Origin of the sequence: Filimonas lacunae (genome assembly GCF_002355595.1) — a bacterium.
In the GTDB taxonomy this organism is placed as follows: domain Bacteria; phylum Bacteroidota; class Bacteroidia; order Chitinophagales; family Chitinophagaceae; genus Filimonas; species Filimonas lacunae.
This window is the reverse complement of the sequence record NZ_AP017422.1, coordinates 461,372-519,042: the sequence shown is the minus strand read 5'-3', so window position 1 is coordinate 519,042 and position 57,671 is coordinate 461,372. Positions and strand designations below refer to the sequence as shown.

General features: G+C 41.4%; 60 protein-coding genes and 3 tRNA genes (2 of these 63 running past the window's edge). 40 read left to right on the top strand and 23 right to left on the bottom strand.

Annotated features, from left to right (window positions below):
- From FLA_RS02145 to FLA_RS02070, 17 genes are all read left to right on the top strand, one after another.
- A protein-coding gene (locus tag FLA_RS02145; RefSeq protein WP_076381759.1) for a TraG family conjugative transposon ATPase crosses the window boundary here: on the top strand, positions 1–1,105 show its 3' portion. It extends 1,352 nt beyond the left edge of the window; only the last 1,105 of its 2,457 coding nucleotides appear in the window; the start codon falls outside the window, past its left edge; the stop codon is at positions 1,103–1,105.
- Positions 1,106–1,135: 30 nt separating this feature from the next.
- Positions 1,136–1,561 (top strand): hypothetical protein, encoded by a 426-nt coding sequence (locus FLA_RS02140; protein ID WP_076381758.1) that lies wholly within the window; start codon positions 1,136–1,138, stop codon positions 1,559–1,561.
- A 23-nt stretch (positions 1,562–1,584) separates the two neighbouring features.
- A complete protein-coding gene (locus FLA_RS02135; RefSeq protein WP_076381757.1) occupies positions 1,585–2,265 on the top strand; it encodes a hypothetical protein in 681 nt (226 codons plus the stop codon).
- A 129-nt stretch (positions 2,266–2,394) separates the two neighbouring features.
- Entirely contained in the window at positions 2,395–3,216 is an 822-nt protein-coding gene (locus FLA_RS02130; protein ID WP_076381756.1) for a hypothetical protein, read from the top strand.
- Positions 3,217–3,274: 58 nt separating this feature from the next.
- The gene (locus FLA_RS02125; protein ID WP_076381755.1) at positions 3,275–4,111 is read left to right on the top strand and encodes a hypothetical protein; all 837 of its coding nucleotides are present in this window, start codon (positions 3,275–3,277) and stop codon (positions 4,109–4,111) included.
- Between the two features lie 11 nt (positions 4,112–4,122).
- A complete protein-coding gene (locus FLA_RS02120; protein WP_076381754.1) occupies positions 4,123–4,638 on the top strand; it encodes a hypothetical protein in 516 nt (171 codons plus the stop codon).
- A 149-nt stretch (positions 4,639–4,787) separates the two neighbouring features.
- On the top strand, positions 4,788–5,285 hold the full coding sequence (locus FLA_RS02115) for a hypothetical protein (RefSeq protein ID WP_144264145.1): 498 nt from the start codon (positions 4,788–4,790) through the stop codon (positions 5,283–5,285).
- A gap of 33 nt (positions 5,286–5,318) precedes the next feature.
- On the top strand, positions 5,319–5,759 hold the full coding sequence (locus FLA_RS02110; protein WP_096510660.1) for a hypothetical protein: 441 nt from the start codon (positions 5,319–5,321) through the stop codon (positions 5,757–5,759).
- Positions 5,760–5,850: 91 nt separating this feature from the next.
- Positions 5,851–6,483: a hypothetical protein gene (locus FLA_RS02105; protein ID WP_076381751.1), complete on the top strand. Its 633-nt coding sequence runs from the start codon at positions 5,851–5,853 to the stop codon at positions 6,481–6,483.
- 35 nt (positions 6,484–6,518) lie between these two features.
- Complete coding sequence (gene traJ, locus FLA_RS02100; RefSeq protein ID WP_076381750.1) at positions 6,519–7,715, top strand: conjugative transposon protein TraJ; 1,197 nt, start codon at positions 6,519–6,521, stop codon at positions 7,713–7,715.
- Positions 7,716–7,745: 30 nt separating this feature from the next.
- Positions 7,746–8,363 (top strand): conjugative transposon protein TraK, encoded by a 618-nt coding sequence (gene traK / locus FLA_RS02095; protein WP_076381749.1) that lies wholly within the window; start codon positions 7,746–7,748, stop codon positions 8,361–8,363.
- A 3-nt stretch (positions 8,364–8,366) separates the two neighbouring features.
- The gene (locus FLA_RS02090; protein WP_076381748.1) at positions 8,367–8,717 is read left to right on the top strand and encodes a hypothetical protein; all 351 of its coding nucleotides are present in this window, start codon (positions 8,367–8,369) and stop codon (positions 8,715–8,717) included.
- A 2-nt stretch (positions 8,718–8,719) separates the two neighbouring features.
- Entirely contained in the window at positions 8,720–9,967 is a 1,248-nt protein-coding gene (traM, locus tag FLA_RS02085; protein ID WP_076381747.1) for a conjugative transposon protein TraM, read from the top strand.
- 31 nt (positions 9,968–9,998) lie between these two features.
- On the top strand, positions 9,999–10,874 hold the full coding sequence (traN, locus tag FLA_RS02080; RefSeq protein ID WP_076381746.1) for a conjugative transposon protein TraN: 876 nt from the start codon (positions 9,999–10,001) through the stop codon (positions 10,872–10,874).
- Entirely contained in the window at positions 10,846–11,985 is a 1,140-nt protein-coding gene (locus FLA_RS02075) for a hypothetical protein (RefSeq protein WP_076381745.1), read from the top strand. The genes traN and FLA_RS02075 overlap by 29 nt, the downstream gene beginning before the upstream one ends.
- Entirely contained in the window at positions 11,982–12,206 is a 225-nt protein-coding gene (locus FLA_RS31090) for a hypothetical protein (RefSeq protein ID WP_144264144.1), read from the top strand. Before FLA_RS02075 ends, FLA_RS31090 begins: the two co-directional genes overlap by 4 nt.
- Positions 12,207–12,407: 201 nt before the next feature.
- Positions 12,408–12,665, top strand: a complete 258-nt coding sequence (locus FLA_RS02070; protein WP_144264143.1) for a hypothetical protein — start codon at positions 12,408–12,410, stop codon at positions 12,663–12,665.
- Between the two features lie 416 nt (positions 12,666–13,081).
- Here the strand turns inward: FLA_RS02070 and FLA_RS02065 are convergent, their stop codons facing one another.
- Both FLA_RS02065 and FLA_RS02060 read right to left on the bottom strand, forming a co-directional pair.
- Entirely contained in the window at positions 13,082–15,547 is a 2,466-nt protein-coding gene (locus FLA_RS02065) for a hypothetical protein (protein WP_096510658.1), read from the bottom strand.
- Positions 15,548–15,616: 69 nt separating this feature from the next.
- Positions 15,617–16,081, bottom strand: coding sequence for a hypothetical protein (locus FLA_RS02060; protein WP_076381742.1), 465 nt, complete (start codon positions 16,079–16,081; stop codon positions 15,617–15,619).
- Positions 16,082–16,505: 424 nt separating this feature from the next.
- Between FLA_RS02060 and FLA_RS02050 the strand changes: the two genes are divergently transcribed.
- From FLA_RS02050 to FLA_RS02000, 11 genes are all read left to right on the top strand, one after another.
- A complete protein-coding gene (locus tag FLA_RS02050) occupies positions 16,506–16,922 on the top strand; it encodes a DUF6943 family protein (protein ID WP_076381741.1) in 417 nt (138 codons plus the stop codon).
- A gap of 78 nt (positions 16,923–17,000) precedes the next feature.
- Positions 17,001–17,474, top strand: coding sequence for a hypothetical protein (locus tag FLA_RS02045; RefSeq protein WP_076381740.1), 474 nt, complete (start codon positions 17,001–17,003; stop codon positions 17,472–17,474).
- 41 nt (positions 17,475–17,515) lie between these two features.
- A complete protein-coding gene (locus FLA_RS02040) occupies positions 17,516–17,791 on the top strand; it encodes a hypothetical protein (protein ID WP_096510654.1) in 276 nt (91 codons plus the stop codon).
- 31 nt (positions 17,792–17,822) lie between these two features.
- Positions 17,823–18,593 carry a DUF3560 domain-containing protein gene (locus FLA_RS02035; RefSeq protein WP_076381738.1) on the top strand — a complete coding sequence of 257 codons (771 nt, stop codon included), beginning with the start codon at positions 17,823–17,825 and terminating at the stop codon, positions 18,591–18,593.
- 64 nt (positions 18,594–18,657) lie between these two features.
- A complete protein-coding gene (locus FLA_RS02030) occupies positions 18,658–19,203 on the top strand; it encodes a hypothetical protein (RefSeq protein WP_076381737.1) in 546 nt (181 codons plus the stop codon).
- Positions 19,204–19,223: 20 nt separating this feature from the next.
- On the top strand, positions 19,224–19,691 hold the full coding sequence (locus FLA_RS02025) for a hypothetical protein (protein ID WP_076381736.1): 468 nt from the start codon (positions 19,224–19,226) through the stop codon (positions 19,689–19,691).
- 41 nt (positions 19,692–19,732) lie between these two features.
- A complete protein-coding gene (locus FLA_RS02020) occupies positions 19,733–19,978 on the top strand; it encodes a hypothetical protein (protein ID WP_096510652.1) in 246 nt (81 codons plus the stop codon).
- Between the two features lie 28 nt (positions 19,979–20,006).
- Entirely contained in the window at positions 20,007–20,753 is a 747-nt protein-coding gene (locus FLA_RS02015; protein WP_076381735.1) for a hypothetical protein, read from the top strand.
- A gap of 52 nt (positions 20,754–20,805) precedes the next feature.
- Positions 20,806–21,210: a hypothetical protein gene (locus tag FLA_RS02010; protein ID WP_076381734.1), complete on the top strand. Its 405-nt coding sequence runs from the start codon at positions 20,806–20,808 to the stop codon at positions 21,208–21,210.
- An 866-nt stretch (positions 21,211–22,076) separates the two neighbouring features.
- Positions 22,077–23,657, top strand: a complete 1,581-nt coding sequence (locus tag FLA_RS02005; protein WP_076381733.1) for a serine/threonine-protein kinase — start codon at positions 22,077–22,079, stop codon at positions 23,655–23,657.
- Positions 23,658–23,771: 114 nt separating this feature from the next.
- Positions 23,772–24,233 carry a hypothetical protein gene (locus FLA_RS02000; RefSeq protein ID WP_076381732.1) on the top strand — a complete coding sequence of 154 codons (462 nt, stop codon included), beginning with the start codon at positions 23,772–23,774 and terminating at the stop codon, positions 24,231–24,233.
- A gap of 11 nt (positions 24,234–24,244) precedes the next feature.
- On the opposite strand, the gene FLA_RS01995 is transcribed toward FLA_RS02000, so the two are convergent.
- Complete coding sequence (locus FLA_RS01995; protein WP_084206472.1) at positions 24,245–24,748, bottom strand: helix-turn-helix domain-containing protein; 504 nt, start codon at positions 24,746–24,748, stop codon at positions 24,245–24,247.
- A gap of 388 nt (positions 24,749–25,136) precedes the next feature.
- On the opposite strand from FLA_RS01995, the gene FLA_RS01990 reads away from it, so the two are divergent.
- Entirely contained in the window at positions 25,137–26,045 is a 909-nt protein-coding gene (locus tag FLA_RS01990) for a sensor histidine kinase (protein ID WP_084206471.1), read from the top strand.
- Between the two features lie 10 nt (positions 26,046–26,055).
- Here the strand turns inward: FLA_RS01990 and FLA_RS01985 are convergent, their stop codons facing one another.
- The 4 genes from FLA_RS01985 to FLA_RS01970 form a co-directional block, all read right to left on the bottom strand.
- Positions 26,056–26,319 (bottom strand): hypothetical protein, encoded by a 264-nt coding sequence (locus tag FLA_RS01985; RefSeq protein WP_076381730.1) that lies wholly within the window; start codon positions 26,317–26,319, stop codon positions 26,056–26,058.
- A gap of 231 nt (positions 26,320–26,550) precedes the next feature.
- Positions 26,551–26,814: a hypothetical protein gene (locus tag FLA_RS01980; RefSeq protein WP_076381729.1), complete on the bottom strand. Its 264-nt coding sequence runs from the start codon at positions 26,812–26,814 to the stop codon at positions 26,551–26,553.
- A gap of 599 nt (positions 26,815–27,413) precedes the next feature.
- Positions 27,414–27,737, bottom strand: a complete 324-nt coding sequence (locus FLA_RS01975; protein ID WP_076381728.1) for a helix-turn-helix domain-containing protein — start codon at positions 27,735–27,737, stop codon at positions 27,414–27,416.
- Positions 27,738–27,922: 185 nt separating this feature from the next.
- A complete protein-coding gene (locus FLA_RS01970) occupies positions 27,923–28,618 on the bottom strand; it encodes a hypothetical protein (protein WP_144264142.1) in 696 nt (231 codons plus the stop codon).
- Positions 28,619–28,845: 227 nt separating this feature from the next.
- On the opposite strand from FLA_RS01970, the gene FLA_RS01965 reads away from it, so the two are divergent.
- On the top strand, positions 28,846–29,154 hold the full coding sequence (locus FLA_RS01965) for an RNA polymerase sigma factor (protein ID WP_076381726.1): 309 nt from the start codon (positions 28,846–28,848) through the stop codon (positions 29,152–29,154).
- A gap of 556 nt (positions 29,155–29,710) precedes the next feature.
- On the opposite strand, the gene FLA_RS01960 is transcribed toward FLA_RS01965, so the two are convergent.
- The 9 genes from FLA_RS01960 to FLA_RS01920 all read right to left on the bottom strand — a co-directional run bounded on the left by FLA_RS01960 (position 29,711) and on the right by FLA_RS01920 (position 36,848).
- A tRNA-Leu gene (locus FLA_RS01960) sits at positions 29,711–29,796 on the bottom strand.
- A gap of 39 nt (positions 29,797–29,835) precedes the next feature.
- Positions 29,836–29,908 (bottom strand) — tRNA-Gly (locus tag FLA_RS01955).
- Positions 29,909–30,034: 126 nt separating this feature from the next.
- The gene (locus FLA_RS01950) at positions 30,035–30,241 is read right to left on the bottom strand and encodes a hypothetical protein (RefSeq protein ID WP_076381725.1); all 207 of its coding nucleotides are present in this window, start codon (positions 30,239–30,241) and stop codon (positions 30,035–30,037) included.
- A gap of 54 nt (positions 30,242–30,295) precedes the next feature.
- Positions 30,296–31,312, bottom strand: a complete 1,017-nt coding sequence (locus FLA_RS01945; protein ID WP_076381859.1) for a glycosyltransferase family 2 protein — start codon at positions 31,310–31,312, stop codon at positions 30,296–30,298.
- Positions 31,313–31,394: 82 nt separating this feature from the next.
- Positions 31,395–33,020: an ABC-F family ATP-binding cassette domain-containing protein gene (locus FLA_RS01940; protein ID WP_076381724.1), complete on the bottom strand. Its 1,626-nt coding sequence runs from the start codon at positions 33,018–33,020 to the stop codon at positions 31,395–31,397.
- A 145-nt stretch (positions 33,021–33,165) separates the two neighbouring features.
- Positions 33,166–33,666 carry a hypothetical protein gene (locus FLA_RS01935; protein ID WP_144264141.1) on the bottom strand — a complete coding sequence of 167 codons (501 nt, stop codon included), beginning with the start codon at positions 33,664–33,666 and terminating at the stop codon, positions 33,166–33,168.
- 110 nt (positions 33,667–33,776) lie between these two features.
- Positions 33,777–34,787, bottom strand: a complete 1,011-nt coding sequence (gene tsaD / locus FLA_RS01930) for a tRNA (adenosine(37)-N6)-threonylcarbamoyltransferase complex transferase subunit TsaD (RefSeq protein ID WP_076381722.1) — start codon at positions 34,785–34,787, stop codon at positions 33,777–33,779.
- 26 nt (positions 34,788–34,813) lie between these two features.
- Complete coding sequence (locus FLA_RS01925) at positions 34,814–35,569, bottom strand: MlaE family ABC transporter permease (protein WP_076381721.1); 756 nt, start codon at positions 35,567–35,569, stop codon at positions 34,814–34,816.
- A 25-nt stretch (positions 35,570–35,594) separates the two neighbouring features.
- Positions 35,595–36,848, bottom strand: a complete 1,254-nt coding sequence (locus FLA_RS01920) for an ABC transporter permease (protein ID WP_076381720.1) — start codon at positions 36,846–36,848, stop codon at positions 35,595–35,597.
- A gap of 169 nt (positions 36,849–37,017) precedes the next feature.
- On the opposite strand from FLA_RS01920, the gene FLA_RS01915 reads away from it, so the two are divergent.
- From FLA_RS01915 to FLA_RS01895, 5 genes are all read left to right on the top strand, one after another.
- Entirely contained in the window at positions 37,018–37,719 is a 702-nt protein-coding gene (locus FLA_RS01915; RefSeq protein WP_076381719.1) for a succinate dehydrogenase cytochrome b subunit, read from the top strand.
- An 82-nt stretch (positions 37,720–37,801) separates the two neighbouring features.
- Positions 37,802–39,772: a fumarate reductase/succinate dehydrogenase flavoprotein subunit gene (locus FLA_RS01910; protein ID WP_076381718.1), complete on the top strand. Its 1,971-nt coding sequence runs from the start codon at positions 37,802–37,804 to the stop codon at positions 39,770–39,772.
- A 55-nt stretch (positions 39,773–39,827) separates the two neighbouring features.
- Positions 39,828–40,589, top strand: coding sequence for a succinate dehydrogenase/fumarate reductase iron-sulfur subunit (locus FLA_RS01905; protein WP_076381717.1), 762 nt, complete (start codon positions 39,828–39,830; stop codon positions 40,587–40,589).
- A gap of 110 nt (positions 40,590–40,699) precedes the next feature.
- Positions 40,700–42,865, top strand: coding sequence for a S9 family peptidase (locus FLA_RS01900; RefSeq protein WP_076381716.1), 2,166 nt, complete (start codon positions 40,700–40,702; stop codon positions 42,863–42,865).
- 3 nt (positions 42,866–42,868) lie between these two features.
- Positions 42,869–43,594, top strand: a complete 726-nt coding sequence (locus FLA_RS01895; protein WP_076381715.1) for a tRNA1(Val) (adenine(37)-N6)-methyltransferase — start codon at positions 42,869–42,871, stop codon at positions 43,592–43,594.
- A 92-nt stretch (positions 43,595–43,686) separates the two neighbouring features.
- Here the strand turns inward: FLA_RS01895 and FLA_RS01890 are convergent, their stop codons facing one another.
- The 5 genes from FLA_RS01890 to FLA_RS01875 all read right to left on the bottom strand — a co-directional run bounded on the left by FLA_RS01890 (position 43,687) and on the right by FLA_RS01875 (position 50,092).
- On the bottom strand, positions 43,687–45,123 hold the full coding sequence (locus FLA_RS01890; protein ID WP_159445174.1) for a PQQ-binding-like beta-propeller repeat protein: 1,437 nt from the start codon (positions 45,121–45,123) through the stop codon (positions 43,687–43,689).
- Between the two features lie 217 nt (positions 45,124–45,340).
- On the bottom strand, positions 45,341–45,532 hold the full coding sequence (locus FLA_RS31085) for a hypothetical protein (RefSeq protein WP_144264140.1): 192 nt from the start codon (positions 45,530–45,532) through the stop codon (positions 45,341–45,343).
- An 80-nt stretch (positions 45,533–45,612) separates the two neighbouring features.
- The gene (locus tag FLA_RS01885) at positions 45,613–46,428 is read right to left on the bottom strand and encodes a DUF4249 domain-containing protein (RefSeq protein ID WP_076381858.1); all 816 of its coding nucleotides are present in this window, start codon (positions 46,426–46,428) and stop codon (positions 45,613–45,615) included.
- Positions 46,429–46,436: 8 nt separating this feature from the next.
- Positions 46,437–48,776, bottom strand: coding sequence for a TonB-dependent receptor (locus FLA_RS01880; protein WP_076381713.1), 2,340 nt, complete (start codon positions 48,774–48,776; stop codon positions 46,437–46,439).
- A 116-nt stretch (positions 48,777–48,892) separates the two neighbouring features.
- Entirely contained in the window at positions 48,893–50,092 is a 1,200-nt protein-coding gene (locus FLA_RS01875) for an NAD(P)-dependent oxidoreductase (protein WP_076381712.1), read from the bottom strand.
- 70 nt (positions 50,093–50,162) lie between these two features.
- On the opposite strand from FLA_RS01875, the gene FLA_RS01870 reads away from it, so the two are divergent.
- Both FLA_RS01870 and FLA_RS01865 read left to right on the top strand, forming a co-directional pair.
- Positions 50,163–50,672 carry a DnaJ domain-containing protein gene (locus tag FLA_RS01870; RefSeq protein WP_076381711.1) on the top strand — a complete coding sequence of 170 codons (510 nt, stop codon included), beginning with the start codon at positions 50,163–50,165 and terminating at the stop codon, positions 50,670–50,672.
- 39 nt (positions 50,673–50,711) lie between these two features.
- A tRNA-Leu gene (locus FLA_RS01865) sits at positions 50,712–50,795 on the top strand.
- A gap of 223 nt (positions 50,796–51,018) precedes the next feature.
- Here the strand turns inward: FLA_RS01865 and FLA_RS01860 are convergent.
- Both FLA_RS01860 and FLA_RS01855 read right to left on the bottom strand, forming a co-directional pair.
- Complete coding sequence (locus FLA_RS01860; protein WP_076381710.1) at positions 51,019–52,335, bottom strand: HlyD family secretion protein; 1,317 nt, start codon at positions 52,333–52,335, stop codon at positions 51,019–51,021.
- 10 nt (positions 52,336–52,345) lie between these two features.
- The gene (locus FLA_RS01855; protein WP_076381709.1) at positions 52,346–54,532 is read right to left on the bottom strand and encodes a peptidase domain-containing ABC transporter; all 2,187 of its coding nucleotides are present in this window, start codon (positions 54,530–54,532) and stop codon (positions 52,346–52,348) included.
- A 156-nt stretch (positions 54,533–54,688) separates the two neighbouring features.
- On the opposite strand from FLA_RS01855, the gene FLA_RS01850 reads away from it, so the two are divergent.
- The 3 genes from FLA_RS01850 to FLA_RS01845 all read left to right on the top strand — a co-directional run.
- The gene (locus tag FLA_RS01850; protein ID WP_076381708.1) at positions 54,689–56,335 is read left to right on the top strand and encodes a vitamin K epoxide reductase family protein; all 1,647 of its coding nucleotides are present in this window, start codon (positions 54,689–54,691) and stop codon (positions 56,333–56,335) included.
- A gap of 88 nt (positions 56,336–56,423) precedes the next feature.
- A complete protein-coding gene (locus FLA_RS31080; protein ID WP_076381707.1) occupies positions 56,424–56,642 on the top strand; it encodes a hypothetical protein in 219 nt (72 codons plus the stop codon).
- A 113-nt stretch (positions 56,643–56,755) separates the two neighbouring features.
- Positions 56,756–57,671: the 5' portion of a TlpA disulfide reductase family protein gene (locus FLA_RS01845; protein WP_159445173.1), read on the top strand. The gene runs 242 nt beyond the window's last position; the window shows 916 of its 1,158 coding nt (coding positions 1–916); the start codon lies at positions 56,756–56,758; the stop codon falls past the right edge of the window.

Sequence of the window (57,671 nt, the reverse complement as noted above, 5' to 3'; positions counted from 1 at the left end):
GATGCGCAGCTACTATGAATGCGGGGCACATATCGTTATAGTAGATGTGGGACACTCCTATAAAGGGCTTTGTGAGCTGGTAAATGGCTATTACTATACCTACTCAGAAACAAACCCTATTAAGTTCAACCCATTCTTTATTGATGGCGGCGTGCTGGATACGGAGAAAAAAGAATCCATTAAAACCCTGCTACTGGCACTATGGAAAAAAGAAGACCAGTCGTACACCAGGGCTGAATATATCGCCCTATCCAATGCACTGCAATCCTATTACGATAAACTGGACAAGCACCCGGATATATTCCCATGCTTTGACACCTTCTATGATTTTCTGAAAAATGAATTCAACCATCAGTTAGGCCAGGATGGTATCAAAGAAAAAGACTTTGACATAACAAACCTTCTTTATGTGCTACGACCATACGCCAAAGGTGGTGAGTATGACTATCTACTGAATGCGCGAGAGAACCTGCAAATGCTGGATCAGCCCTTCATTGTATTTGAAATTGATGCTTTGAAGGATCACCCGATTTTGTTTACAGTTACAACGATCACGATTATGGAAATATTTATTTCCAAGATGCGAAAACTAAAAGGCATCCGCAAAGTGATCCTCATAGAAGAAGCCTGGAAAGCCATCGCACGGGCAGGTATGGCAGAATATATAAAATATCTTTTTAAGACTGTACGTAAGCATTTTGGGGAAGCGATTGTCGTGAGCCAGGAGGTTGCCGACATTATCAGCTCAGACATTATTAAAGATGCCATCATTAATAACAGCGACTGCAAAATCTTGCTGGATCAAAGCAAGTACGTCAATAAATTCCACCAGGTACAATCACTACTAGGATTAACCGATAAAGAAAAAGCCCTTATCCTTTCGATGAATAAGGCCAACGATCCGAAACTGAAATACAAAGAGGTTTTTATATCACTGGGAGGTATCCTTTCCAAAGTATACAGAACAGAAGTATCCCTGGAAGAATACCTGTGCTATAGCACGGAAGAAAAGGAAAAGGTACAGGTGCAGGCATATGCTGCACGGTATGGCTCCATGCAGAAAGGTATTGCCATGTTAGCCCAGCAATTACGCTCCGCAGCATAACACCGGAATTTTCACCTATAAATATCAATTATGAAAACACTGTTGATTATTTCTACAGCAACCTGCATCTTATCGGCATGCAGCAGCAATCAGCCACAACCAGCAACATCACCACAGCCAGCAGCCACCTCATTACAGGTGCAACCGGCAAGACGGCTGTTTGCATCAGGCACCTATGTGTTCACCAGCGAAAGCCACATTGCTTTTAACACAGACACGATCAAGGTGGCAAAAGTACTTTCCACTGCAACGACCTATCAGATCACACGTAAAACCACCTACCAGAAAATTATATGCGGCATGATCGGGCCCGCTCAGGTGTTAACCCAGTATTGCACCGGTAGTTACGATGCAATGACCCGTACCATGTTCCTGATACCTTCCGGCTACCGCCTGCTATATCAGAAAAACGGGGCACTGGAATTAAACGAAGCACTCTATGAAAAAGTAGAATAGATCACACTAGCTAACCACCATTTATGAAAAACACCATCATCAGACTATTAATAGCAGTGCTGTTAATAGTCTCCCCTTCACTTACCTATAAAGCACAGGCACAAGACCCTATTGTAGAAGCGGTTAAAGCAGCTGTTAAAAGAGTAATCAAAGCAGTGGACTTGCAGGTTCAGCGGTGGCAGAACCAGGTACTTGACTTGCAAAACATCCAGAGGGAAGCAGAAAACCTGCTATCCAAACTGAAATTACAGGATATAGCCGACTGGACAAATAAGCAAAAGCAGTTGTACTCCGATTACTTTGATGAATTGTGGCGGGTAAAAACAGTCATCACCTATTATAACCGGCTTGCCCAAATCTATAATATGCAAAAGCAGATTGTCACTGAATACGGTATTGCTTATTCTATTATATCCCAGGACAATCACTTTACACCGGCAGAACAGGATCGTATCCATACCATTTATACCAACCTTCTCACAGAAAGCCTTTCCGGTATTGATGACGTGATAGGTATGATGAAATCCTTTACCGTACAAATGTCGGACGCAGACAGGCTGGTTATTATCAACAAAACAGCAGACGCACTGGAAGAACACCTCAGTGACCTGCGGGAATTCAACCAGGACAATAAACTACTGAGCCTGCAACGCTCAAAAAACCAGGAAGAAATTGACTTTATTAAAAAACTATACAATTTCTAAGCTATGCAATATGACATATATCCCGAAGGGCATCCACATTACCTGGATTACAAATTTACAAAACACATATGCTAATCAGGCCATGCCAGTTTTATCAGGTAAAACCAAAGATTATAAAATATACCAACTATGGAAAACCAGCCATCAAATACCAACACCACACCGGATATATACACACCGGATACATTCACCTTGAAATTGCTACTGGCAGGTTTTGTTACGTCTGATGACGAAAAGTTTCTCCGAAACTCATTAAAGAACTACACCATAAGATCATTGGCTGATAAAACAAAAAAGCCCCTTGAAATCACCGTAAAATCTAACTTGCTTTTTGCAGCACCAGTACAAACCACTTTCCAATTGGAGCACGTTACCGGGTTGAGCTCTTTACAGGTAAAAAACATACACTGTAAGCAAGGATCACGTCTGAAAAACATACCGGTACAGGATTTCAGAAAAATAACCATTTATAATATTGGCGATGAATTTCGTTTAGGCTTATATGATTCACCCAGTCACAACGTAAAACATCAGCAGGTACACCTTATTGCAGACAAACTACTGTATGCCGGTTACATTAAACAAAAAGACTTTCCCGGCTTCACCCGTCACCTGGACAACCTTTTGGATATAGCCAAATCAAAGAACCAGGAATCAAGTACGTTTAATCTGTCACTGGAAACGAATGTAAAAAATGAACCACCCATTACCTCTGACATAGAGCTCAGGTATTACAAAGAAAAAGACCAGCTTTTCTTCAGAAAAATTTCCTATACCAACCGCATTGAAACCATTGAATTGGCTTCCCCGCTTAATAAGCGGCTACCGTCTATTAAAATGGTGGCTGAAGCACTGCAACCTTTAAAACCAGGCCATGATCACAGTGCAAGCGTTGTTACTAACCTGCACCCCGAAAAGAAAAAGGCAGGAAAGTACAATAAAAAACAGTAACGCTTTTAATCCCAAATCAGCACTTGTCTTTATCAGGAAACTATACAAATAATCACCTATGCAATATCCATTACCACAATCTAACAAACCTTACTACGTGTTTTCCACGGAGCAGTTTGCCAAACAGCTTGTCAATAATGGATTCTTACAGGTTTCCAAATTTAATTTACTGAAATGGGCACTGGATAATCATATCAACAAGTATATAAACAAACATCACAACAAGCCATTGTCGATAGCTATAAAATCTGAAATCCCGCGTAACAAAAAAATCACCACGCGGCTTACTTTCAAATATCACGAACAACAAGCTTCCCTTCAACTGCTACACATCAAATGCCAGCAAGGTAACCGTAAACTGGATATTAAACCAGCAGACTTTGAACAAATAGATATTCCCGGACTGGTTAATACTTTCAGCCAGGATATTCTATTTGTAAAACAACCTGACAACTATAAGCCATCCGTTATATCTTTTACAGACAAACTACTCCAAAGTCAGTTTATCACAAAAGACCAGGTGCCCACCGTCAAAGACGCACTGGCAAGGCACATCAACAGTATAAGCGAAACAATCAACCGTAAAAAAGAATTCATTTTAAAGCTCACTACTGATACCGCCCCAAAGGGCACCATCTATTCCGAAATAAAGCTAAAGTATGACATCCAAAAAGATGCCCTGTATATTATGGGCATACATTGTCAGGCAGGTAACCAGGTAAAAAACTTCTTACCACCTACCTCTATTCCCCTACCCGCTTTATCCACGGTTAAACAATCCCTGTCCTGGAATAACTCCCGAAAAAATCCCAAGCAGCAAAACCTAGACACTGCCAACCACAACACCATACCTACCTCCAGCTACAAACGTATTGTACCAGAAAAAAAAAGATAAAGTCTTTACCTATGAGCCAGAACACACCATACAACAAAACACAGTCAGAACAATCTCCAGGTGAAAACAAGCGCGAGCATTTAGTCGCTTTCGAGCCATTTGTGGAAGGACTGGTTAAAAGTGCGTATATACCAGAAGGCCAACAAGCCACCTACAGAAGCCTTATATATCAAAATGTCGTAGAAAAAGACGAAATCAATTATACCAACAAATTCAAAGGCAACCTAAGCATCATTACTAAAATGGAGGTAGGCTTTTTATCCTCCAAATTCCTGCTGAAATATGACGGCGCTACTTTAAAGCTGGAAGTAACAGGATTGATTTGTAGCAACCATAATGCCACCAAATTTATTACCCCCTTACAGGAAGGTCACATACCCAACGCAGTAGCAGTAGACAAGCTATTGAGCGACACGAAAGAAATCCGGTCAAGACATGCCATACTCCCATCTTCCGAACAAGCCACCATCAATAGCAACACGCCACCTGCTGAACAGAAAAACAAAACATTCAAAAAAAGATTATAAAAACACCACCTATGAACAAAGCACTTCTCATAATCCTGCTATTATGTTTACCAGTCTTCAGCCAGTCACAAACATTTAGCGAATGGTTCAAACAGAATAAAACCCAAAAAAAATACCTGTTAGCCCATATCGCCAAGCTTCAGCTGTTTTTGGAACGTCTCAAAAAAGGCTATGATATAGCCAAAGACGGCCTGAACCTGATTGGCACCATCAAAGACGGTGATTTTTCCCTGCACAGCGCTTTTTTCAATCACCTGCAAACAGTGAGCCCCGCAGTAACCGGTTACTCCAAAGCTGCCGCTATCGCTACCATACAGACAGAATCCCTTCAGCTATACAGGAATGCACGTACTACTTTTATCGCCAGCGGCATGCTTACAGCCAAAGAGCAGGATGATTGCTTTTCCATCATTAGCGATATTCTCTCAGAGATTGCAACGCAGGTAGCAGACCTGGTTACCATCCTTACATCCGGCCAACTTGAAATGACCGACCATCAACGCATCACTGCCATAGATGCCATCTACACCAACTCCACAGACACCAAAATCAGCTTTCATCAATTTATCAATGACATTACCGGCCTTATCAGTTTCCGTCAATCTGAACAGAAAGACATATCCCTATTAGAATCACTTTCCAGATAAAGCATAACATTTTTATAAATAATATCCTATTATATGAAAACCTCTTCTTCCCACAACTATGACAAACTAATGGCCACCATTCAACCGTTCATTGAAAAGCTTGTACAACTGGGTTATGTAACGCCACAAGAGCAGCAAAACCAGACACAATCCCTTTACAACTACGTAAAGAACGATGCCTACCTCACAGATCAATATTCATACGATGGTGAACTAAGAATCGTTACCAAAACAAAACCGGGTACGGTTATGTCTTCCATATTTAAACTATCCATTGATCCCTGGGGAGAAAAGGTACATGAAAAAAAATCACATCTACCTGTGACAATGTATCACATCCCTATACGCTTATCGACCAACAAAAGCCGCCTACAGCAATTGAAATGCTCAGTCTATTGGAACGTAAGCGTAACACTCCTAAAAATGAATTACCCGGAAAAGCATCCATTGCACAACAAAAACCGCGTGGTTTAAAAAAAGGATAAAAGCATTCATCACAACAGTACCACCGCAAGCATTCGGGCATTAGCTAACCATCCTGCCTAACCGGCAAAAATGAAACACCATGAAATACGCCATTGTATTACTCACCGCCATGCTGTGCCTATACGTACCCCGCCAGGCAAAAGCACAATCCCAGGAACTACAGCAACTCATTTTAAACGTGGAGAAATGGCACCAGCTGAAAGAGATTCTCAACACCATGTACAAAGGGTACACCATCCTTACCAATGGTTACAAAACCATCAAAGACCTGGCAGAAGGAAACTTCAACTTACATGACTTGTTCCTGTCCACTTTACTCAAAGTGAGCCCTACTGTAGCCAAATATCACAAAATCGTAAACATCATCAGTAACCAGCAAAAAATAATAGCTGAATACAAAAGCGCCTATTCCTCCTTTTCACTATCCGGTGTATTCACAGATGGCGAACTGGATCATATCAGCAATATTTACAACAACATCCTGGATAAGACAGCCAAAAACTTTGATGAACTGCTACTTATCATTACCGCAGGCCAGCTGCGCATGAATGATGCCGAACGTATTGCTGCCATAGATCGTATTGACGGCGATGTTAAAGAAAAGCTCGACTTCCTATATGCCTTTGATAAAAAAACACTCATTCTCCAGCAGCAGCAGCAACAGGCCATCAAAGACATTCAAACACTCCAGCAGCTGCAAAAACAGCCATAACACCATTTTACCTATGACACATAAACACCAATTCCATGAAAAGAAAAGCCACCATACTATCCTTATTATCCCTCTCTTCCCTTCTTCCTGCAATCCTGCATGCACAGAGCTCCACCGTACAGGATATACACACCGTACTGGAATCAACAAAAGAACAATTACTACCACTAGGCACACAACTTATTGACGTTGCTACTGCCGTTGCAGGTTTTGGCGCATTGTTCTACATCGGTTACCGCGTATGGAAACATATCGCAGCAGCAGAACCCATAGATTTTTTTCCACTCTTCCGGCCTTTCGCACTTACACTACTCATTGGATTATATAATACATTGGTTTTACCAGTGATGGATGGCGTACTCAATCCTATCACCCTCAAAACACAATCCCTATTTAACAAATCCAACCAGGCAGTAGAAGACCTGCTACTTACCAGGGCAATTCAAATTAACAGGGCAGCAGAAGGCACCCCGGTAGGTAACCCTACCAATGGTAACCGGAACTATGATAAGTATGAAAAACCAGAACCTACCACCAGCACACAACAAACACCAACTTTTTCCTTTGGCGCAAAGCTCATGCGAAACAGTATGTCATTTATGTTTAAGCTGATGCTGAGTACAGTTTTACAGATCGTTTACTATGCAGCTTCTATTATCATAGATGTAATGCGAACGTTTATTTTACTGTTACTGGGTATACTAGGCCCCTTTGTACTTGCATTCAGTATATATGATGGATTCCAGCATACACTCTCCGTTTGGATAGGCCGATACATAAACGTTTACCTATGGCTGCCCATAGCCAACATTTTCGGAACCATCATCAATATGATTCAGAAAAACATGTTGCAGCTGGACATGGCGCAGATACAGGCCAACGGCAGCGTATCCTTTTCTGAAACAGACGCATCCTATCTCATATTCCTTCTGATAAGCATTGTTGGCTACTTCTCCATTCCAGGCGTTGCCAATTATGTTATCCACGCTTCAGGTGGCCACTCCATTATGAGCACTGTAGGTATGTTTTCCAAAACATCCATGCGCCTGTTATCAGGTGGCACAGCAGGCGGTGGTTCTTCCAAGGGTGGAAGCAGCGGCGGCAGTGGCGGTGGATCAATGGCCAATGATACGCCGGGGGATGATAAAAAAATGGGTGACATGGCAAACGCGGCCAACTCAGACACCCAAACCAATGACAGTAATTCCCATCAGGCAGGCAAATTATCCTAACACCATGCTATTACCTATAAAACACCACCCATGTTTCAGCAACTTAGAAATATTGACAGCGCATTCCGGCATGTCAAAACATTTTCCATCGTACTGACAGTAGCCAATGTCATCATATCCTGTTATGCGATATACAAATCTCACCAGACCATTGCACGTAATAAAGACAAGGTGTATGTAATAGCTGGTGATAAGTTCCTACAGGCTGTATCCGCATCACGTGCAGAAAACATGCCCATAGAAATAAAAGACCACATTAAGACATTTCATAATTACTTCTTTTCCTTAGAACCGGACGAATCCGTTATCAAACGCAACATCACCAAGTCGCTGTACCTCGCAGATGCAAAAGCAAAAAACGAGTACGACAACCTGAACGAGAAAGGATACTATACCGGTATCGTATCCGGTAATATCAGCCAGCAGGTGATGGAGCCGGACAGCATTGCCCTGGTAACAATTCCACCATACCGTTTCCGGTATTATGGTAAGCTGAAAATGATACGTGCCACCAGTATCGTTACACGTAGCCTGGTAACAGAGGGCACCATCAGGGTAACATCGCCCAGTGATAACAACCCACACGGATTTCTGATTGAAAACTGGCGAATCATTGACAACACAGATATATCCATTCAAAACCGGTAACCTATGTTAACATTTATCAGGCAGCTATACAGACGGAGGACTACGAGCTCCATCCCAACAAGCAGCACCCACAGTAACACCATCCTTTACAGATGCCAGTGCCGCTTTGCCAAGGCATTAGGCCGCGCCGAAAAAAAGCTTTCTACCACGCAGAAAAAAATACTGCTGCTGATTTATTGCACAACAGGCACCCTGTTTTTCGGCGCACTGCTGCTCAGGCCCATCTTATACCACCGGTCAAGTTCCCCCACCAGGGTAATTCAGAGCATACCTATGGTAACACTGGACACCCTCAGTAAAACACCGCTTACCATTCAGCAACAACATGACACCATCATCATTAAAACGAAATAACCATGAAAAAACTATCACCATCACAAGCCAAAAAATTAAGGCTATCTCTTCTCATACTGGTGTTCGCCATATGTCTTACCGGCCTTTTCTTTGCCTTATCCTCACTAAGCAAATCATTACAATCAAAAGACAATGCTACAGACACAGCCAAACAGGCATTTAACGTTAAACTACCAGATGCCGTACTACCCAACAAAAAGGAAAAAAACAAACTGGAAGTATACCTGGACGCACATAAGGACAGCCTGAAGCAACAGGAACGGGTAAAAAACGATCCCTATGCACAACAGTTACAGTATGATCCTGCACCGCCACAGGCTACCACAAACCCCATGCAGGCAATTAACAGCCCTGCTTCTCCTAAAAAGAAGCTGGAAGCCAATGAGAAAAAAGTGAATGACAAGCTAACGGAACTATACAATGTCATGCACCAGGTACAACAGCCGCAAAGCACCAATATACCTGCAACCAAAACCACTAACACTACCCAGGATGAAAACATAGCCAGGTTGGAACAATTACTCACCGGTAAACAGAATATAGATAGCAATGCAGAAAACGACCCGGAAATGGCCAGGCTCAACACCATGCTGGATAAGCTCATAGCCATACAACACCCGGAACAGACAGAAAAGCTGACCGGTAACAAAGCACCCGGTAATACTCTTTATTACCAGGTGTCTTCACAGCCTGGTAATAACACAGATACCCTGACGGAGTTTTATATTCCCCAGGATGACGGTAACATCAACAGCTTTTACTCCCTTGCCCCACAGGTGGACACTACCGTTACCACGGAAACATCCTTTACAGCTGTCATTCCGCAAAACCAAACCCTTCAAAACGGCAGTACACTACAAATGCGGCTTACGCAGGACATTTTCATAAAAGGTATTAAAATACCACAGAACACATTTGTGTATGGCTCCTGTAGCATTTCTGATGAAAGGTTGAAAATTAAAATTTCCAGTGTACTGAATGGCAAAAGCATCCTGCCTATACAGATGAGTGTATATGACAGTGACGGGCAGGAAGGCATATTCGTCCCCGGTGCCATCACACGCGATGCAGCCAAAGAAAACGCCGATCGTGCTATACAGTCTATAGGCATGACCTCCTTAGATGGCAGCCTGACCACCCAGGCAACAAGTGCGGGTATAGAAACCGCCAGGACATTCCTTTCCAAAAAAATAAGAAACATTACTGTGACCATAAAAGCAGGACACTCCATTTTCCTGAAAAACAAATAACAAAAATCACCACCTATCAAAAACCAGATTTATGAAAAAAAACATCTTACTGGCAATTATTGCCATGTGCCTTCTCACCGCTATGTATGCCCAACAGCCAGGCAAATCATTACAGGATGCTTCTATAGAGCATTACACCATTGACATTAGTTATAACTATACCACCGTACTGATATTTCCCTTCCCCGTTATTGATGCAGACAGAGGTATCCGCGACCTGATGGCCACCAAACAAGCCCAGGTAAGTAACGTCCTGAAACTAAAAGCAGGCAAAAAGGACTTCCCTGCCACCAACCTGCATGTGTTCACTGCCGATGGCAAAGTGACCGCATTCGATATCACCTACACAGACCATCCACGCCAGACAACCTACGATTTAAGCAGGATGCCGCCTAACACCTACATAGCCCCCTCCGTTCTCCAATTGGATCATGTGCCTTATAATGACCTGCAATTGTCTTTACTTGATAGCCAGGTAACAACATCCCAAAATTTCCTGCACCTGAAGAGCAAAGACCAGCGCATGAAAATCGCCCTGAAAAGTATTTACAACGATGGTGAAGTGATGTTTATTCACCTGGAGATCACCAACCGCTCCCCACTGGACTATACACCGGAATTTACCCGCTGTTATATACAGGACTACCAGAAAATTAAACGTTCCAGCGTACAGCAGACCACCGTACAGATGATATACCACACTACCATCAGCAACATACCAGGCCATTCCACTGCATCCTGTGTCATCGCTGTGCCCCGCTTTACCTTATCAGATCACAAAAAATTCCATATAGAGATTTTTGAGAAAAACGGGGGCAGGCTACTTCACCTGGATATGAAAAACAAACATCTTCTGAAAACGCGCAAACTACCAGGGTATGCCGAAATCAGCAACACAGTTCAATAACCAGGCAGAAAACAGGGTACTGGAAAACCTGAAGCAATATGCCCAGCAGGAAGCGACCTTATATATCGCTAACCCCTTAGCGTCCAGTAATGATCCTGAAATATTGCAGTTCAAAAGAAATTACTATAGTGGTATTGTCAGTGAAATTAGCCCCACAGCTACCGGGCTGGAAAAACTGGCAATGAAGTTTGTAAAAAACCAGATTAAAAACCTGGACGCCAAGCTCAACCCCACATGGGATAATAAATTGCTGTATTCAAAAGCAGGTAATGCCATTCGCAATTTTGCGAGTGGCTATAACATTGTGTACAAAAAAATTAATGGAGCACTGGATCATATCCAAAAGGACATTATCCATAAACACAATATAAATACACTCAGTAAAGACTTTGCACAAAAAGGCTTTACGATTAACCAGGAAAGCCACCTGGACAGCATGATAAAACTGAACCTCCCGGAATTTCACATCAATTACCTGGACGTAAACAATAAGGGCACCCTGTATTACCTGCATTGTAAGCGGATACCGGATACCAAGTTGTATTTCTTTGAGAAAATAACCGCCAAAGCAAACCCCACGACAGAAGAGCTACGCACCGGCAATATCGGCCCTGAAAAAAAACATACATTCCTATTAAATGAAAACCCGGATATAAATGCAGCCAACGCAGCTAGGCTGGTACACGGTGATGATGCTAAACTGGGTAACAGTTTTGCTTACCTGGACACAAAACCAGGCGGTGACACACAGGTAAAAACTGTTGAGTTCAACCTGGTAAATGAACTTAAAAAACTAAATCTCCCCCGACTGGCTGGTGACACCTTTGCCGCACTGAAAAAAGCATTGGGCGAGGGAAAAAGCTACACCCTCACCCTGCCCTTACCAGGTAAAGGGGACACACAATGCACCATACAGGCTACTCCCCGCAATGAAAAACATAAAATAAGTATCACAGACAGTAACGGTAATTATATCAACATGAACAGGTTTAAAGAAAAGGTGTGGGAAGAAGCCGGGGATCTTATTTCATCCATTACCAATAATCAGCAGTTAAGCAACGGGTGGGAAGACATGCCCGAAGAAGCTAAAAAATTAAAAAGAACCGTATGAAAATACCACCATTAACACCATCAGCACTGAATAATATCCAGCATTCAATGACACAGCTAAACATGGAACAACTGGAAATACTACGTAAACTGGTAGATAATCGTATATGGCGAATCCGATTCCACCAGTTTGTGCATTCCATCGCTACTACAACCCTGGCTACACCCTCAACACACCCTCCCGACAACCTCCCCTACACCCCCACGCCACCCTGCACGTAAACCCTTGCTCGCCCTTTAATCGTTGTAAGGGGAGCAGACTTGTTGCATGGTAAATTATTCAAATACAAGAAACCAATTATGCAGCCTTTCGCTGATAGGCCAACGAAAAGCTATTGTCAGTAAATGTCGTTGGTCTTACAGGCAGTTTTTTATAACCGGGTAAATAATAGGCAGTTTCATACTACTTTTGTTTTCCCCTATATGCTTAACTCAGTCTATATTATCATTCAATATATTAATGGCGCTACGCTGTATTATAGCATTTACATTCTAAATCATCCTTTTAAGCACGAAGAAAAATACCTGTTCAACGATGATTTTATGCTGTTGGTGACAGACATAAAAGGGTATGCAAGATATGTGTCAGAAACACTGGAGCCCTGTGTTAAGTACAGCTATGCACCGTCAGGTTATATTAAAAGAATTGATAGTGAAATTGAAAGCGATTTTATCTTATAGGGTATTATCAACATATTTCACCGGAAAACACCACAGCCTAGCTCCGTATTATACGAAGTCCTATTTTTAGATGGATCAGCGGGGCTGTTCTCCGAAGCACTGGTATCGGTAGTTTACGCAAACTAATCACCTGCTTACAGCTTCGCAGCCAGAACATTTCACCCGAAGAAGGTTGCCAGGGTTTTAGGGCTTCTGCTGGTAGCAGAAGACTTTTGACAACATCATGAGCGCTTGTTTTTTCGGCTTTTTTTGGGGGGGGATAGAAGGGCCACCGCTCCGATGGTGCTTTACTTGCGACGCTCCGTTTGGGGTTTGGTTGGCTATTCTACATATGCCTATCAATCCTGAAACTCCTGTGATCAGTAATTTTCCGATATGACTAAATTGATTTTTAAAAATAACCTACTCCACTGACATTAATAAATTTGGCTTAACCACTTGTTCAATTGAGGAAGAGCAAATGTAATTTTCAAATCCCTGCCATCAATAATAAGTGGCTCTTTTATCCATCCCATTTTTGCAATATTCTTTCTCTTTTCATCAGCTACCGTTGCTCCACTCGAAAACAAAAAAGTACCTTCTATCGCATTACAAATAACCCTGTATTTCTCTAATTCTAAGGGCGTTACCTTCCCATTACTCTTTGCTTCACCAATTACCACCCTTCCATCTACAATACAAAGCAGATCAACCTCCGAAAGCTTGCCAGCAGAATCCCATATTTTAACTTCAGGAATATAAATAAAACAGTATTTAGCCGCTTCCTTCATTACATTCAAGCTTAAAACCGGTACACGCATGTTTGAATTCAAACCCTGATAAAACATTTCATCCAGTTTATAATAAAAGCCAGGCTCTTGTTCAGGCATTCGCCAATGCCTTTCTGTATATACCTGTTCACTATAACAACGATTGCATACAAATTGCTGACCTATTTCTTCCATCCTGTACCACCCTAAATAACTGCACCTTTCACATTGCAGGATTAGTCCTCGTAACAAAATTTTTTTCCTTAAAAAATCACTTATTGAACCACGTAATTCTTTGCTGTTAACTCCTGCTATCTTCTCGAAATCAGCATAGCTTAGGTAAGTTCTATTTTCATTTTTAAGGAAACACCCAATACGTTCTTCTGAAGGAATATTTTTAGGATCACCGACTAGAAACTGATTAAAAATGTTGAGAATTTTATCATTCAAGAGGGTATCTGCCAATTCACTTAGACCACCAAATAGTTCTATAGAAGCCCCCATATATTTCCCCTTATCAGAGTGTGCTATTTTAGCTCCTATTTTTTTAAACAATATTTCAAATATATCATACCCATCTAACAGTTTAACTCTGCTTTGCGTTGTTAGGGCATTCCCAGGTTCAAATGGGTAATGAATTTCAGCAACAGGAACCTGAATAGAAATAGCACTATCAGAATTTCTCACCTTATGCTTCATTCCTTTTCTTGAGGAAAAGACATCTGAAAAGAAAGTTGCTAACACCTCATTATTCGATGGTAGTACATAGCCCAAACTTCTATCTCCTTCGTCATCACTTGTCACATTAAAATCAACCATCCAGGAACCAGTCCTTCCATAAAGATCAGTCAAATTACCCGGAGCAGGAAAATGGATTGCAGCAGAGGAAACCCCATTATAAATTTGTTGTATCCAGGAGTTATCTTTCGTCTTAAAATCGTACCTTCTAAAATCTATAGAAGTATCAATCATTTCCATTGGAGTGTACGAAGCTTCAATATCATCAGATCGCCAATGAAGCCCAAAATTAATAAACATACCATCTAATTGTGATTCGATTTCCAGCTTACTATATGAATCCGAAACAAAGTTTATTGAACAAGTGGAGTATACATAAGTGCCTATTTGATGGGATATCGTATCAAATATTGACGTACAAATATCAAACTCGTACTTTTCAAGGTTGTCAGCCACTAAACCAGGCACCCAAAACACAAGCCTTTTATTCTGTCTTAAATTATAATAAAAGCAGAAATCTGATACACTTCTGCCTACCACAATTATAATAGACATATGTTCTTCAGGATGATAGTCTTTAGTAGTAATCCATTCCAGTCCAAAAGGTTTCGTGTGAGAAATTCGTTCACCAAACTCCTCGTATAAATATCTTGTGCTCTCAAACAATTTATCGACACCAGAAGGTGTACATTTTTCATATCTCAATTCAAAATTCTGATTATATCTTAGATGCCTTCTATCCTTCAAATACTCACCAACAGTTTTCATACTGCCTATTCTTGTCCTAATTAAAAGTTCAACATAAGAAGAAACATTCTCAAACGTATAATCGGTTGAAGTTATTAAATATGGGGTACTACTTTCGCTGTAAATAAACTTATGTATATGTAAAGCATTGGGTTCCGAATGCCCCCCGGCCCTCATTTTCCCTATTAGCTCCTTCGAAGAAGCATAAAAAGGCTTTACCTCCCTTTCAATTTGAATAGCCAATTGTTCATCAATAATAAATTGATCGTGCTTTTGAGTAGCAGTCAATTTCGCGACAAGAAATTGCAAGGCAGCATCTCTTGAAGCATGTTTTTTAATCAAGTTATTTATTTCATCTTTATACTTTTCCTCAAATTGTTTAGGATTTGAATAATATTCATCTATATCACTAATTTGGTACGAATAAATGTAATCCGGGCTATAACTTTTAAGTAATTTCCAATAGTGTATTGGTATAGTTTTCCCATCAGTAGGGATAATTAGATTAGTATTGCCACCCCAAAAATTACTGTACCACTCAATAATACGCAATATCGTATTATAATCTTTGCAGGTAGCTATATCAAACAAGACTGCATATCGCAAGGGTCTAACACGCGCAGTGATACGTTTATGTTGAATATCCATGATTACGTCCGAATAAATATTGACATGAAAGTTACATAAATAAACCTCCATAAACGCATAAACATTGCTTCACATTAACTCCCTGACATTCTTTACCCGCTGCACCATTACCTTATAGGCTTTATCACCCAACGACTTATTATCTATATCTTTTGTAATCTCGTAATGTTCTGCAATATCTGCCAGGTAACTTACCAATGTCTCCTTATCCTTTTCTATTACCTTCATTCCCGGTATAATATAGTCCACTAGCTTATCCAAAGGAATATCACAACTATCCTTCACAAACATGGTGAAATCATACCCCGAAACATCATCATACCATAACAAGGACACCATTGTTCGCTCTTCCTCAAAATCACCGTCTTCATTTTCAACAATCCTTTGCTCTACCTCCATACAGACGCCCTTCTTCTTCATAGTTTCCGTATACAGGGATAGCACCTCCCCCTTTTCATCATCAGCAGCATGTATCCTTTCCACCCCTAACGCCAGCAATTCATTTGGTAACGTATCGCTTTTAAAAATCTCCATAAATAGCTTTTTGAAAATAGACAAACAGCGCTAACCCGCCCGCTTTAAACAAAAGCAAACAGGTGCTAAAAACACTCCCGTCCGAAGAACCCACTATCAAATACATAACAATTACTGCTACATTTTTCATTATAACCCACTTCACAAATCCTGGTTTCCAGTCTTTGATGAAATGTCCCCAAAATGAAAAAAGCGGGAAAAAGAGAATAGGCAAAAGTAGCGCGTCCCCCAACTACTGCTCAGGCAAGTGTTGGTGAAATTTTTTTGCGAAAAAACGATCGCAAAAAATTTTCACCAAGCCTGCATTCGTTGTGGGCCCAACGGCGCAACTGGGGGCCTTTCTTTTTTTCCCGTTTTTTTCTTTTGGGAACATTTCCAGGGGGGCGGTTGAGGAAAAAAAAGGCTCACTAAAAAAAGGCTTTATATGCGTTCTTATTCTGTTTACTGCTACAATCAGGCTAAAGGAAACACAGTTGCTTCCGGTATTTATTTGCTGTCACGGGGCAGGAACACCGGACGGCCTGCCTTTTCCCCGAACCGTAACAGCATAGTACTAAAGTGCGCCCCCCAGGACGTAGAGTACTTTTATTGGCTTTGCTTTGGCCTGTGGAAAGCGGGCATCTTCCGGCAGATACTTACCGGCTCCGTAATTGAATTAATCCGTTTAGGTACACTGCGCAAAGTAATAGATAAGGTTAACCATAACAGCGAATTACTCACCGACAAAATACCCACCCTACAAGCTGCCATACAGCTAGAGCAAAACTACGTCCAGCAAATAGCAAAACTAAAAGACTTACAAATCGCGCTATTCTACCAGTACATGAAAGAATCAGCATAAAGCCTGTTCACTATTTACCAGTACTCAGTAATCACAACACCGTTCACCAACACATTCCCGCACTTTAAAATCTGCACTATGGCGCAATTCTCAGAAGAAAGGCTTTTTAAAATAAGGCGTTTAAGAAAAGCCCGCAGACTGCACAAAAAGGAGCCGCTTTTTGCTTTACAACTCATGCAGGAAATCTACCCCGGTTATACTCAGGAAGATTTTACCGATGACCTGCGCCCCAGGACAGCACCCAAAAAGAAAAAAGGCAAAACATTAATGGCACGCTATGGCAGATATAGCAGAATGCAAAGCCTGCTTATTGAGTTCCGGCTGACGGGTGAATGGTGGTATGTATACCAGGCTTCCAGGCTAAAAGAACGCATGACACAGCCCTACCGGGTGCAAATGACATTGGCAGGGGCTCAGAGAGAATACCCCCTACCTGCGCAAACACCTATTGCACTGGTGGAAAAATTGGTAACAAAAATAGCCGTGCTGCAATCATGGCCGGAGGTAGAAGCAGCTATCAGCGCCTTTAACCAATACACACACATCAGCTAAACACACACCATTCATTTTATCACCTGTAAAATTTATCACCTATGGCATGGAGTATATCAATTACACCCGAAGGCTGGAGCATGATACGCGAAGCCTGCCACCAGCAAACAAGAACTTTCCTTATACAAGCCATCCAGGAAGCCAGCAGCCAACTGCGTATAAAGGGCCGCAGTAAAATCAACTGGCATTTAGCCAGCACCGAAACACTGGCAGATAAAGCATTTAGCCTGATAGAGCAGACCAATACCTGCGACAATGGCGGCTTTTACTATTGGATCGACTTAAAGGGTTACTACAAAATGCACCTCGCAGAGTAACATTTTTTCTTTCATTAAAAACTATACAATTATGCGACACGATTATCATGAGCGGAAAGTGAACCGCGCAGACAATGCAGAAATGCAAGCAGCCAAAAGCAGGCAGAAATCACAACAACTTTACGAGAGCTCACACAACATGGTAAGCGGTATACCTATGGGCCAGCCTATACTCATAGGGCACCATTCCGAGAAAGGACACCGCCGGTTACTGGAAAGATCAAACAACGCCATGCGCGGCAGTGTAGAAGCAGACAAAGCCGCAGACCACTACGAAGACCGTGCAAGCTCTATACGTAATAATAAAACTATTGCTACCGATAACCCGGACGCACTGCAACTGCTACGCGATAAACTGGCCAGGCTACAAGCAGCACATGAACTTTTAAAACAAGCAGGTAAGCTATACCGTAAAAATCCTAATGATAAAGATGGCTACATGAAGCTACCAGGTGCAACAATTGGACAATGGAACGACATGGTAAAATATGGCGGTATCAAACGCTTTGAAATTGCCAATAGTAACCAGAATATCAACAGTGTAAAAAAACGTTTAGAAGAACAAGAAGCTATTGAAAGCCTGACATACAAAGAAGAAGAGAAAAACGGCGTGAAATACATTATTAACCCTGAAGTGGGAAGGGTACAGCTAAAATTTGGCAGCAGGGTGCCGGAGGAAGTTTACCGCACTTTGCGCAAACATGGTTTTGTGTATTGCAAATCAGAGGGGGCCTTCCAGCGTAAAATAACCGGTAACGGGGTTTTCGCCGCTAAAATGTTTTTAAAACAATTTAACCCCTAACAGACCATGCCCGCAGGCCAGCCAAGCAGGCGGGCACTTTTAAACAATCTCAACTTTTCAACTTATGACAACAGAAACATTTTTCACGGTTGCCCGCGAATCATTCCAGGCGCAAAAGTATGACCATGCCACACTCAGGCTTCTGTATAAAGAGTATGCCACCACACAGCTACTTCTCAAAGAGCCCGGACAAATAAGCATGTTTATTGATTATGCCATTAATGGCGGCATTGATGCCAACAACCCCGACAAAGCCAACAACTTTTACCTGTGGCATTATTGTAATCACATCCTACCTATCAACACTTTTAAAGACCCCATCACAAAGGGCCGCACTACCTACCTGCACATAAAAAGCAATAGACATATTGCGCTCATTAAAGATGATACCGGAGATGTTGTAGGCTCCATTGCATTCAGGCCGTTTCAGAGCATGTACCCGAAGCAGCTGGTGAAATGCCTGGCAAAAGCCACTAAAGCCAATCACATCCAGGTTAAACAGTGGAAGCATGACACAGCAGGTAATACCCGATTTGTGGCACATACACAATACCCGGCAGGCAACATAGCCAAAATCAACTATACCGTTGAATACGTACCCTTTTTCTAAGCACTTTAAAAATTACGCAAATGTCAAGATTACTTTATACAGACCTGCTCACCGGGGCTTTATTCATCAACAAGGATAAAAAGGCCGCTACCAAATTTTACAATCTCACATTGTGGGAAGCACTGCCCGTGCTGTTACGTGTTGTACCAAATGATTCCCATTGGACGGTTTACAATGAGACAACAAAAGAATTCTTTACGCCCGATGAAATTGAAACCATTATAGGCCCCGCTATTTCACCACTCAACCCGGTTGCAGTAATCACCGCAGCACTGGCAGACAAAACAGCCTACACGGTTAAGAATATTACCGGTGATCCGCATACGGCTTACACCCTGATCGCTGAAAAAGCGCAGGAGATATTTCTGTATGGCTATAAAGGAGCTATCCCCTTATGGCACCCCGCAGACAATCATTTGCTGGTAACAATTATTGACGGTTACACGGATGATTTTATCAAGGAAGTGAGAAGTAAAATACCCCAGTAAAACACCAAAGGGAGGGCTACCCCTTAGTAGCTCATTTTATTATGTTACACCATCAAAAGAAATACTTCGCTAGGTATATCTATTCCGTCATCGCACCGCCGCTCGTTCACCGGCTTACCAAAAGCATCGGCCAGGAGCGGGCACACCAACGCCTGAAAAGATGCGCACGGCAGTTATCATACCTGTATAACAATGCACTGCCGCAGTCACTGGAAGCACACAGCCATATAAGCGCCGAAAGCATTTTCATTGAAATGTCCTACTACCAGCTACAGGCATTACTGTAGCCATCCATTCACATAAAACCATTATCCCATGTTTCAGTGTATCACAAAAATCTATATCCAGGAAACCGGTTTACTCAAAAACCAGATTATCGACTTTATTAAAGAACAATTAGGGACACGCCAACATGTTGAACTACTTATTACTGATGGCTTCATTCCTTCGCGGGGCCAACTGCAACAAATACCACACTTCCCGCATGAAATGGCTGATAACTATTATGTGAATGCCCTGGTAACAGGTATAGACTGGCACCTGGACGGTAAAGAACCAGTAGCTACGGGCAACGTGTTAGGTCTATCCACACAGGTAGTTACCTGTTTACTGAAAGATATTCCTGTTCCATATTTGGCTTTACTGGCTGAATTCCTGCGTACTCAATTTGCATTCCAGCACATGCAGCACTCCCGCAGAACATTTACACCGGCTGATGTAGCGGATAATCAAGAGGAATTCCCCGCACTGACCGGGATGGAAGACTACCCCGACAATACGAAACTGCATGTATACAATGGCGGTTTTCTCATAATTGAAGAAGTACCGGAGGACAACCCGCAAGGTGCCCACACCTTTACCGCAATGTCTGACCTTATGAGCCCACAATGCAGCAGCCTGATAGATGCAGAAGAAGAGCTGTTTACTAAGCACCTGGAATATCTTTTCCCAAAGTATGAAGAGCCCACTCCGGAACAGCTGCATACAGCTCACCTGTCCAGGGAGCTACGCCAGGCACAGACATTTGCCACCTCCCTCATGGAAAAATACGCCGCAGACTAACAGTTTATATACTTACTACTCCCCCCTTTATTCATCACCACATCCCATATTTATGCAACCTGCTATTATTACACATTTAGGGGCCTGTTACCTGGTATGTACAGAACTGCCGGTTTTTATCCCCCAGCCGATTACCAGCACCCAGGGCATCACCATCCTACCGGGTGAAAAAGTGACAAACATAGGCAGCCGCAAACGTACCAGCTTTTCCCTATGCCCCGGCCTTTACATGGCATACGAAGGATTGTTTTACTTAGACACACTGTGTTACGCCATCTTTAACTGCCCACAGCATAACCAGGGGCAGCGCTCCCTATTCGAGCAAAAAATCTACCGGTATGCTTTTCATGTTGTATTTGATGAACAAACACGGGTAGCCTGTTTCCTGGTAGGCGCAGGTGGCCCAAAAGGCATGCGCGATATTATCCTGGATACTGTCACCCTCTTTAATGCCTAAGCCTACTATATAGCATTGCCACCAAATACGTACTTTAGAGACGAAAAGGACGTTAATAACACAATATACCGACAACGACACATTCAGCACAAACACCCCCAGGAAGGAGCCTAAAAAACGCATCAGCGGCATTGGCGGGGAAAAGAATAGTAAAAAACACCCGCACCGGTGGCGGGTTCTATAACAAGGTTTGGACTATACAGACGGGCCCTTCTTTATTTATGTAACTTTCACCACAATTTTTGAACGATACATGTATCTTTGGTAAAGAGAAAAGGCCAGTTTTTGAAACTGGCCTTGATCGGATTTTCTAAAGAATTATCGTTACCTGGGTCGAATCAGTTCGATAATCAACTTTATAATTCCGAGAATCTGCAAGATAAGCGCCCAATATGGGGGCTTATTTTTTTGTGGGGCCTTCCTCCCTCCCCTGCGTTTTGTGTTTACCATATGTAACGATCACTAACCTGTAATGGTTTAGAATTGTTACATCAGCTACACATCGCTTATATTCTATAAATCTGCTTCTGAATACTTACCAGGTAAAAATAAATCAATAAAGTGATGATTGCTTACTATTGGCACATGGTACTACACATTTATATCCCCACCCTGAAATGACAAAAGCGACCTTTACCTATTAAAAACCAACACTTTAAAGCTCAGGAAAGCATCCACAACTGTGAATAAAAAGGTCACCCTTTAATACATAATACTTCCCATTAGCCAGCCATTGATGTCATAAACATAGTCCCGCTATATCCAACCATTTCCATTTACACGAAAAACCATCCTGCTATTTCTGAATATAATAATTCTACTTATTTTTATAATTACCCAGCATACCATTTACAAAGCATAAGAACATGAACACCAAAAGACTTAAAGGCCCACAGGGAGATGAACAGTATATTAATTTAATGTATTTGAGAAACGGCGGTATGGGCTTTATTTACCTGGCCAATGACACACAGAACCAGGATGCAGAAGTGGCTATTAAAATAACACCTGTAGACAACCCCAACACCAAAGACCTTTTAATAGAAGAATTCAAAATGGCAGCGTCTTTACGTCACCCGAACATTGCCAAAACTCATTTTTACGGTGAATTCACAGACAATACCGGCAACTACATTTACAGTGTAATGGATTATTTCCAAAATGGCGATTTAGGTGACCTGCTACAAAACAGCAGCCTGCTTCCTATTGATACCTGCATGAACCTCTTTACACAATTATTGAAAGGCTTACAAGCAGCACATAAACTGATAGTTCATAGAGATTTGAAACCAGGCAATATCCTGGTGGGAGAAAACGGCGAATTACAGATATGCGATTTTGGTATATCCAAATACAAAGACCATAGCACCCGGCAACTTACCTTCAAAGGTTATGGCTCCCTGGCCTATATGTCACCAGAATGCTGGCTGAGTGAAACAAACACCGTTCGAATGGATATATACTCTTTAGGTATTATCTTTTTTGAAATACTTACTTTATCCATACCATTCAAAGGGCAGACAGATCAGGACTGGAAAATTGCACACCTAACCACTCCCCTGCCAGACATGAAAAGTCATCGCAGCGACATCCCCTATTCACTGGTGAATATCATAAAGAAAATGACCAGCAAAAAAGCCAAAGACAGGTACGAGGATGTTGCAGCCATTCTTACCGACCTGCAGGGAGCCGAGATAATACAGAACAAATACAATTTAGATGACGTACTGCATCATGCAAATAAAAAAGCCAATGCCATAACAGCGGAAGCATTAGCCCAGGAGAAAGCCAAATTACAACGAGAAGAAACCAATAGTATACTCAGTTATTCTATAAAAGAGCTGTTCAACCAGATAACCGACATATCCCAGGCATTCAACCAGCAATCCGTTACAGAACAAATAACACATACAGAAAGGCTGCAACCGTACAACCCATATGAAGCATCCTATACACTCACTCTTTTTGGCAAAACACTGACCATCGCTTTTTTTAAAAAAGAATTTTCCAATTTCCACAAAGAGCAGGAACTACAATACTACAAAATTCAAAATGACCGCTTCGGATATGTCCGTGATAAATATACCCCTGGCTATATAGTAAAAGACCGTGTGATGTTGGTGGGAAAAGTGATCGTAAACGATTTACGTTTTGAAATGGCCACGCGGGCAAGCATCGCTGAAATACACCCCGCAGGATTTAATATTGTATTACTCAAAACATCTGATTCAGACCTGTATGGCTCCTGGTACACCTGTAAGTTCTCACCTATGCCACTCTATTCAAACATGCCTAACTATTATGTAGCAATGGAACACATCCAAGACTTTCTCAATAATTATGAGTACAGCAGGGGTAGCGTAATCAGTTCCATTAATATGACATTTGATGAATTGAAAGACGCAGACTTTATAGAACTCATTAAATTATTACCTCAAATGGACTAACAGCCACCTTTATTTTTTTAATGTTTATTGACTATCTTGTACTCACTACCTTATCGTCATTAATGCTGTACCCATATTCAGGCCATTGTTAACGCTGAAACGAAGGGCTATAAAATGGACTTACCTGTTCTGCTGCAATATTTACCAGATGGTGAAATAATAAACTTTTCTCTGAACACTGTTTCCCTACAGGATATTTCATCCTGGAAGCAACACGAAAAAACTAGAAAAACAAGACGCTTTCAATCGCCAGCTACAGGCTTATATATTGATGTAACACCGGTGGGCTATGGCATACATTACTCAGTATTTCAGGGAGGTACTCGAATTTCTGAGAATTGGTGCTGCCTGAACGATACAGATGCAGCCAACATGCTTATGATCGTTAAAATACGGATGGAAAAATATAAAATGACAGCGGCAGAACCTCACACCTTTTACTGGATTTACACCACTCTGTTCAGACCTCACTATCTGAATCAAAAAGAACGGGAAGAATTGTTAGCTATAACCCCCATCCTGTATATGATGTTTCGTAAAGAACACCCGTTTAATAGTATCTGTGATTTTGAATAAGCAGAGAAAGATTAATCAGCGCGTAATAGCTGTAGTACTTCAACTTTGAAACCCTGAGAGATTATTACCAATGTATCAAACTCTAAATTTTCAGAACCAGTTTCATAAAGGCCAAGTGTGGCTCTATCTATACCAGTTTCTATTTCCAAATCAAGCTGTGACCAATTTCTCTCCTTTCTTAACCTTTTCATATTCTTAGCTACCATCAATAAAGTTGATTTTAGCCGCACTTCCAGATCATCTACATATCTATCATTTATTATCACCCTAAATTTTCTTTGAAAATCGAAAAAGCAATACACAGGAACTTTAAAAATATTAGCTAGTCTTATAATTGAAACCAATTTAAGATTGTTCCCTTTTTCAAACCTGCTTATTATAGAACTTCTTTTATCACTACCTGTATAAATCTTGCCAACTGTTTCTTTATTATTAAATCCGGCTTTAATTCTTAAAAAAGTGATTTGTCGCCCAAGTAACAGTTGCTGGTCTTTTAAATACTGGCTTTCTAGCATTCTTCTTTTGCCGGTAATATTTGGTTGATCGGGAAGAATATTTTGTAAGGTTTATTAGCGCATTTGTAATTTTTTAGTATATTTGGAATAGAAAATATTAGTCAAACCCCTTAACATAGGGGGAAGGCGTAGCTTCTCACAGGCCTAAAAGTGACATTTAAGGTTTTTTCCCATGTGAGTGTAAGTTTACGGCCCTTCATATCTATATTGCGATGCAATAGGGTGTAGGGCCTGCTTATACCGTTGGGGGTTTATCCGAAAGGATAGACATGGCACTGTCACTGCCTAGGCCACGGTACGCAGGATTCCAGCCCTATTGCTTATTCATTAAGCAGTAGTCACAAAATCTCAGGCCAGAGACTAATATTTTCGGCCCAAAAAAGTGACAATGCTTATAACTGTAACACCTATTAAACTACGCTTTTTTGCACCCGATACTTTACCGGGAGCGAAAGTATTTATGACAAGCGGGCATTGCTGCACCTCATTTTTGGGACACTATACCTTATCTATCCCACTTTCACAGCAATTCTTTCACTTTAAAACTAACACCGCTATGTCAAAGTCAGCAATTGATTTAGTAAAAAGAGAAGATGAAACAAATTCCAGTTTTCTCAAACGATTATTTGTTTCATTCAGTCATGAGGTCAGAAGCTACATTCAAAACATTCCGCGATTCTGTAATGAAATAAAAGCAGGCAAACGGGTTGATCAAAATTGGGAAGGGATTTATTTAGGGACAAAGTTTGCAATGTCCATTTTAGACAACATGACCGAAGCTGTAAAGATTACAGAGGGAGAGCAGGCCTATTTCCCCCAAAAAAAGAAATTTGACTTTCTGGAACTACTTAATACTATTGCTCAACTACGAACGATGGAGGACACCAGTAAAAGAAATGTAAAAATAATTACATCAGGTATTAACGAAATACAGTTGAACTCTGATTACATCCTAGTTTCACAGATACTCAATAACGTGTTGCAAAACGCTTTTAAATATTCCAAAGGCACGAATGAAATTGAAGTAGAATGCACCAGGCAGAACACAGATTTGACAATTGATATAACCAATTGGGGAGACACTATACCTGAAGATGCACTGGAAGTAATATTTGAACCATTTAAACGAATCAATCCAGAACGTACCGGAGTTGGGCTAGGGCTTTATATTTCAAAACAGATAGTAACAGCCTTGCAGGGAAAGATAAAAGCAACAAGCTTTAAAGAAGAGGGTAAGAACACATTCACAATTGCGCTTCCGAATTGCATAGTAATAAATCAATTCAATAGAGCATGAACGTTATAGGTTACTTTAAATACTCTTTATTATTTGTACACTTTAAATTGAATTTATGTAGCTGGCCATATGTCATACCGAAAAGTTGAGCAAGTCGCAATGTCTCCTTTGCATTGAATTCAGCAGTGTCTCTTGATTTCTTCCGAAGAGTAGCGTTACGAAAACCGCCATCCAGTGCAAGCCAGGATATACTATATAGGTCAAAGATTTCTTCCCAGGTCTTAATCTTACCTGACAGAATTCCATCTTTAACATATTTAGGATTTCTAGCCATAAGGGCGAATTAACAGCCATTTTACTACCTGTCAATATTTTTTGAACCATGTGAAAATTCTTTTTGACCAAGTGTAAATTTTTTTTGACCAGGTGTAAACTATTGAGCATGAAATTGTAGACTCCCCGCCTAAGCAGAAAAGCGGTTTAATATTCAATGGATGTAACCTTAAAATGTATAACTAGAGAAGTGATTTTCTTATTACAAAAACACAACCAGGCAATTAGGAGTTTATTTAAAATATTCTTTATTACCTGTGCATTTTAAATTGAATTTATGCAGCTGTCCATACGTCAAACCAAATAAGGCAGCCAGTTTGAGGGTTTCTTTCGCGTTAAAATCAGCTGTATCTCTTGACTTTTTCCGGAGAGTGGCATTACGAAAACCACTATCCAACGCAATCCATGAGATACTATACAAGTCAAAGATTTGCTCCCAGGTTTTTATCTTACCTGTAAGAATTCCTTCTTTGACATATGTTGAGTTTCGCGGCATTCAATAACGAATAAACGCTGATTTTACTAGTTGTCAATATTTTTTTGACCAAGTGCAAATTTTTTTTGACCATCTGTAAACTTTTTTTAACCAAGTGTCAACTTTATTTACGTTTGGTCAAATTTTTACACTATTTTAGTGCTGTCCCCCATCAGTCGCATTTCAGCTCATTTAGCAGCTAATCCGACCGATCGCTATTGCACTCAATAGGTATATACACGGTAAAGAACTAACCAATAATTCTATGACATATTAAATATATTGGTTGCAAAACCAGAACTACATCTGCCTGTAGTGGCAGTATTATGACGGGGGTACTGTGAAAACAGTATCTCGTAACAGGTAGCAATGCCCTTTCAGTATCGACCTGGGAGGGCAGTTTTTTAAGTATAAAATCCGGAAAGCTTCCCAATATGAAACCCAAAACTCCATTTTTGAGAAACAATAACTAACAATCTATGTAAATCCCTATTTATCAACTATATAAAACATGGCACGTGTTTAGTATTTCATTAAGAAGTCCGTTTTTAATCCGAAAGATAATTGTGAACTGTGGAGGGCCAGAAGCTGAACTGCGCCCTCTTTTTTATTAATAATAATTACGCCACGTGCTTCAAAATCGCCATTTGAATTACACTATTATTCCCTCTCTTCTGTTTGATGTAGGCGATCACTTCTGACTTAAAAAAATAGACACGCCCACCTTGCTTATGAAATGGCAAACCTCCTTTCATCCATTCATGTAATGTTACAAGCGACACTTTAAATATTCCAGCAATTTCTTTCCTGGACAGTAGCGGCTCCTGCTCCGACGTAGATTCGTTATTCAGTTGGATAGATGATAAATCACCAATACATTCTTTTATTGCTTCTTTTATCCACCGCTTAAAGTCACCCTCATTAGGAATTAAGATGGTATCCATAGGTTAGTGTATTTATGTGAGAAAAAATTATCTCCATAAACCTACTCTCCTAACCAGTCAGCATTTAACAGTCTTCCCGTAGACTGGTACATATAAAGAAACCTTTACTGTTCTTATCTAAACCTTAAATATGAAGCCCCCAGAAGACACCGGCGGGCATATTTCATTTTAAATTCTATTCGATACTAATTTAGAAGATAAGATGGAAAAGATCGCAATATGTCATGCAACTCATCCTTTATTTTATATTCGTCATTCTCTTTACCCTCCTCACTTATATTATTACAACTCTCTTTCGTATGCCGCTCCCGTATAAAATCATCTAACCCAAAAAACAATTTCAACATTCGTAATTCAACCTCTATTTCAGGCCACTTTAGAGACAGTAAGGCTTTATAGGAAAAAAAGTTATTCTGCACATTCATACTCCTGAAAGTCAGGTTTGCCCTGATATACTGTCTCTCTTCTTCACTTTTGAAACTGCTTTTATTTTGTTCAATGAACTTTTCGGCCATCTCAAAATACACATCTCCGGAAGAAAGATCAGCATTTATATTTCCATCCATACGCCCCACATTAATAATAAAAAAAAGGTAGCTTAAAATTCCGTCCCACACACCTACGTAAGCCGAATCATACTCGTCCCACCAGGCATTATCCAATACAGCCACTAATGTGTCAGTTAGTAATGGTTCTACTCCTTTCGGCCATTTGATCTGCGGTCCAATTTCAAGTATCCAGGCTCTTACACTTTCGTAAAAACCTGTGTTAACAATAGATGCTCTTTTCTTCCAGTGTAATCGTGGATCAGTGGGAAATGGTGGCACCATGTTATAATACATATGGGGGAACACTTTGTGCCAGGTTAATAAACGCTGCATTTTGGGGCTCATTTTTATTAAAAAATAGTTCACCCATATTGTACCTTTTCACGTTATAAACACCTAAATTAGTTTACACATGGTCAAATAATAAACATCATTAACTATACTGAACAAAATGAACAAACATAATTGCTTTAGCCACTTTAGTTTTACTTCCCAAATTTTGGGCTGTAAAATGGACTACAGTATTTAAAACGATAAAAACCAAAACTAATCAGCACCTTATGGAACAAAAAGAACTCGACAGAATAGAGGAAATAATCCTATTCAGGAAAATGTCAAAAGGCGATACAGCAGCCTTTGATTTTTTTTTTGATAAGGTTAGCAATCGGGTTTACGGATACTTACTGAAAATGACCAAAAACGAAGCGATTGCCGGAGAATTACTACAATCAGTTTTTATAGAGCTTTGGGATCAAAGAAAAAATTTTGATACTGTTATGTATCCCCGTGCCTTTTTGTTAAAAATCGTTTCCCAAAAACTATATCCCGTAGTATTAGAAATACTTAAAAAAAAATATCATAGAGCCTGATATTTATACATTTCCTTTTACCAACCCTTTTTCCAATTTATCCAAGGAGAGATGCCTGTTTTCACCTATTCCATCAAGGCTAGATTGCGTGATGCTAAGGTTAATCTATTAACCCTGAATTAAGCCCTAAAAAGCCCCTTCCAGCCTTTTAAACAAGAAAGCCTAGTAAAGCCAAATAAAAGGAAACAAAGAGCCTAAAAAGGCTGCATTTCAGTCACTTCAATATAACCAAAATCATTAAAACCCTTATACAGTATACATTTCAGCGATTTTCACTATTATTTTTCGTATATTTACTATGGTAAAGGCCCGTAAAGTGGGCTATATTTCATCATTTGCTCTTTGAAAAGTTGATTGATCTCTCCCCAGGCTAAAAGCTTAAAAGTCGGTAAGATGAAGTTAGGCAGGTGTGGTGTAGGTTAATCTGGATTAGCGAATTTCGGAGCCGAAAAGTTTTTGTTTGAATTTGTTTGAATTTGTTTGAATTTTGTTTGAATTTCTACAAAAACGACAAAGGCCGCACAATGTGCAGCCTTTGTAACTAATTGAAAATCTGTGCCCCGGAACGGACTTGAACCGTTACTCGCATTGCTGCGAACAGGATTTTAAGTCCTGCGTGTCTACCAATTCCACCACCAGGGCGAACCAAAAGAACCAAATAAATATCGGTTCTTTTACCAGAGCGGAAGACCAGGCTCGAACTGGCCACCCCGACCTTGGCAAGGTCGTGCTCTACCAAATGAGCTACTTCCGCGTATCCTTTATAAGAGCCTCACAATCAATGTTTTGTTTCTTTATTCTGTGTCCTTATTGATTGGGAGTGCAAAGATAGAATTCCGTTTGTATTTTCAAAATTTTCTTTGCACTTTTTTTTCTTTTTTTATTTGTACTCAGGAGTGTACTTAGTGCTGCTCTGAATTTCAATATCAGGTTTGCCTTTGTAACGGTTTTTGTACAAACGGTAGCAACCGCCTAATACAAATGACAACAAACAGAAGAAAGTTACATAAAACACAAAACGTGATGAGCTTACTCTGTTATACTTAAAATCTTTCTCTTTGTAGTTATCTTCTATCTCGTGTGACATATTCTTGAGTATTGCGTGGCAAAAATAAGGATGTGAATTAATATAACCAGCCTGTTACTGAACAATTTCTGTAAATATCTTCCTTCCTTTTAAAAAATACGCCCACACAATAGAACGTTCCACTACACCAGCCAGTTGGCGCATGGGTTTAATAGCCACCGGCCTAAAGGCTTTCTCTGTTTTAGTCCAGGCAATTACATCATAGTGTGCTTTAAAAATGGCTTTTACACTATTAGTATCTCCACTCAGAATACATTTAAACGCAAATGCCCAATCCAGCAGAATACGGAAAGGAATCTTCCATATTTTTTCCGAAGCAGGCAAATTCTTTAGCAGCATGATAATATTGTTGCGGAAGTTGAGATAGGTTTTGCGATGCCCTTTAGGTAAAGTGCCCCCTCCTACGTGATATACCACTGATGCGGGGCAACAGTATAACTTATGCCCTGCCAGTTGCACCCGCCAGCACAGATCAATTTCTTCCTGATGAGCAAAGAAATATTCATCCAGTCCACCTGCCGCATGATATACATCCGCTTCAATAAACATAGCTGCGCCGGAAGCCCAGAAAATAGGTATGGGATCGTTGTATTGTTGTTTGTCTTTCTCCAGCGTCTCAAACACGCGGCCACGGGCTAAAGGATAACCCAGGAAGTCGAGCCAGCCACCAGACGCACCAGCATATTCAAAATAATCTTTCCGGTGGTAATCCAGCAGTTTGGGCTGGCAGACTTTAATAGCGGAGTCTTGCTGCATTAATGTTATTACCGGCTCAATCCAGTTGGGTGTTACTTCCACATCCGAATTCAGCAACACATAATAATCACTCTTTACCTGCTCCAGTGCTTTGTTATAGCCCCCGGCAAAACCATAGTTGCTGGTATTGAGAATAAGTTCTACTTGCGGAAAATTCGCTTTTACAAAAGCAACAGAGTCATCTAAAGAAGCGTTGTCGGCTACAATAACGCGTTTATTAGTATAGGTAGAAGCCAATACGGAGGGAAGGAATTTTTCAAGGTAATTTCTTCCGTTGTAGTTTAGAATTACAATAGCAACTTCAGGAGGGTTCAAGCAAATAGTTTTATCAAATGTACGGCGCGGAAAATAACATTCCGCGCCGTACGTCATTCTATGTTTGTATCTGGTAGATGAATTAGCTGTACATCTCTTGTCTCAGTTCTTTCACACGTGCATCGGCCAGGTACTCATCAAACGTCATCAGACGGTCAATGATGCCTTTAGGCGTTAACTCAATAATACGGGTAGCTACCGTTTGCATAAACGTATGGTCATGAGAAGTAAGCAACACTATACCAGGGAAAGCATTACAACCTTCGTTGAAGCTTTGGATACTTTCCAGGTCAAGGTGGTTGGTTGGCTGATCAAGCACCACTACGTTAGGGTTTTGCAGCATCATGCGGCTTACCATGCAACGTACTTTTTCACCACCGCTTAATACGTTGGTTTTTTTCGCAATATCATCACCGCTAAACAACATTTTACCCAGGAAACCTCTCAGGAAAGGTTCATCAGCATCTGTTACATGTGGTGGAACGAATTGACGTAACCAATCTAACAGGCTTAAGCCTTCTTTAAAGAACTCACCGTTTTCAATAGGCAGGTAGGCAGGTGTAATGGTAGTGCCCCATTCAAACTTACCGCCATCGGCCTTTTCATTATTATTGATGATTTCAAAGAAAGAGGTAACCGCCAGCGGGTTTTTGCTCAGGAAAGCAATTTTATCGCCTTTGTTTACACTAAAATTCACTTTATCAAACAGCTTGCTGCCATCTATGCTTTTGCTCAGGTTTTCCACGTTCAGAATCTGGTTACCCACTTCACGCTGCGGCTGGAAAATGATACCAGGGTAGCGGCGGTTAGAAGGTTCAATTTCTTCAATGGTTAATTTCTCCAAAGCTTTTTTACGGGAAGTAGCCTGCTTACTTTTAGAGGCGTTGGCGCTGAATCGGGCAATGAAGTCCATCAAAGCCTGACGCTTCTCTTCTGTTTTCTTATTCTTATCGGTGGCCTGGCGTGCTGCTAACTGAGAGCTTTCGTACCAGAAAGTATAGTTACCGGTAAATACTTTAATCTTACTTCTGTCCACATCCGCAACGTGTGTACATACCTGGTCCAGGAAGTGACGGTCATGGCTCACTACCAGTACCACGTTCTCGTATTCGGCCAGGAAGTTTTCCAACCAGCCAATGGTTTCAATATCCAGACCGTTGGTAGGTTCATCCAACAACAGGATGTCGGGGTTACCAAACAGAGCCTGCGCCAATAACACACGTACTTTCATGTTAGAAGGAATGTCCTTCATCAGGCTGTAGTGCATATCGTCAGTAATACCCAGGCTACCCAATAAGGTACCAGCATCACTTTCGGCAGTGTAACCGCCCATTTCACCAAATTCGCCTTCCAGCTCACCTGCTCTCAGACCATCTTCTTCGGTAAAATCTTCCTTTAAATAAATGGCATCTTTCTCGTGCATCACTTCCCACATTTTCTTGTGGCCCATCAGCACGGTATTTAATACCGTATGCTCATCAAATTCAAATTGGTTTTGTTTAAGGAACGACATACGCTCACCTTTCGTAATCTCCACCGAACCTTTGTTCGGCTCTATTTCGCCGCTCAGAATTTTCAGAAAGGTGGATTTACCTGCACCGTTTGCTCCGATTACACCGTAGCAGTTGCCTTTCATGAAATTGATATTTACTTCATCAAACAACACCCTTTTACCATAAGCCAGGGTAACATTTTTAACACTGATCATGCGTATTGCTCCTTAATAATTTATGCTGCTGCTTATTGCAGACAGGCCGCAAAAGTAGCACATTAATAGGTATAAAAAATAATGCGGGAACAGTAGATTCATCCACCTGCCGTTCCCGCACCTTTGATAAATTGTTTACAAAAGATTACTGCTTGCTGAAATCATATACAATATATACAGTGTTCCCTTCAAAGTTGATAGGAGAACGCAGTTGCATGGAGGTTTGATTCAAGGCGCTTACTTCCATACGATAACCTGTGGTTACATTTTTAGGCTTTACACCACCATCAACCCTTTTAAACTGGAAATACTGCGACTGACCTGATTTTTCGGTTGACCAGAAGATAAAACGTTCACCTGCAATACATTCTGATGCGCTGGCGTTCACCACATAGCTACCCTTTCCGTTCGATTGCAGGTTCCACTGGCTACCCTGTAAGCAGGAATAAGGCACATCGTCAAACACTGTGGCTTTAAACTTGGTGCCGGCAGGAATACCTTCAAAATGAATATTATTCAAAAACCAGGTGCCTGAATATCCCCATTTTTCGCTGTTGGTAATGCCTTTTGTGGGTCCGCAGGCAGTAAATGCTACAGAGACGAATGCTATGAAAGCAATAAACAGGTACTTAGGATGCTTTACCATAAAGTTATTTTTAGGATTATTTACAATTGCAGTGCCAAAGTTAAGGCACTGTTTGTCTAATTGTTTGAAAAATAAAGGGTTAAACAAAATATAAACATCGACGAATAGCACTACCATTCCGACCTGGCCGATGGCCCAACGTCCAGGGTAACAAACTTCCCACCCAGGTACTGGTGGTAGGCTGTAATGGCAATCATCCCCGCATTATCGGTACAATATTGAAAGGAAGGAATAAAGGTTTGCCACCCCTGCTGTTCGCCCATTTCTTTCAGCCGGTTGCGCAACCCGCTATTAGCACTTACCCCTCCGGCAATACATATTCTTTTAATACCCGTTTGCTGTACGGCCTTTTTTACCTTTTTCAACAATATATTAATAATGGTATGCTGTACGGAAGCACATAGATCGGCCACATTTTCGGAAACGAATTGCGGATTGGCCTTGGTTTGCGCCTGTAAAAAATACAAAACAGAGGTTTTAAGGCCGCTGAATGAAAAATTCAACTCCGGAATCTGTGGCTCGGCAAATGTGAAAGCTTTAGGATTACCGGTTTGGGCATATTTATCTACCAACGGACCGCCGGGGTAAGGTAACCCTAACAGTTTAGCTGTTTTATCAAACGCTTCTCCTGCTGCATCGTCAATAGTTTCGCCCAGCACTTCCAGGTGTAACGGACTGTGCGCCAACACAATCTGTGTATGACCACCGCTAACAGTCAAACACAGGAAAGGGAATTCCGGTTGTGGATCTTCAATCAGGTTGGCCAGCACATGCGCCTGCATGTGATGTACGGCTATCAGGGGTTTGTCCAGCGCCAGCGCCAATGATTTGGCAAACTGTCCGCCAACCAGCAGGCTGCCTATTAAACCCGGCGCCTGTGTAAAAGCAATGGCATCCATATCGGTCAGCTGCTTCCCGGCTGCTTGTAAAGCCGCATGCACCACCGGCACAATATTTTGCATATGTGCCCGGCTGGCCAGTTCAGGAACTACCCCGCCATATTGTTCATGCACCGCCTGACCGGCTATGTAATTGGATAAAATTTTCCCGTTTTCGCAAATGGCCGCACTGGTTTCGTCGCAACTCGACTCAATGGCCAGTATTCTGATATCTTGTTTCACCCTGCAAAATTACAATATAAAACCACCTACATGTTGAGCATAATAGAGGTGATAATAAAATCTGCTATCAGAATCAGTATACAATTAATGGTAACCGCCTGGGTAGCTGCTTTGGTAACAGCCAGCTCATCTCCTTTGGCATAATAACCCATAAAACCCGATATACTGGGTATTAAAAAAGAGAACACTACAATTTTTACAAAGGCCATCGTAACGCCAAACGGTTTAAAATCGTTCAGCAAACCAAAATGATATTCATTAGCAGTAAGTATCCCTTTACTTACACCCGCAATGCCACCTGCAATTAAACTCACAACTACTGCTACTACCATTAAAAGCGGGATCATGTACATACCCGCCAGTATGCGCGGTAATATAATAAAGGCTTTGGTGTTAATACCCATGATTTCCTGTGCATCTATCTGCTCGCTTAAACGCATGTAGCCTATTTCAGAAGCAATGCGAAAGCCAACAATAGCTGATAACACACAGGCTATACCTGTAGGCGCCAGCTCCAGGATAACGGAGTCGCGCGCCACCATACCAATTACAAATTTTGGGATAACAGGAATAGTGATCATGTACGCGGTTTGCACCACAGTTACCATTCCTAAAAACGCAGAGATACCTATTACAATCCAGAAAGTACGCAACCCAATCTCTTCACACTGCTGTATAAAAGCCTGCCAGTAAAGTTTGAAATTTTCGGGTCTGCCAAACGCTGATTTTACTAATAATATATACCTGCCTACAAGAGTTAATACGTTTACAAGCTGCTTCACGGGGTGCAATTTACAACCCTCCGGCTTATTTAGAGCGAATAGCTTCTACCGGATTCATTCTTGCCGCCATTAATGCGGGTATAATTCCTGCCGCTACCCCTAATATAAGGCATATGCTAAATGCCAGTATGATAACACCAGGGGCAATGATAATAGGAAATGGCAGTACGGTACTCAATCCCGCCGCCAGCAACCACACCAGTATTAAACCAATAACACCGCCTAACAGGCACAGGAAAGCGCTTTCCATTAAAAATTCAGAAAGTATAATTGTTTTTTTCGCACCAATGGCTTTTTTCAAACCTATCTGGCTGGTTCTTTCTTTTACGGTTACAAACATGATATTGGCTACACCAAAAGCCCCTACAATTAAACTCAGGCCTGCAATGGCCCAGCCACCAATATTCACCGTTCCAAAAAAGCCGCCTATCTGGTCGCTGAAAGCACTGATATCATTTAAGGCAAAATTATCTTCTTCCGTAGGACCTAAGCGGCGTATCTGGCGCATCACACCTTTCAGTTCATCCTGCAGTGCAGGTGTAGGCACATTCTCTTTTCCCTTTACCATAATATAGGGATCGAGATAAGTGGCATTTACATTATAGATACTGGCAAAAAATCGATACGAGGTTATTAATACATGGTCGTAATCTACTCCCCCAATCAGGCTGGAACCTTGCTTGGCTATCACTCCTGCAATGGTTACATTTTTCCTGTCAAACGAAATAGTTTTACCTACTGCCCTTTCGGCATTTCCGAACAATTGTTCGGCATTTTCAAACCCTATCACTGCCACTGCGCTGCCCTGCTTAAACTCCGCGTCTGTCATGTAACGGCCATAGGCAATATCAATGTTTTGAATGTTGTTGTAATCTTCGCTTACCCCATTAATATTTACATTGCTTAACTGATTGTCTTCGTAAGATATAGTAGTAGTGATAGAGTTAAAATAGCTTACATAAGCGGCTAACGAACTGCGCTCTTTTATAAAAGCCACCTCACCGTATTTAGGCACCGGGCGGTTTACAAATTTCCACCAGGGATAGTCACTGCTATTGGTGTATTCCCACTTATCTATATAGATACTGTTACTGCCAAAGTCGCTGATTTCTTTCTGAATTTTTCCCTCCATACTGCCCACCGTAGCCAGCACCCCTATAATACAGAAGATACCTATAGTGATACCGAACAGCGATAAAAATGTACGCAGCTTGTTTACTTTCAGCTCTTGCAAAGCCATTAAGAAGCCATTCAATAATATACCTGCAACTTTTAGCATGTATCAAATTTACAAGACAACCTGACAGAAATACATGGTATTTTATGAGCGGTAGCTAACAGTTGTTTATGGAACTATCAAAAGTTCCTGAAAATAAATTTTTCCAAAAAACGTAAACTGAAGATCGTGCCCTACCTTTGCAGCGAAATTCGTTCACAAATCTCTCATTATGACCTGGAAACAAGTGTTTACTTCTTCTGTGGGCCGAAAATTGACAATGGGCCTGTCCGGAATCTTCCTGATTTTATTTCTACTGGTTCATGCAGGGCTGAATGCCTGTATCTGGGCCAACGATGATGGTGAAATGTTTAACAGAGCTGCTCACTTCATGGGTGATAACGTAGTCCCGCGCATCCTCGAAATCGGGTTATTTGTATTTATCCTGTTACACATTATTCAGGGTTTTGCACTGGAAGCCAGCAACCGCAGCAAAAGAGGTGTTGGTTACGCAGTTAACTACGGCAACAGAGGTAGTAAATGGTACAGCCGCAGCATGGGTTTATTAGGTACTATCATTTTATTGTTCCTGATTACCCACCTGGTACATTTCTGGGTTCCTTCCCGTTTTACCGGTTTGGATGAAGTTGCTTTAACCAACGGTGTTATGGTACACAATCTGTTTAAGCAAATGGCTATTGTGTTTGAAAACCTGTGGGTTGTAGTATTATATGTAGTAGGTTGTATTTCTCTGGCCTATCACCTGGCGCATGGTTTCCAGAGTGCTTTCCGCACTATGGGCGTGCACAACAAAAGATATGTGGCCATGATTAAGTGCATGGGTTACGGTTTTGCAGTTATTGTGCCGCTGGCTTTTGCCCTAATGCCTGTTAGCATGCACTTTCATTGGATCAATATCCCAACCTACAACTAAAATCATTAAACGCATAAGAACAAATAGCAGGCCGCTGGTCAATAGCTCCTGTTACACTTGTTAACTTATAAACTTGGAAAAAATGTTAGACTCAAGAATTCCTGCCGGAAAATTAGAGGAAAAGTGGACCGATTATAAAGGACATTGCAAATTGGTAAACCCTGCCAATAAGCGTAAGCTGGAAATTATTATAGTAGGAACCGGCTTAGCAGGTGCTTCAGCTGCAGCTGCACTTGGCGAAATGGGTTATAAAGTAAAAACTTTCTGTTTCCAGGACAGCCCTCGCCGTGCACACTCTATCGCTGCACAAGGTGGTATCAACGCCGCCAAAAACTATCAGAACGATGGCGACTCTGTATTCCGTTTATTTTACGATACCATTAAAGGTGGCGACTACCGTGCACGTGAAGCCAACGTTCACCGTTTAGCTGAAGTAAGCGCTAACATTATTGACCAGTGCGTGGCACAAGGTGTACCTTTTGCACGTGAATATGGTGGTTTATTAAGCAACCGTTCCTTTGGTGGTACACAGGTACAAAGAACATTCTATGCTGCGGGTCAAACCGGTCAGCAATTATTAATAGGTGCTTACCAGGCGTTAGAGCGTCAGGTAGCATTAGGTACTGTTACTCAATACAGCCGTCACGAAATGCTGGAAGTGGTTACCGTTGATGGTAAGGCACGTGGTATTATTGCCCGCGACCTGGTTACCGGTAAACTGGAAAGACACTTTGGTCATGCTGTATTATTATGTACCGGTGGTTATGGCAACGTATTCTATTTAAGTACCAACGCTATGGGTAGCAACGTTACCGCAGCGTGGAAAGCACACAAAAAAGGTGCACACTTTGCCAACCCTTGTTACACTCAAATTCACCCAACCTGTATTCCTGTTACAGGCGACTATCAAAGTAAACTGACCCTGATGTCAGAATCTTTACGTAACGATGGTCGTATCTGGGTTCCTAAAAAACAAAACGATACCCGTAAAGCTGCCGACATTCCGGAAGACGAGCGTGATTACTACCTGGAAAGAAGGTATCCTGCCTTTGGTAACCTGGTACCACGTGACGTGGCTTCCCGTGCTGCAAAAGAAAGATGTGATGCCGGTTACGGTGTAGGTACTTCTAAACAGGCGGTTTACCTCGATTTTGCAGATGCGGTTATCCGTTACGGTAAAATTGAATGTGGTAAACTGGGCATCGAAGCTACTGCAGAAGTAGTTCGTGAGCATGGTTTAGCAGTAGTAAAAGAGAAATACGGTAACCTGTTTGATATGTATGACAAAATCACAGGTGAAAACCCATACGAAACCCCAATGCGTATTTACCCTGCGGTACACTATACCATGGGTGGTGTTTGGGTAGACTATGAACTGATGACTGCCGTACCAGGTTTATACGCTTTAGGTGAAGCTAACTTCAGCGATCACGGCGCCAACCGTTTAGGAGCTTCTGCACTGATGCAAGGTTTGGCTGATGGTTACTTTGTAATTCCTTATACTATCGGTAACTACCTGGCCGATGAAATTTACAACAAGCCTATCTCTGTAGAACATGAAGCATTTGCTGAGGCTGAAAAATCAGTAGCCGACCGCCTGAGTACCCTGATGAACATCAAGGGTAAGCAAAGCGTGGAAAGCCTGCACAAACGCCTGGGTAAAATCATGTGGGATAAATGTGGTATGGGCCGTACAGAACAAGGTTTGAAAGAAGCGATTGAAGAAATCCGCGCGCTGAAAAAAGAGTTCTGGAGCGATGTAAGAATTCCCGGTACCATTAACGAGTTTAACCCTGAGTTGGATAAGGCTGGTCGTGTGGCTGACTTTATTGAATTAGGAGAACTGATGTGTATCGATGCACTGAACAGAAATGAAAGCTGCGGCGGTCACTTCCGTGAAGAATATCAGACTCCGGATGGTGAAGCACAACGCGACGATGCCAACTACATGTATGTAGCTGCGTGGAAATACAAAGCTGAACATGAGTGGGAATTGTTCAAAGAGGAACTGAAATACGAGGTGATTAAACCTTCACAACGTAACTACAAATAATTAAATACTAAACCATTAAAACCCTCCCCTTAACCGGGGTATTACGGAGGTTGCTATGGAACATTATAATATGAACCTCACACTGAAAGTGTGGAGACAAGCAAACAGCGATTCTAAAGGCGGATTTGAAACGTATAAACTGAAAGATATTTCTTCGGAAATGTCTTTCCTGGAAATGTTCGACGTACTGAACGAGCAGCTGATTCATGAAGGTAAAGATGCAGTAGCGTTCGACCACGATTGCCGTGAAGGTATTTGTGGCGCCTGCTCTATGTATATCAACGGTAAACCACACGGCCCATGGGAACTGAACACAACCTGTCAGTTACACATGCGTGCGTTTAAAGATGGCGATACCATCGTTGTAGAGCCCTGGAGAGCAAAAGCTTTCCCGGTTATCAAAGACCTGGTAGTGGACCGTTCTTCTTTCGACCGCATTATCCAGAGCGGTGGTTATATTTCTGTAAATACCGGTAATGCCGTTGACGCCAACTCCTTACCTATCAAAAAAGAAAAAGCTGATGCCGCTTTCGCTGCAGCTACCTGTATTGGTTGCGGTGCGTGTGTAGCAGCTTGTAAAAACAGCTCGGCTATGTTATTTGTGAGCGCTAAGGTTTCGCACCTGGCCTTGCTGCCACAAGGTGAGCCCGAAGCTGACACCAGGGTACTGAACATGATTGCTCAAATGGATAAAGAAGGCTTTGGCGCATGTACCAACACTGGTGCTTGTGAAGCAACCTGTCCTAAAGGCATTTCACTATCAAACATCGCCCGTCTGAATAAAGAATATACATTAGCTTCTTTGATCGCTGAGTAATCGGCGGTTTCCGAAGTTGTATATATACTTGTACTAATAGCCAGAAGACTGTTCCTGCACGAACAGTCTTTTGTGTTTTATGTGGTATATTGTATTTCTAAACCTCACTTATGAAAATAACATATACCCTTGCTCTGCTATTTACAACACTCGCTGCCTGTAATAACAACACCACACAAAAGAATATGAAGGAGAACACATACCAATGGCCGCAGGGAGTAACACCTCCTGTTGCCGCCACTAAAGAACATATAAGAGTGATACACGGTGATACGGTAACCGATCCTTATTACTGGATGATCGACTATTTTAAGAAGGGGCCAGACAGCACCCAGGTAGTAGACTACCTGAAGGCCGAAAACGCCTACCTGGATACCATGCTGGATGGCCTGAAAAGCTTTAGGGAAAACCTGTTTACAGAAATGAAAAAACGGATTAAAGAGAAAGATGAATCCGTTCCGGTATTTAAAAACGGTTACTACTACTACACCCGCACCGAAGATGGTAAACAGTATTACAAATACTGCCGCAAAAAAGGCAGCCTGGAAGCCGCAGAAGAAATACTGCTGGACATAGATGCCCTGGCCGAAGGACATGCCTACTACTCAGCCGGTGGCTTTACCATCAGCCCCGACAACAACCTGCTGGCCTTTGGCGTAGATACGGTATCACGCCGTCAGTATACCATTCACGTTAAAAACCTGGCCACCGGCGAAATATATGATGATGCTGTTCGTTTAACCAGCGGTGATCCGGTGTGGGCCAATGATAATAAAACCCTGTTCTATACCGCCAATAACCCCGAAACACTGTTGTCGGAAAAAATTAAACGTCACGTACTGCACACCGATGTGCAACAGGATGTGGTGGTATATGAAGAGCAGGATAAAAGCAATTATATCAGCGTAGGCAAGTCCAAATCGGGCCAGTTTATCCTGATCACCTCCGAAGCTACCTTATCATCCGAAGTGCGGTTTATCGACGCTAATAAGCCCGAATCTGCCTTTGTTTTATTCCAGCCGCGACTGAAAGAAGTGTTGTATCACGTTACCCCGGTAGAAGGCAAGTTTTTAATCCTTACCAATAAGGATGCAAAGAACTTTCGCCTGATGGAATGCCCGCTCACTCAAACAGGTGTTGAACATTGGAAAGAAGTGATCGCCCACCGCACCGATGTGCTGCTGGAAGATATTGAAGAGTTTAAAGACTACCTGGTAGTAGAAGAACGCAAGAATGGCCTGATGCAGATACGCATCAGAAAACTGGCCGACAACAGCGAGCATTACCTCGATTTTGGCGAACCAGCCTATACCGCTTATACCAGTGGTAACCCCGAGTATAACAGCACCAACCTGCGTTATGCCTATACTTCACTAACTACGCCCGGTTCTATATTCGATTACAACCTGTTTACCAGCGAAAAAACATTGCGGAAACAGCAGGAAGTAGCTGGTGGCTATAATGCTGCCGAGTATGTTACCGAACGCTTATACGCTACAGCTAAAGATGGCTCCAAAGTACCTATCTCCCTGGTGTATAAGAAAGGCTTTACAAAAGACGGCAATGCACCGCTACTGCTGTACGCCTATGGCTCGTATGGCAGCAGCATGGATGCATCGTTCAGCAGCGCCCGTTTAAGCCTGTTAAACCGTGGTTTTGTATACGCCATAGCCCATATCAGGGGCGGGCAGGAAATGGGCCGCCAATGGTATGAAGATGGTAAAATGCTAAAGAAGAAAAACACCTTCACCGACTTCATTGACTGTGGCGAGTTTCTGGTAAAAGAAAAATATACCAGCCCCGAACATTTATATGCACAAGGTGGCAGCGCCGGTGGCCTGCTGATGGGCGCTGTAGTAAACATGGCTCCGCAGCTGTGGCATGGAGCTATTGCTCAGGTTCCTTTTGTAGACGTGGTAAACACTATGTTAGATGAAAGCATCCCACTTACCACCAACGAGTTTGACGAATGGGGTAATCCTAAAAACAAAGAGGCGTATGACTATATGAAAAGCTATTCGCCTTACGAGAACATAGAAGCCAAGGCCTACCCTAACCTGCTGGTGACTACCGGCCTGCACGACAGCCAGGTTCAGTATTTTGAACCTGCCAAATGGGTAGCCCGTTTACGAGCCACCAAAACCAATAACAACCTGTTGCTGTTACACACCAACATGGACTTTGGTCACGGCGGCGCCAGCGGACGTTTTGACTACCTGAAAGATGTAGCCTTGAACTATGCGTTTTTATTAGCACTGGAGGGCATTACACAATAGGATATGCCTAACAACTATTTTCAATTTAAACAATTCACAGTATACCAGGATGCCTGTGCCATGAAAGTGTGCACAGACGCCTGCTTGTTTGGCGCGTGGGTAGTAGCCGGATTAGGCCAACGCCCACAACCAGCGCAACAGGTGCTGGATATTGGCGGTGGCACCGGCTTATTGTCGCTGATGGTAGCACAGGAAACCAATGCTACTATCCACACCGTAGAGATAGATATAGCCGCAGCAGAACAGGCAACAGCCAACTTTGCCGGCAGCCCGTGGGCTAACAGGCTTTCAGTACATCAAACCGCTATACAGCAGTTTACTTCTTCCCTACAATACGATGTCATCATCAGCAATCCTCCTTTCTTTGAAAACGATTTAAAAAGCGCCAGCAACAAAAGAAACCTTGCTTTACACAGCGAAGCTTTATCGCTGGATGAATTGTTTAAGAATGTAGACAGGCTGTTACAGCCAGAGGGGGTGTTTGCTTTATTATTACCCTGGCACCGGCATAAGGAAGCCATTGCTATTGCAACTCAATCTGGATTGCATATGACAGCTATGGCCAGTATACAACAAACACCGGCACATAACAACTTTCGCGTGATGCTTTTATTTGAGCGGATAACACAGCACTCTTTTACACAAGAGCAGTTGGTGATACGCGATGCAGATAACTTGTACACACAAGAGTTTAGCAGGTTATTGAAAAATTTTTATTTACACCTATAGTACCTATAAAAAGCAAAATGCCATATCCACTTTGATACGGCATTTTGCATAATAATAAATATATTATCAACAACTGGCAGCCAGATTGTCACTTACTCATACATCTTATTCCCTACATAACATTTTCCACTGCGTGTTACTACACAGGGAGGAGCATATAGGCTGTAATCATTGCCAAACTCAGCAAACAAAAGCTGCTTTTGGGCGCGTGTATCCAGAATAAAATATCCCATTTTATCCTTCAAATACAGCCCGGAGCCCATGTCTTTATAAGTATTTCCTCCCATATAAATAAGTCCGTTACAAACAGTTGCATCGGTAGCACCTCCCTCAATAGCCTTCCATTGAAGTGTCCCCGAATTCATATCATAAGCAGTTCCATTTGTAAATACACTGTTATTTACAAAAACCTGTGAATTGGCATTATAAGAAATGGCACTTCCATAAATAACAGCCTGCTGAGCAAGAGTAGCAGAGTCATAGATAATACCCATATTCTCCGCAAACAGGTAAACATGTCCATTTCTTACCTGTATATTTCTGAAATTGTTTAGATTAGTAATGTCGGTTCTCGATATCAACGAACCATCTTTTGCAGCCACCACAGACAACGTACGATAATAAAAAGCATACACTTTATCCCCTGTTACAAAAGGTATATTTGAAGCAATAGTGGTTTGCCATGTCTTCTTTCCTGTGAGCGCATCAATTCCCGCAAGTCCCATCACCCCGGAAGTAACACCGGAATAGAAAATCATCCCATCTGCATAAGTCAGGTTGTAATTTCCATTGCTAAATTCACTGGTCATAGTCCACACAGGCGTGCCTGTGACAGCATTAAAAGCATAAACATTGGCATAGTCACTTATATAAACCAGTCCGTTTTTAACTATGGGATTTTTGGCCAGGTTTTTTTCCTGTAATTTCCTTTGCCATAACAGGTTTCCGGAAGTATCAAAAGCATACAAGTTACTGTCATAACCACCAACATATACCCTGCCCTGCACACATACTGGTGTGGCGTCCTGTATATCAGGCACATTCACTTTCCATTTCAGCTTTCCGTCAGAAGCATTTAAACAATATAAGGTAGAGTAGCCGCTAAAAAATACAGAAATAGCTGAATCTAACGTTTGGGTAGTGAACTGTAACTCATTGCCATAAACAGTACCTTTTGTAGTCTGGTAATACGAACGTACATAATACCGGGTTTCTGGCTGTAGCTCAGTGAGAGTGCAGCTGAATTTGCTTTCCCTGCTGGTGGAAGTCACTTTCGAATTTTCCAAAACAGGTTGCGATGCTGTATTGTAACACACACCCAATCCAATAATAGAATCTCCAGATGCCTGCTCCGATGGAAGGCCGGACAAACCATCTGTCGAGATAGTTGCTTTGCAAACAGCACTATTATATAAGATATCAATAATGGTGTCAGTGGTGATGCTTATTTGAACTGGCTCTGATCCGTCTTTTTTAGTACAGCATAATAACACACAGCCTATCAAAAAGCTACATAAGGTTAATTTCAAGTTTTTAAGGGTTGAAAATTGGGCTGATTTCATTGTAGTTAATTTCGGCGACAAATCTAGTTAATCATCGCCATCACAGTGGCAAAATACATCCTTTCAGATAACGTTTATTTTTCATACAGTTTGGGTTGTGCTAAAAAATTAAAGCGGGATTAACGCATTTGCTAATCCCGCTTTAATTATTTTTTACTCTTTCTGTGTATACAAATTCAACCACTCAGTCTTTCTTTCCATTGGGCATAAAAAACATAAATAAAAACCCCATCATCAATATCAGGCCAATGTATTCCAGCACAATACTCATCGTAAAATGCGCCTGCTGGTGCATTATCTGGCTGCGGTACAGGAAAGTAATTACCAATACCAGTGTGCAATACAAAACACCTCTTAAAAATCGATTCCGTCTCATATCATCGGGTTATGCTATAAAAGTAAAGAGGAATTAACGTGTTTGTTAATTCCTCTTCTTTTATTTTTTACCTCAGCTATCTAAGGCACTATTATCGTTTTTGTTTGATAAGTATGTGCACTAAAATAACCTAACGCACCACCCTTGATATTGGAAACCGGGTTAGCTGGCGTTGCCTGCTGGTTTTCACCGGTAGCGCTGGCATCCAGGCTGTACCAATATTTATACACGTTCATATCAATACACATCATATCTACCCGCAGGTTGTCACCGGTTTTAATGTCTCTCGATTTATCGTCATCGTCGTCATTAAAATAAAACAGTTTCCGGTTTACATCGTTACCATCTGTCAAATCATCATCACGTACAAAAATGGTTTTCTCTTTTTTTCCATTCACATACTGCACCCAGCGGTAAGCATTACCCTTTCCGGCAGGATCTTTAAAATCCACATTGGCAATGTTCTTTTCATCACCAAACAGGGTTTCCTTGCTTACATACAGGCTGTCCATATTTACCAGCGGCGGCATGGCAGAAGTGGCAGTATAAGTAGTGGAGCCAATGGTAACTGTAAGTGCATAAGTATGACCAATAGTGCCATAGAATGCTGTAGTGGTGTAAGAACCATCCCCTTTGTCATCCAGTGTTACAGGAGCACCACCGTTATCGCTGATAGTAACCGTAGCACCGGTAATACCCGGAAAGTTATTATCATCGGAAAAATTCTTGGTTTGCGATATCAGCACTTTAGGCGCTACATCTTCCTGGTTGGTAATTACCCCTTCAATTACATATTTAGGAGATGCATTATTCAGGTTAATATCAATGACCCTTTCACAGCTACCCAGGAAGCTGGCTGCTAACAGAACCAATGATAAGCGGCATATATTTTTCATTGTTTGCATTAGAATTTAAAGTTGTAAGAAACGGAAGGCACAAATTTGAACAACGCTACACGAACCGCTTCTGTTTTATTAGGATCGTCTTTGCTTTCGCGGAAGGTGATGGTGTAAGCATTCTCCCTGCCATATGCATTGTACAGGCTAAAGGTTAACTCACTGCTGAATTTCTTTTTCTCTTTCAGCTTTAAAGTAGCTCCTAAGTCTAACCTGTGGTAGTTAGGCATGCGATAGCCATTACGTTCTGTGTAATAAAACACTACCTGGTCGTCTACACGATACTTACCACTTGGAAAAGTGATGGCGTCACCGGTATAGAAGATCCAGTTAGCACTTAAAGTCCATTTTTTGTTCAGCTGATACATACCTACTATGGCAATGTCGTGGGTTCTGTCCTGACGGGCATTGTACCACGAGCCGTTGTTAATACCCTCAATCTTACGCTCGGTTTTAGATAAGGTATAGCTTAGCCAGCCGGTAAACTTACCTGCTTTCTTTTTCAGCAACCACTCAATACCATAGGCACGGCCTTTACCATACAACAGTTGCGTTTCAATGGCATCGTTGTTAAACACATCTGCGCCATCTCGGTAATCGATCTGGTTTTGCATGGTTTTGTAATAAGCTTCTACAGTCAACTCGTAGGCGTTATTAGCCAGGTTTTTATAATAACCTAACGATACCTGGTCAGATATTTCCGGCTTGATAATGTTGGTGCTGGCCACCCACTTATCGGTAGGAGAAGAAGAAGTAGAGTTAGAAATCAGGTGCAGGTTTTGCACGTTACGTGCATAACTGGTTTTCAAAGAAGCCGAACTGTTTAACTGGTAGCTTACTGCTGCACGTGGCTCCAGGTTAAAATAGGTTTTTACCACCTGACCGCTGTTATAATGCAGGGTGTCTACAATATTACCATTCGCATCTACATTGTAAAAGTCGCCAGCTCCTAATATGCTGAAGGCAGTAGCTCTTACACCATAAGAAACGTTCAGCTTTGGCGATACCTTCCAGTTATCACTTACGTAGGCTGCGTTTTCCCAGGAATATCTTTTTTGCAGAATACTGTTATTAAAGCTGGAGTTTTCACCCGAAGTAATTTCACCAGGACGCATGGTATGGTAAATAGCATTTACCCCAATACGAATGTTGTGTTTGTCACTGGCATACCACTGTAACTCTTCTTTAATGTTCCAGTCCCTGATTTGTGAAAACACATCCACATCGTTACTACCACTGCGGATGGATATTTTATAATCGTAGTTGCTGAATATCAAAGAGGTGTTAGAGAACAGTTTGTTGCTAAAGATGTGGTTCCAGCGCATAGTGCCGGTGCCATTACCCCATGCCAGGGAAAAGGTTTTACCTACACCCAGTTTGTCGCGGCCAAAGTAACCAGATAAATACAGTTTGTCTTTGCTACCCAGGGTAAAGTTCAGCTTCGCGTTTAAGTCGTAAAAGTACAAGCTGTTCTGGTTGATAGCTGTGTCTTTGGAAGCTTTCAGGAACAAATCAATGTAAGTACGGCGGCCAGATACCAGGAAAGAGGATTTGTCTTTCTGAATAGGCCCTTCGGCATTCAGCTTGGCCGAAATTAAGCCAATGCTGCCCCCTACGTTATAATCCTGGTTATTACCATCATTCATTTTAATATCCAGCACAGAAGATAAACGTCCGCCATATTGTGCAGGCATACCACCTTTATATACGTTGATGTCTTTAATAGCATCTGAGTTAAAGGTAGAGAAGAAGCCCAGCAGGTGCGATGCGTTATATACCGGCGCTTCATCCAGCAGAATCAGGTTTTGATCGGCTGCACCACCACGTACATAAAAACCGCTGCTACCTTCACCTGCCGATTTAATACCAGGCAACAGCTGAATGGTTTTCAATACATCGCGCTCGCCCAGTAACACCGGGATGTTCTTGGTTTCCTTCATCGTTAACCGCTCTACCCCCATTTGCGTGCTGGTTAAGCTACGGCTGCTGGTGGACGAAGCAGATACTGTTACGCCTTCCAGCTCTTTCGCGGCAGCATCCTCCAATGCCACATCTATCCGCTGGTTAGCAGTGAGGTTAATGTCCAGTTGTTTCACTGCCATGCCCACTGCGCTAATTTCCAGCACATGCTTTCCCTTAGGTAGCGTTATGGAGTAAAAACCATAATCATTGCTGGTAGTACCTACTGATAAGTCTACCACTCGTACAGAAGCTCCGATCAGAGTTTCTCCATTTTTCTTCGATTTCACCACACCGCTTACAGCAAATTTTTCCTGCGCCTGTGCATAGGAAAAACAGGTTGCTACCAACGTTGTGATAAACAAAAGCCTTACAATTGTTTCTTTCATTTTGTTACCGTGTAAAACCAGGTTAAGTAATAAATGTATTGACGGGCAAAACGCCTTTACCGTTGCGCCGCAAACATAATAGGAAATAACCTATATGAGCTTACCGTTTATACAAATTAACGGGCTGCGTAATCCTGTAGGTAGTCAAAATAAGGGGTGAGTTTACCCGCTTCCAGTATGGTAGCCCTGTCTAAAGTATCGCTGCCATTGCCCAGCAAATCAGCCAGGATGTGCTTTATCAGCTGCTCGCCAAAATAACGGCTGGCATCACGAGGTAATTCGTTGGGCAGGTTACCCACGGCCATTATATCTATGTTATCGATTAAATAAGGCGGTGTTTTTTCCCGATTTCGTTTGTTTACTCCATACACCGGGTCTTGAATAGTGGCATCACCCAGATTGCAGGGTATGCTGCCCCCTTTATCATCCGTGATGTCTGCAATGGTTTGAATAGCAAAATCATCCCGCAACAAATGCTCCCATTCAAACAGGCGCGGCACACCTTCGGCCCAATAAGTACCGTTCATCAATATATCGGTGCAGGTGCTAAACTGCGGAAACAGGCAGTCGTATTCTTCCGGGTGATGATGAAAATGTTCACGCATATACTCGCCCGTTACCTGGTGACGGTACAAGTTCCGGCCTTTCAAATGCACATATACCGGATACGTGAACTTGCGGCCCAGGTAATCTTCCGGCTCCACCTCCTGCACATCCATCAGGTTCATAATTTCCAGTATGCCATGCGCCACTCGCCCGCTGCCGGTTACTGCAATTTTAATGTTGGGAAGCTTTAAACCAAAATAAGTATGAATGAGGGCACGATAGTCTTTATGCTGATACACATGCCCCAGCTGATAAGCGCCCGTGCGGTTACCATAAGCCATCATTCCATTATGCGCTCCTACCACTCCGGCAAAGAACCCAAAGCCAATAATGCGCTGCCCATCTTCATGCTCCAGGCATTCGTAGTCAATCAGGGTGATGCCCCGGTCCATCATGGTGTGCAGCATGGCACGGTTATAAGGCTGCTTCTTTTTGGTATGGCTAAAAAACAGGTAGGTTTTATGCGGTAATAACTGCTCTATCGGCACTTCTTTAATCCCCAGCAAAATATCACAACCGCTTACATCATCTGTTACCGTAACGCCCGCCTGCCGGTATTCGGCATCTGAATAGCATCTGCCAGGCGACGACTGCACCAGCACCCGCACATCAGGCCTGTTTTTTAACAACCATTTGCACTGAGGTGGGGTAAGGGCTACACGGTTATCGGTTGGAACTTTCCCCTCTTTAATAAGGCCAATCGTAAGCATTGTAGTAATTTTGTCTATTGGAAAGATAAGCAATTGCCCGTCGATTGCTTTCTTCCATTTTGACACAGTTATGAACTATTTTGAACTATTTTCTATACCCGTGAGCCTGCAACCGGATATGCAGCAGGTAAAAAAGAAGTTTTACGAACTGAGCCGGCAATACCACCCCGACTTCTATGCCCAGGCCACTGCCGTCAAGCAGAACGAAGCACTGGAAAAAGCCGCCGCCGTAAACAAAGCCTATAAAGTGCTGCAAAACCGGGATGAAACCATTAAATACCTACTGGCAACCAAGGGCTTGCTGGAAGAAGAGGAAAAATACCAGCTGCCGCCAGACTTTTTAATGGAAATGCTGGATTTAAACGAAATGGCCACCGATGCTGCTATGGAGCAGAATGCCGCCAAAACCGCACAGGTAAAAACACAAATTGCAAACGTAGAAACCGAGATTTATGAACCTGTTGAAGCAATTATTACGAATTATCAGGAAGGTGTTACTACCGAAAAAGAGCTGTTGCAAGTAAAAGATTACTATTACAAGAAAAAATACCTCACTCGTATTTTGGTGGGATTAAAATAGTATCCTAATATTGCAACCCCGATAAAAGGGAGATTTGAGGCCCAGATGGCGGAATTGGTAGACGCGCTAGACTCAAAATCTTGTTTTCGCAAGGAAGTGCAGGTTCGATTCCTGTTCTGGGCACACTGAAATCAGTGATTTGAAAAGGTCAGCTAATGCTGACCTTTTCTTTTTTCAATAATGTCAAATACCATTTTAAAAGCCCATTACTTACCCGATAATAGAGATCATTTGCCGGGGCAGAAGCTTAGGAATCATGGAGTGGCCGACCGTTCAATACGTTGATAATTATACAATGCTTTATCCTACAGCACCTTGATAGGATATGACTTCTGCTTAGCATCAATTATTTTCTGGAAGTTGCCCTGATTATATCATAATAAAAACGCTCCAGTAACCTCATATTTTGGGTGATAATGACTGCTTCGGCCTTAAGGCCGGTTTTATAAGGGATCTCTTTATTGTTGTTTGTTTTCAACTTATTATTTAAACGAATAGTGGCAAGAAAGCCGCTGTCTGAAGGAATATTAGAGATATAATTCAATGTTCCATTGACAACGCCATACTCTTGAAAGGGATAAGCATCAAAACGGAGTTGCACCTTCAAACCTGTATCTACTTTGCCAAAGTTTGCCTGAGGCAGATTGGCCTCTGCGTAAAAGTATCTGTCGTCCGGATTTACATAACCTATCAATTTAGTCTGGGGCAAAAACTGATTTTCCTGAATGGGGATGATGAAAAATACCTTGCCATTTAAAGGCGATTGTATGACGTATTTTTTCTTCCAATCATCTATTAAGCTTTTTAACGACTGTAATGCCTGACGAAAAATAAGTTGTTGCTGTGCCATATCGTGATCCAGTTGACTCAACTCCTTCTCTTTTTCTCTTTTCTGTGTCTCATTGGAGAGCAAAGAAGCGTCAATCTGCGGTATAGATATTTGCTTGTTGTACAATCTGCTTTCTTCTGTATGAAATTCATCCCTGGAAATCACTTTTTGATCAAGAAGAGCTTTCTGCATCTTTAAACGATCTTCAGAAAGCCTGATATCCTGCTGCGTCAATTCTTTTTGATGCAAAATAGTTAAGCGGGTCTTATCTAAAGTTTTTACATCATCTTCCAGCATGACTCTCTTATTGGAATAGAAACCATTTGTCATATAATCGTTAAACAGTTGCAGGGATGTAATGAATTCTCTATAACCTTGCTGAATTTCTCCAAGGTTAGTATAGCCAAGCGAGAACAAGCTTGAAAGATTTTTAATCTGACCGGGATCAGACAGGTTAATACTGCTATCCAGCAGCATGGACAAGGACAAAACTTCGGCATGGTTGGCTGTACTTTCCATCCACCCCAGTACCGCGCCTTTTTTTACAAGTTGATCGTTTTGCGCAAATAGTTTTACGATACGCCCTTCCTCTTTTATTACAATCTCTTTAGGTGCATTTCCTGTCGTAATGGTTGCTTTTGCTGTTACCACATCCGGATACTTTATCAGCCAGGAAGCTGTAAGTAGTAATAATAGAATAATGCTAAAAATCGCCAACGCCCATTTTTCGAAAAAACCAGGCTTTCTGGAAATAATTTCCCTGGTCATTTCTGATTGCAGCGTTGATTTATCCGTATCTTCTTTAATGGTATACCGATTGGTTGTGTTTGCCATTCTGGAATTATTATTGTCCTAATTCAAGTTGATTCCTGACAAGTTCATAGTACTTACCCTGTATAGAAGCAAGATACTCGTGGGAGCCTTCTTCTGCTACCTGACCATTATGCAGTACAATGACGTTGTCTGCATTCTTTACTGTACTAAGCCGATGTGCTACTATAATCACCGTTTTTCCTTTAAAAAAATCCTGGAGGTTTTCCACAATGTCTTTTTCATTATTCGCATCCAAAGCATTGGTGGCTTCATCCAGAAAAAGGTATTGTGGGTCTTTATAAACTGCGCGGGCAATTAATATCCGTTGGCGTTGCCCTTGGCTTATTCCGGTACCATCTGCACCTAATTTTGTATTCAGGCCATTGGGAAGTGTTTCAATAAAAGAAAGAATATTGGCTATTTTACAACTATCTAATAGTTTAGGATAATCTATATACTCATCGCTTACGGCGATGTTACGGGCAATACTGTCGTTAAAAATATACCCATCCTGTAACACTGAACCGCATTGGTTACGCCAGAAAGTGTGGCCAAGATGCCTGAAGTTTTTATTTCCTACATGTATATTACCATCGTAACCTTCGTATACCTTTAATAAGATCTTTAAAAGCGTTGTTTTGCCGCTGCCACTTACGCCAACAATAGCGGTTGTTTTTCCTTCTGGTATGGTGAGACTTATATTTTCCAGTACGGGATTACTTCCTGCAACAGGATAGGTAAAGGAAAGCTGTTGTATAGAAAGTGTTTTGCTTTCAGGCAATTCATTAACAAAGTGCTGCTCCGGAGGTTCTTCCTCTTTAAGAGTGTGTATTTCGTTTAAGCGCTCCATACTTATTTTTGTATCCTGGATGCTTTGAGATAAGCCAATTAGCTGTTGCACCGGGCTGCTTAGTTGCCCTATGATATATTGAATTGCCAGCATAGTTCCGAATGTTAATTGCCCCTCAATTACCATTTTAGCTACCATAAAGCTAAGTATAATATCTTTGCCTTGTGTAATGAATAAGCCGCCTGTAGACTGCCACTGATTGTAGTTCAGGCTTTTAAAATTGAGCTTATATATCAGCGCCTGTATATTTTCCCATTCCCACCGTTTTAATTTTTCCGCATTGTTTAGCCTGATTTCCTGCATGCCCTGCACTAACTGCAATGTGGCATTGTTCTCTGTGGCCGAAAGGTGAAATGTCTGGTAGTTAATTTTTCGGCGCAGAAATAAGAACAGACGTATCCATCCAAAGTATAAAATATTACCGGTCATAAAGACGAGGAATAAAGGCACACTATAGAAAGTCAAAATAACAGCATAAATTAAAAAATTAGCACCCGAAAATATAATGGATAAGGCATCTCCTGTTAAAAATTTCTGTATTTGCTGGTTGTCGTTAATGCGCTGCAATGTATCACCTGTATGCCTGGAATCAAAATAAGACAAAGGGAGCCGGCTGAGTTTTATCCAAAAATCAGAAAGGAGAGATAAGTTAATGCTGTTAGAGATGTTTAATTGGAGCCGGCTTCGAATAAACACAACAATGGCATTACTAAATGTAAGGGTAAGCTGTGCTATTAATACAATTGTAATGTACTGAAGGTTTTGGGTATTGATACCTGTGTCTACCATTGTTTGCGTTAGAAAAGGAAGCAGCAATTGAATGATAGAACTGAGTAGAAGCGAAAAAAAGACCTGAGAGATCTGCCATCGGTTTTGCCTGAGATATTGTGTAAAAATACCCCAACTTAGTTTTTTTTCTTTATCCCCATAGTCATTGTAAAAATCAGGTGTTGGCTCCAGCATGAGTACAGTACCTACTTTCCCATCCTTTTCAGATATATTGGAAGCCCAGTGTTCCTGAAATTCTTCTGGTGTATACATTAATATGCCATGCGCCGGGTCTGCTATTCTTACTTTTCTTTTACTGGCTTCTATTAGTACCACAAAATGATTTTGATCCCAATGTAAAATACTGGGTTGCTGTACATTCTGAAGCATCTTATAGTTAATCTGCAGGCCTCTTGTGCGAAATCCCATTTTTTCAGCTGTATCACTTATGCCCAATAGAGAAACTCCTGCCTTGCTAAATCCCATTTGTTGTCGTATAAAATCAGCGCTATAATGTTTGCCATAGTGTTTGATAACCATGCGCAGGCAGGTAGGCCCACAATCCATAGAGTTGAGCTGCGTGTAAAAATGAAATGACATACGTTAATAAATGAACGTCTAATATAGATTTTTTTTTGAATTGATTTTTTATGTATGTTTATCAAGCAAAACTTATGGGGAGTACTTAAATTACATTCGCTAATCTTATTACAACTTCCCCCAAGGGGGTTTATCACCCCGATAAAAAAGCCAGATATGATTAAAGACGTTTTTAACGGTAATGAAAAAGCCGTATCAGTAATTCAAAAATTATTGCGTTTACTGAAAGTGCCTGTTACAGATAGTACTATATCTGAAACCCTGCAAAACCATCCCGATTATCCCAGTATGTTGAGTTTGCATGATGCATTACATTCCTGGAAGATAGATACACGTATTGTCCGTGCATCTATAGAAGATTTGGATTTTTATCCATTACCGTTTATCGCTGACTGTAATACTAAAAAGGGAGAAAGCTATTTGCTGGTAACCGGAGTAACTGAAAATAAGATTACCTACTATACAGATAAACAAAAACCGTTTGTTATATCGAGAGACGAATTTTTAAAGATATGGAGCAGCATTACATTATTTGTAGAAGCAAATGAAGCCTCCGGTGAGAAAAACTATTTTGAGAGTAGAAAAAAAGAGCGCCTTTCTCAAAATAAATTACGCTTGAATATAGGAATAGGACTCGTGATGTTCATATTACCTATTATCGCTTTTAGCTTCGGGGCTGCAAGTGCGGGCGTTACATGGGGTTACTCCGTATTATTATCACTAAAACTTGCCGGCCTTTTTTTTACAAGTCTCCTGCTTTGGTATGAAATAGATAAAGTTAATCCCGCTTTACAAAAGTTATGCACGGGGGGAGGAAAAGCGATGAATTGCAATGCAATCCTGAACTCCAAAAGTTCAAAATTGTTTTCTGTAATAAGCTGGAGTGAGATAGGCTTCTTTTATTTTTCAGGTAGCTTTTTATCAATGTTAATTGCCAGTTTGCTGCCGGCCGAAAATGCTTTTTATATAGTCTCACTGCTAGTCCTCCTTAATTTATGCGCATTGCCCTATACATTCTTCTCTATTTTTTATCAATGGCGAGTGGCAAAGCAGTGGTGTTTACTTTGCTTATCTGTGCAAGCTGTTCTGGCTTTAGAATTTGTTACTGCCCTTAGTTCAGGCATTCTATCTTCTTCATTTGTATCCATAACATTTAAGCCTTTTGCGGCAATTCCTCTTTTGCTTGTTTTTGCAACAATTGGATTTTGGTATCTACTAAAGCCCCTGTTTATTAAAGTGCAAAATGCTAAACGTTCTCGTAGGCAATTCATGCGAATGAAGTATAATGAAGAAATATTTTCAACTCTATTGAATAAGTCGAAAAAGATAGCCTATTCTACAGAAGGGATGGGGATTCTGCTGGGTAATCCGGCAGCAACCAATACCATTATCAAAGTTTGCAGTCCTTATTGCGGGCCATGCGCTAATGCTCACCCTGAAATAGAAAAACTTCTGGAGAATAATAACAATCTGAAGGTACAGATAATATTTACGGCTTCTAATGATGAAGATGATTTCAAAGCACCTCCAGTTCGTTATTTACTTGCTATTGCAGAAAAGAATAATGCCGAGGTTACCAAAAAGGCTCTGGATGATTGGTATCAAGAAGGGATGTTGAATTTTGATGCTTTTGCTGGTAAATATCCCATGAATGGAGAATTGCTCAGGCAGGCTTCTAAATTGGAAGCTATGGATGCGTGGTGTGATAAAGTTGATATAAGGTATACACCCACTTTTTTTATCAACGGCAACCAGCTGCCTGCTATGTACGAATTGAAAGATCTGAATTATTTTCTACAATAAACTTTTTTTTCGCGAAAAAGGGCTTAAAGAATTTGTGCCTCCCATTCGGCAAAACAGATTATTAATCAACATTACAAAATGAAAAACAATGAGACAAACAAAATTTCAATTGAAGGACATTCAAGGCATGCTTAGCCGTGATGAAATGAGAAAGATTATGGGTGGTGATGATGGTGCAGGCGGATGCCTTAAATCAGGTTCGCAATGCGACCAGCAGGATTCCAAGTGTTGCAAAGGTTTGATCTGTTCTGGCTGTTCTGATACAGGCTATGAATGTTCAAAAGCAAGTGTTGTTATATGTGATTAAAAATTTATCATGAGATAGTGATTACTTTGTAGTCACTATCTTGTGACTTTATTATAGTTATGTTGCGATATCTTAACCTCGTAGTAACGATGTTTTTTTTGTTTCCTTTTCTTATGAATGCTCAAATAGCATCCAAAGGTGTATTTCTATTAAATGGCACCGTAGAGCAGATGGATGGTAAGTACTTGTATTTAAGTTATTTTTCTGCATCAGAAAAAATAATAATGGACAGTTCCCTGGTAACAAATGGAGGCTTTCATTTCAAAGGTCATATTTCCCAACCGGTATTGGCCTTTTTGTCAAAGCGAAACGCAAAGCGATGGAATGCCTCTGATACCAATACCACCTCTTTTTTTATTGAACCAAAGCTGCTGACCTTACGCTTCACGAATAATGTTTTTGGTTTGCCTGATTTAACAGGGTCTGATACAGAAAATGAACATAAAGAATTAAAGCGATTGAGAGGGGAAGCAGCTTCTTTGCTGGCGCCCCTAAACAGGCAGTATGAAGAATTGAATTACAGATATATAGTATTGAGCAAACTTAAGGACTCTTCGACTTTGCTCGATTTGATTGGTGACAAAATGGACTCTTTAAAGGAACAAACAGCTCCTTTGAGTCAAAGGTTATTTACAATTGATACTATTTTTTTTAGAAATCACCCCCACTCTATTGTTACAGCCCATGAATTAACATATACCATGAATCGTCTTTCCCCTGCCTTATTTTATACCTTTTATGAGCAGCTAGGGGCTGAAGTGCAGAACAGCCGGTACGGTAAAAACCTGCAACTGAAGATGAACAATTGGAAAAGCGGTGCAATGTATACTATTGCAAGTGATTTTGAGGCAACCAATCCAGTGCAAAAAAAAATCCGGCTGGCTGATTATAAAGGGGAATATGTCTTGTTGATCTTTTGGGCATCTTGGTGCAAGCCCTGCAGAAAAGAGAATCCTGAACTGGATTCTTTATATCAAGTATTAAAAAGAAATAAGGCGAATATTGCATTTATTGCCATTGCTGATGATG

Bases quoted from the DNA above. Each gene is read 5' to 3' on its own strand.
- FLA_RS02005 (WP_076381733.1), top strand. From the start codon at position 22,077: ATGAACACCAAAAGACTTAAAGGCCCACAGGGAGATGAACAGTATATT.
- FLA_RS02135 (WP_076381757.1), top strand. From the start codon at position 1,585: ATGAAAAACACCATCATCAGACTATTAATAGCAGTGCTGTTAATAGTC.
- FLA_RS02120 (WP_076381754.1), top strand. From the start codon at position 4,123: ATGAGCCAGAACACACCATACAACAAAACACAGTCAGAACAATCTCCA.
- FLA_RS01990 (WP_084206471.1), top strand. From the start codon at position 25,137: ATGCTTATAACTGTAACACCTATTAAACTACGCTTTTTTGCACCCGAT.
- FLA_RS02130 (WP_076381756.1), top strand. From the start codon at position 2,395: ATGGAAAACCAGCCATCAAATACCAACACCACACCGGATATATACACA.
- traM (WP_076381747.1), top strand. From the start codon at position 8,720: ATGAAAAAACTATCACCATCACAAGCCAAAAAATTAAGGCTATCTCTT.
- FLA_RS01950 (WP_076381725.1), bottom strand. From the start codon at position 30,241: ATGTCACACGAGATAGAAGATAACTACAAAGAGAAAGATTTTAAGTAT.
- FLA_RS01935 (WP_144264141.1), bottom strand. From the start codon at position 33,666: ATGGTAAAGCATCCTAAGTACCTGTTTATTGCTTTCATAGCATTCGTC.
- FLA_RS02000 (WP_076381732.1), top strand. From the start codon at position 23,772: ATGGACTTACCTGTTCTGCTGCAATATTTACCAGATGGTGAAATAATA.
- FLA_RS02050 (WP_076381741.1), top strand. From the start codon at position 16,506: ATGCGTTCTTATTCTGTTTACTGCTACAATCAGGCTAAAGGAAACACA.
- FLA_RS02065 (WP_096510658.1), bottom strand. From the start codon at position 15,547: ATGGATATTCAACATAAACGTATCACTGCGCGTGTTAGACCCTTGCGA.
- traK (WP_076381749.1), top strand. From the start codon at position 7,746: ATGTTTCAGCAACTTAGAAATATTGACAGCGCATTCCGGCATGTCAAA.
- FLA_RS02140 (WP_076381758.1), top strand. From the start codon at position 1,136: ATGAAAACACTGTTGATTATTTCTACAGCAACCTGCATCTTATCGGCA.
- FLA_RS01965 (WP_076381726.1), top strand. From the start codon at position 28,846: ATGGAACAAAAAGAACTCGACAGAATAGAGGAAATAATCCTATTCAGG.
- FLA_RS02010 (WP_076381734.1), top strand. From the start codon at position 20,806: ATGCAACCTGCTATTATTACACATTTAGGGGCCTGTTACCTGGTATGT.
- FLA_RS01850 (WP_076381708.1), top strand. From the start codon at position 54,689: ATGATTAAAGACGTTTTTAACGGTAATGAAAAAGCCGTATCAGTAATT.
- FLA_RS02070 (WP_144264143.1), top strand. From the start codon at position 12,408: ATGCTTAACTCAGTCTATATTATCATTCAATATATTAATGGCGCTACG.
- FLA_RS02045 (WP_076381740.1), top strand. From the start codon at position 17,001: ATGGCGCAATTCTCAGAAGAAAGGCTTTTTAAAATAAGGCGTTTAAGA.
- FLA_RS01860 (WP_076381710.1), bottom strand. From the start codon at position 52,335: ATGGCAAACACAACCAATCGGTATACCATTAAAGAAGATACGGATAAA.
- FLA_RS02060 (WP_076381742.1), bottom strand. From the start codon at position 16,081: ATGGAGATTTTTAAAAGCGATACGTTACCAAATGAATTGCTGGCGTTA.
- FLA_RS02040 (WP_096510654.1), top strand. From the start codon at position 17,516: ATGGCATGGAGTATATCAATTACACCCGAAGGCTGGAGCATGATACGC.
- FLA_RS01870 (WP_076381711.1), top strand. From the start codon at position 50,163: ATGAACTATTTTGAACTATTTTCTATACCCGTGAGCCTGCAACCGGAT.
- FLA_RS01995 (WP_084206472.1), bottom strand. From the start codon at position 24,748: ATGCTAGAAAGCCAGTATTTAAAAGACCAGCAACTGTTACTTGGGCGA.
- FLA_RS02025 (WP_076381736.1), top strand. From the start codon at position 19,224: ATGTCAAGATTACTTTATACAGACCTGCTCACCGGGGCTTTATTCATC.
- FLA_RS01855 (WP_076381709.1), bottom strand. From the start codon at position 54,532: ATGTCATTTCATTTTTACACGCAGCTCAACTCTATGGATTGTGGGCCT.
- FLA_RS02090 (WP_076381748.1), top strand. From the start codon at position 8,367: ATGTTAACATTTATCAGGCAGCTATACAGACGGAGGACTACGAGCTCC.
- FLA_RS31080 (WP_076381707.1), top strand. From the start codon at position 56,424: ATGAGACAAACAAAATTTCAATTGAAGGACATTCAAGGCATGCTTAGC.
- FLA_RS02105 (WP_076381751.1), top strand. From the start codon at position 5,851: ATGAAATACGCCATTGTATTACTCACCGCCATGCTGTGCCTATACGTA.
- FLA_RS01970 (WP_144264142.1), bottom strand. From the start codon at position 28,618: ATGCAGCGTTTATTAACCTGGCACAAAGTGTTCCCCCATATGTATTAT.
- FLA_RS01920 (WP_076381720.1), bottom strand. From the start codon at position 36,848: ATGCTAAAAGTTGCAGGTATATTATTGAATGGCTTCTTAATGGCTTTG.
- FLA_RS01900 (WP_076381716.1), top strand. From the start codon at position 40,700: ATGAAAATAACATATACCCTTGCTCTGCTATTTACAACACTCGCTGCC.
- FLA_RS02110 (WP_096510660.1), top strand. From the start codon at position 5,319: ATGAAAACCTCTTCTTCCCACAACTATGACAAACTAATGGCCACCATT.
- FLA_RS01880 (WP_076381713.1), bottom strand. From the start codon at position 48,776: ATGAAAGAAACAATTGTAAGGCTTTTGTTTATCACAACGTTGGTAGCA.
- FLA_RS01885 (WP_076381858.1), bottom strand. From the start codon at position 46,428: ATGAAAAATATATGCCGCTTATCATTGGTTCTGTTAGCAGCCAGCTTC.
- FLA_RS01875 (WP_076381712.1), bottom strand. From the start codon at position 50,092: ATGCTTACGATTGGCCTTATTAAAGAGGGGAAAGTTCCAACCGATAAC.
- FLA_RS01895 (WP_076381715.1), top strand. From the start codon at position 42,869: ATGCCTAACAACTATTTTCAATTTAAACAATTCACAGTATACCAGGAT.
- FLA_RS02035 (WP_076381738.1), top strand. From the start codon at position 17,823: ATGCGACACGATTATCATGAGCGGAAAGTGAACCGCGCAGACAATGCA.
- FLA_RS02125 (WP_076381755.1), top strand. From the start codon at position 3,275: ATGCAATATCCATTACCACAATCTAACAAACCTTACTACGTGTTTTCC.
- FLA_RS02075 (WP_076381745.1), top strand. From the start codon at position 10,846: ATGCCGAAATCAGCAACACAGTTCAATAACCAGGCAGAAAACAGGGTA.
- FLA_RS01910 (WP_076381718.1), top strand. From the start codon at position 37,802: ATGTTAGACTCAAGAATTCCTGCCGGAAAATTAGAGGAAAAGTGGACC.
- FLA_RS01915 (WP_076381719.1), top strand. From the start codon at position 37,018: ATGACCTGGAAACAAGTGTTTACTTCTTCTGTGGGCCGAAAATTGACA.
- FLA_RS02030 (WP_076381737.1), top strand. From the start codon at position 18,658: ATGACAACAGAAACATTTTTCACGGTTGCCCGCGAATCATTCCAGGCG.
- FLA_RS01940 (WP_076381724.1), bottom strand. From the start codon at position 33,020: ATGATCAGTGTTAAAAATGTTACCCTGGCTTATGGTAAAAGGGTGTTG.
- FLA_RS31085 (WP_144264140.1), bottom strand. From the start codon at position 45,532: ATGAGACGGAATCGATTTTTAAGAGGTGTTTTGTATTGCACACTGGTA.
- FLA_RS31090 (WP_144264144.1), top strand. From the start codon at position 11,982: ATGAAAATACCACCATTAACACCATCAGCACTGAATAATATCCAGCAT.
- FLA_RS01980 (WP_076381729.1), bottom strand. From the start codon at position 26,814: ATGCCGCGAAACTCAACATATGTCAAAGAAGGAATTCTTACAGGTAAG.
- traJ (WP_076381750.1), top strand. From the start codon at position 6,519: ATGAAAAGAAAAGCCACCATACTATCCTTATTATCCCTCTCTTCCCTT.
- FLA_RS01985 (WP_076381730.1), bottom strand. From the start codon at position 26,319: ATGGCTAGAAATCCTAAATATGTTAAAGATGGAATTCTGTCAGGTAAG.
- FLA_RS01905 (WP_076381717.1), top strand. From the start codon at position 39,828: ATGGAACATTATAATATGAACCTCACACTGAAAGTGTGGAGACAAGCA.
- FLA_RS01975 (WP_076381728.1), bottom strand. From the start codon at position 27,737: ATGGATACCATCTTAATTCCTAATGAGGGTGACTTTAAGCGGTGGATA.
- traN (WP_076381746.1), top strand. From the start codon at position 9,999: ATGAAAAAAAACATCTTACTGGCAATTATTGCCATGTGCCTTCTCACC.
- FLA_RS02020 (WP_096510652.1), top strand. From the start codon at position 19,733: ATGTTACACCATCAAAAGAAATACTTCGCTAGGTATATCTATTCCGTC.
- FLA_RS02015 (WP_076381735.1), top strand. From the start codon at position 20,007: ATGTTTCAGTGTATCACAAAAATCTATATCCAGGAAACCGGTTTACTC.